Origin of the sequence: Roseovarius pelagicus, assembly GCF_025639885.1 — a bacterium.
Taxonomy (GTDB): domain Bacteria; phylum Pseudomonadota; class Alphaproteobacteria; order Rhodobacterales; family Rhodobacteraceae; genus Roseovarius; species Roseovarius pelagicus.
Map to the genome: position 1 here is coordinate 691,038 of NZ_CP106738.1, position 57,671 is coordinate 748,708.

Consider the following 57,671-nt stretch of genomic DNA (forward strand, 5'->3'; position numbering starts at 1 on the left):
CTATAACTCTAATCCCAACCCGAACGAAACCGAGCCGCCACTGATGACCAAGATCATCGAACTGGTGCAGGGTCTCGTCGATCTGCCCTTGTGCATCGACAGTTCGGTTCCCGCCGCGCTTGAGGCCGGGCTAAAAGCCGCCGAAGGTCGCCCCCTTCTGAACTCTGTCACCGGCGAAGAGGATCGGCTCGAATTCGTTCTGCCGCTGGTCAAGAAATACAACGTTCCAGTCGTGGCCATCTCGAACGATGACACCGGCATTTCCGAAGACCCCGATGTGCGTTTCGAGGTCGCCAAGAAGATCGTTCAGCGCGCGGCCGATTTCGGCATCCCCGCGCATGACATCGTGGTTGATCCGCTCGTGATGCCCATCGGCGCAATGGGCACTGCCGGGCTACAGGTCTTTGCCCTCGTCCGACGTCTGCGCGAAGAATTGGGCGTGAACACCACCTGCGGCGCGTCGAACATCAGCTTTGGCCTGCCCAACCGGCATGGCATCAACAACGCGTTCCTGCCAATGGCGATGGGCGCCGGCATGACCAGCGCCATCATGAACCCGATCGCCCTGCCCGTGAAACAGGCCGAGATGGACGCAAAGAAGGCCGAGATTGCCGAGGCAGGTCTGATTCTGCCTGACGACATGGACGACGAGACGTTTTGCCAACTCTTCGGTCTGGGCAGCACCAAGGCGCGCGCAGGCAAGGAAATGGAAGCCATCTATGCTGCCAACTTCCTGACCAACAACGATCCGCATGGCGGTAAGTGGATTGAATTCAACAAAGTTGCACCAAAAGCGGGTCACGAGGGCCGCGGACGCGCCGGGCGCGTCGGTGGACGCCGCCGCCGGGGGTAAACCAGACGCCGCCGCACAACACAGAAAGGCCCCGTTTCAACGGGGTTTTTCTTTTGGGGATGGCAGACTGGGGCGCTGCCCCAGACCCCGGGATATTTCGGGCAAGAAGAAGTCGTTGTTCGGATTTTATGGAAATCCTGTGCGCAGAGTTGCACAGCCCGCAATTTCGGGCAGGATCAGCGTATGAAACGTTCCTCGCTCAGTTTGAAATGGTTGGAGGTTTTCCAGCTCGCCGCGCGCAGCGGGTCGGTTCAGACTGTGGCAGAGGAAACCGGCCTGTCGGTCAGCACTGTTTCGCATCACATTCGCGCGTTGGAAACCGCATTGGGTGTCAGCCTGCTGGATCATCGCCGTCGTCCGATGAACGTTACCCCTGCCGGCGCTCTTTTTTTGCGGTCCGTGGACGACGCATTGTTGCTGTTGCGCAAGGCCGAGACTGAGGCGCGATCTGGCAGCCTACCCGAAATGCGCGCCTTGGCACTGGCCCTGATCGAGGATTTCGACAGCGAAATCGCGCCTGAATTGGCGCGCATCCTGACCGGGGCAATGCCCAACTGTGAGTTTCGCCACTTGACCCGGCCCAGTCACGAGATTCTGGGCCTGCTGCGCAATCGCGAGATTGATATCGGCGTTGCCACCCGTCCGCAGTTTGATCAACCGGACCTGATCGAGCATCCGCTTCTGCGCGATCCGTTCGTACTGGCCGTACCAGCAACACAACAGATCGCACCAGAGGATTATCTGGCCGGGCGCTGCCCTCTGCCACTGTTGCGCTATGCCAAAAGCCTGATCATCGGCGCACAGATCGAGGCCCAGTTGCGACGGCTGCGCAGCGATCTGCCCAACCAGTTTCAGTTCGAGAGTAACCAGTCAATGATGGGGTTGGTCGCCGAAGGCAGCGGCTGGGCGATCACGACGCCGCTGAACTACATGCGCGCCCGGCGTTTCCATCGTCAGATCACGCTGATCCCGTTTCCCGGCAAGGGGTTTGCCCGCTACATTTCGGTTTTCACCAGCGATGTGCATAGCGATGCCGTCACCGACACTGTGGCCGGTACGTTGCGGCGTCTGGTTCAGGCCCGCGCCGTCGATCCGGCGGTCGAGCGGATGCCGTGGTTGCAAGGGCTGTTTGCACTATCCACAGACGGTGACACCCCTAAAGGATCGTAAATGCCTTGCGGATCGCTGCGTCCTGCTCAGGGCTGAGATAAGTCGGGTGATGCTTGGCCAATATCTCTTGGGCGCGCATCCGTGCCCGGCCCCAGGCATCGGAGGCACCGTTATCCGCCCATGTGCGCGGATTTTCGCGATCGGCCAGCGCGGGGTAAACGTAATCGCGCTCCATCGCCTGCAATGTCTGCGCTCCTCCCAGAAAATGCCCCTCACCCAATACCGCAGCGCAGATCGCCTCGTATCCGAGGTTCTCGTCACTTACCTCTATGCCACGCAAGGCGCGGTAGGTGGCTGAATGCATCTCATTGTCCAGAATGAACCCCTCAAAGCTGGCCCCCAGCAGCGAAGCCGTCATACCAGAGCTTTCGTAAATCAGGTTGCCCCCTGCCAGCGCCGCCGCCAGTGAGGTGATCCCCTTTTCCGCACCATATTGCGCGTCAATCGCCTTGGCATCGGTCATCGAACAGGCCACGCCGGACACCAGCCCCAGCCAATTGCTGAGTTGTGCCGAGGCGGCATTGAGCACGGCAATTTCGCCGCCACCCCCGGCAAAGGCACCGGTGCGCAGGTCGATCACCAGCGGCCAATTGGAAAACACCATCGGATATCCCGGCCTGATGGCATGCACCATGACCAGACTGGCCAGTGTCTCGGCCAATGACTGCGCCAGGAACCCGGCCAATGTCGCGGGTGCCGTGGCCCCGGCCTGTGCCGCCGTGATGCACGAAATCGGTATGTTATGCGCGATACATTCAAACACCACATCGACCGCATCCTCGCCATAACGCATCGGAGAGATAACCGGACTGATATGCGCCTTGACGAAGGGGCGTTTGGCGAATTCGCCTTTACCACCCGCCGTGATATCGAACATCTCGACAATCGGGGCCACGTTTTCCGCCAGAGTAAAGGCCGTGGCGACAGGCTTGGTCGTGTTCTTCATCAACGCATAGGCGGTGTTTACATCCAGCGCGTATTCATCCGGTACATCCGTCGCGATACAGCATCGCGTGAACCAGCTGATGTTGGTCAGCGTGTCCTGCAACCGGGTAAAATCATGCAAATCTCGCAAGGTAGAGGCGCGGTAGCGTTGCGTTTCCAGATCCAGCGCCTGCACCGCCGCACCACCCGTGCCGAAATGCACGGCGCGCCCCCCAACAGTGATCGACCGCGCGGGATCGCGGCCATGCAGGGTGAATGTTCTGGGTGCGGCTGCAATCGCATCGCCCACCAGTGCGGGCGGGATCGAAATACGCGCACCGGGCATCTGCCGCGCGCCCGCGGCCAGCAGCACGGCGGCCAGACGATCCGGGACCTCTCCCATTCCCAGATGTTCCAGCAAACGCAGCGCTGTGGCGTAAATCGCTGATAGTTCGGGGTCGGTCAGGGGTTTGTACGCCCCGCCCAATTGCCCCGGCGGCGCGGGATTGACCACAGGCGGAGCGGCCCGCTGGGCCAGCCGGGCACGGCGGCCTGACCTGCGCGGTGCGGTGAGGGTGTCATCAGTCATTTTGGGGACGCTCCGGTTGAGGGCCATGAACAGCCCCGATGTGCTTGTCGCTATGGAAACGATCGCACCCTCTTGCAGCAAGCGTTAACATAGCTCAGCGCATTTTGTGCGATGAAAGTTACGATATTTTCGAAATAGCGCTGCAATGATTGACGTGACCCCCGACATTGCTGCCATTGGCAGGATATCGTGTATTTCCGACCTGGAGAGTCCCATGAAATCGCAAACACGGGCCGTTGTCATTGGCGGCGGCATCGCAGGCTGCTCGACCCTTTATCATCTGACTCAGGAGGGCTGGACCGATGTGGTTCTGGTCGAGAGGAACGAACTGACTTCGGGCACAACCTGGCATTCGGCGGCGCAGGTCACGAATTTTGGCATGAACCAGACGATGGTCGGGCTAAAAACCCATTCCATCAACCTTTATAAAGAACTGGCAGACGATCCCGAGTACCCGATCAACTATCACCACGGTGATGGCGGCATCCGATTGGCCAGTACCGAGGCACAGATGGAGGGCTACCGGCACTTCTCGTCGATGGCACGCGGCATGGGCGTAGAATTCGAAGTGATCGACGCGGCGGAATGCGCCCGTCGTCACCCGCTGATTTCCACCGAGAATTTGGTCGGCGGGCTGTGGGACGCACAGGACGGCGACATCGACCCGGCGCAACTCTGTCAGGCCTTGGCCCGGCGCGCACGTCTGGCAGGAGCCGAGGTGTATCGCAACACGCCGGTCACCGGGCTGACCCAGCACCGCGATGACAGTTGGACGGTTCATACCGAACATGGCGATATTGATTGCGAAGTGGTGGTTAACGCCTGTGGCTACCGTGTGAACGAGGTCGGCGCGATGATGGGCGTCCACCACCCTGTCACGTCGATGGAACACCAATATTTCCTGACCGAACCTATTCCGGCGATCATCGACGCGGGCCACCGCATGCCGCTGATCCGCTGCCCGATCAGCGATTATTATTGCCGCCAAGAGAAAAATGGCTTGCTGGTCGGATTCTACGAACAGGATTGCAAGACATGGGGCATGGACGGGATTGACCCGAATTTTGTCAATGCGCTCTGCCCGGATGATCTGGACCGGGTGACTGACGTGCTGGAGGGCGCGTTTGCCCGTATGCCCGCCCTGATGGAGGTGGGGATCCACACCGTCGTCAACGGCCCGATCACCTATACCATCGACGGCGCACCGCTGGTCGGCCCGATTCCCGGAAAGAGAAACGCGTTCTGTATCATAGGCTTGCGCGCCGGTCTTGGCGAAGGTGGCGGGCACGGCTGGATGCTGGCGCAACAGATCGTGCATGGCGAGGCATGCTATGACACGTGGTGCATCGATCCGCGCCGTTTCACCGGGCACAGCAATGTTGAACTGACCGCGCTCAAGGCAATCGAGGATTACCAGAACGAGTTTCGTTTCCATTTCCCGCACGAGCACCGCCCCGCTGGCCGACCTGCCAAAACAACGCCCCTGACCCCGATCCTCGCGGCTGAAGGCGCTGAGTTTACCGTCGTAAACGGCTGGGAACGCGCGGATTACTTTAAGCCCAGCCCTGATTTTCACGAAACCCACAGCTTCAAGTTCAACCAAGTGTTCGACGTGGTCGCGGCAGAGGTCGCGGCAGTGCAAACCGCCGTCGGCCTGTGCGAGGTGAACGGGTTCAACCGGTATGAACTGACCGGCAGAGGAGTACATGATTTCCTCGACCGGATGATCTGCGGGCGCGTGTCACGCAAACCCGGACGCGTCGGGCTGGGGTATCTGCTGAACCATCACGGCATGGTCAAGGCCGAAGCGACCATCGCCAATCTGCCCGATGGCCGCGTCTGGTACGGCTCTGCGGCAGCGGCGGAATTCCATGACATGGACTGGCTACAGTCGCATCTGCGCGACGACGAGGATGTGCAGATTCGCTCATTGACCAATGATCACACCATCCTTGTACTGGCAGGACCAAACGCGCGCGCCGTGATGCAGGCTGTCAGCCGGTCAGACTGGTCGGCCGAGGGGTTCCCATGGCTCAGCGTACGGACCTGTTTCATCGGCATTGCGCCCGCGGTGGTGATGGGCGTCAGTTTCTCGGGTGAACTGGCCTACGAGATTCACATCCCCAGCACCCAGCTATATGCCGCCTACCTCGCCCTGCGCGCAGCGGGTGCCGATCACGGCATGCGCCTATTCGGTGCGCGCGCCGTCGATTCGATGCGGATGGAAAAAGGATACCTGCACTGGAAAGCTGACCTGCTGACCGAATTCGACCCGTTCGAGACCGGACTGGACCGCTTCGTGAAAATGAACAAACCCGATTTTGTTGGCAAGACGGCGCTAGCGCAGCGCATCACTGACGGGCCACGCCGCAGGCTGGCCTGCCTGCGTGTCGACACCCCCGAGGCCCCGGCCCATGGCGGTGCGTCCGTCATGCTGAACGGACGTGTCGTCGGCACCGTGTCGTCGGGCGATTGGGGACATCGGACGGGGATGAATCTGGCCTATGCCTTCATGGAACCGGACTTGGCGACAGACGGCATGCAGGTCGAAATTGACATCATCGGACGGATGACACCGGCCCAAGTGATCCCCATGTCCCCCTATGATCCGGGGATGGACCGGGTACGGAGCTAACACTGCACCGTAGGCCGGGCTTCAGCCCGGCACAAAAGAACATGTCGACAGAAAAACGGGGGGCGCTCAGGCCCCCCGATCAAGTTTCGCCGTTCAGGCTCACTCATTTACACCGCTCGGTTTTTTTGCCTGCGGCCTGAACGTCGTCCAAGGCGAGCGCACCCGCCTCTTGAACGTCGAAATGCCATCGCATTTCGGCGAGCAGGGTGTACCGGATTTCAAAGAAATCTGCGGGCCCTGCCCGATCTGAGTGGCGCGCCAGCCAAAGACCGGCGCGCCCTATCTCCTCAGCTACACCCGGACGTCCCGCCGCAGGTGTTGCACTTCATGCAGGTGCCATTGCGGACCAGCGTATAGTTTCCGCAATCGCCGCACGCCTCGCCCTCGTAGCCCTGCATCTTGGCCTTGGTGCGCGCATCCATGGTGACACGTCCCGAGGTCAGCGTGGTCGACGTGGTAGCCACGCTGGCCGTCACCGCCGTCTCAGGCACCAGCGTTTCCAGCACCGCGACCGGATCAGCGCGACCATCAAACGAAATACCACCCAGCGACTGACCGCCATTCAGCACCACCAGCTCTTGTGGCAGACGCTTGCGCAGATAGCCGGTCGAGCTGATTTGCTTCAGCACTTCCAATGACTTGTTGGCAGCTGCTTCGCTCATCTCGCTGATGTTGCTGACGCCTTCTTCTTCACCGCGGCCCAGATCATCAAAGCTGTGGCCTTCGGGTTTAACATGCGCCAGATCGGTCCGGTCAAGGTAGCTGACCGCCAGTTCACGGAAGATATAGTCGAGGATCGACGTAGCATTCTTGATACTGTCATTGCCCTGCACCATGCCGGCCGGTTCGAACTTGGTAAAGGTGAACGCGTCCACGAACTCCTCCAGCGGCACACCGTATTGCAGGCCCACGCTGACGGCGATGGCAAAGTTGTTCATCATCGCGCGGAAACCGGCACCTTCCTTGTGCATGTCGATGAAGATCTCGCCCAGTTGACCATCTTCATACTCGCCCGTGCGCAGATACACCTTGTGACCACCGACAATCGCCTTTTGGGTATAACCCTTGCGGCGTTCCGGCATCTTCTCGCGGTGCGATTTGACGATTTCCTTGACGATGATCTTCTCAACGATCTTCTCGGCCAGAACGGCGGCCTTTTCCTGCGGTGTGCCGCTCTCCAACACTTCTGCCGCGTCGTCATCATCCTCGACCAGCGCAGCCGCCAGCGGCTGAGACAGTTTCGAGCCATCACGATAGAGCGCGTTAGCTTTGACACCCAGCGACCAGCTCAGCTCGTACGCCTTCTGGCAATCGGTGATCGTCGCATCATTGGGCATGTTGATCGTCTTGCTGATCGCGCCCGAGATGAACGATTGCGCGGCGGCCATCATGGTGATGTGGCTGTTCACGTCCAGATACCGCTTGCCCTTCTTGCCGCAAGGGGTTGGCGCAGTCAAAGATGTGGTAATGCTCGACCTTCAGATGCGGCGCCCCTTCCAGCGTCATCGTCCCGCAAACATGGTCGTTGGCCGCATCAATATCCGCCTTGGAATAGCCCAGCGATGCCAGCAGATCAAAGGTCGGATCATTCAGCTTGGCCGCGGGGATGCCCAAGACATTGGTGCAGAACTCTTCGCCCAGCGTCCATTGGTTGAACACGAACCGGATATCGAATGCCGACCCCAGGGCCGCATCCACCTTGGCCAGTTCATTCGAGCCAAAGCCATGTCCGATCAGCGACGTGTGGTTGACGCCCGGCGCGTTGCCGATGGTGGCGTGGCCTACGGCATAGCTAACGATCTCTTCGATCTGTGCGCTGCCATAGCCCAGCTTTTCCAGAGCAGCGGGAACCGATTGGTTGATGATCTTAAAGTAACCACCCCCCGCGAGTTTCTTGAACTTCACCAGCGCAAAGTCCGGCTCGATCCCTGTTGTGTCGCAATCCATCACCAGCCCGATCGTCCCGGTGGGGGCGATCACGGTCGCTTGGGCGTTGCGATAGCCGTGCTTCTCACCCAGCTTCAGCGCCTCGTCCCAGCTGGACATCGCCAGATCGACCAGACGGCTGTCGGGGCAATTGGTCAGGTCCAGTGGCACCGGCTTGACGGCGAGCGCCTCGTAGCCTTCGGTCGCACCATAGGCGGCGTTGCGGTGGTTGCGGATGACACGCAGCATATGGTCGCGGTTTTTCTTGTAGCCCGCGAACGGACCCAGCTCTCCGGCCATTTCGGCGGATGTGGCATAGCTCACACCTGTCATAATCGCGGTCAGCGCCCCGCAGAGTGCGCGGCCCTCGTCACTGTCATAGCCCAGCCCCATGTTCATCAGCAGCCCGCCAATGTTGGCATAGCCCAGACCCAGCGTGCGGAAATCATAGCTGCGTTGTGCGATTTCCTTGGACGGGAATTGCGCCATCATCACGCTGATTTCCAGCGTCACGGTCCACAGACGCGATGCATGCATGTAACCTTCGGCGTCGAACTTGCCATCCTTAAAGAAGGTTAGCAGGTTCATCGACGCTAGGTTACAGGCCGTATCGTCAAGGAACATGTACTCCGAACACGGGTTTGATCCGCGGATCTCGCCATCCTCAGGGCAGGTGTGCCATGCGTTGACAGTGTCGTGGTACTGAATGCCCGGATCGGCACAGGCCCATGCGGCGTGCCCGACATCTTCCCACAGATCGCGCGCCTTGATGGTTCGTGCCACTTTGCCATCCGTACGGTTGATCAGCGCCCAGTCGGCATCCTCTTCAACTGCTTTCAAAAAGGCGTCGGTAACGCGGATCGAGTTGTTCGAGTTCTGTCCCGAAACCGATGCGTAGGCTTCCAAATCCCAGTCAGTGTCGTAGGTCGGGAATTCGATGCTGTCATACCCCTGCTTGGCATAATCCAGCACGCGCTTGACATATGTCTCGGGGATCGCGCTTTTCTTGGCGCCGCGAATGGCGTTTTTCAGTTGTTCGTTCTTCTTGGGGTCAACCGAATCCTCAGAGCTGCCATCCCATGCGCGGATCGCGCCAAAGATGTCGTTCAGCTTCTCTTCGTGCATCTTGCTGCCCGCGACGATGCTGGCGACCTTCTGCTCTTCCTTGACCTTCCAGTTGATGAATTCCTGCACATCGGGGTGATCGGCGTCACAGATCACCATCTTGGCGGCGCGCCGCGTGGTGCCACCCGACTTGATCGCACCGGCAGCCCGGTCGCCGATTTTCAGAAAGCCCATCAGCCCCGACGACTTGCCGCCGCCCGACAGCGGCTCGTCCGCCGCCCGCAAGCTGGAGAAGTTGGTGCCAGTGCCAGAGCCATATTTGAACAGGCGCGCCTCGCGCACCCACAGATCCATGATGCCACCATCGCCGACCAGATCATCAGAGACCGACTGGATGAAACATGCATGTGGCTGGGGATGCTCATAGGCGCTGGTGGATTTCGTCAGCGTCTCGGTCTTGTAGTCGACGTAGTAATGCCCCTGCCCCGGTCCATCAATTCCGTACGCCCAATGCAGGCCGGTGTTGAACCATTGCGGACTGTTCGGTGCTGCCATCTGCTCGGCCAGCATGACGCGCATTTCGTCGAAATAGGCCTGTGCGTCCGCTTCCGTGGTGAAATAGCCGCCTTTCCAGCCCCAGTAGGTCCATGCCCCTGCCAAACGGTCGAACACCTGCCGCGCGCTGGTCTCTCCGCCTTTTTCGACATCGTCCCCATCAGGAACGGACCGCCACAGAAACTCGGGCACGCCCTTTTCCTTGACGCGCTTCAGCTTGGCGGGAACGCCTGCCTTGCGAAAGTACTTCTGCGCGATCACATCGCTGGCAACCTGACTCCAGCCTGCCGGTACCTCGACATTGTCGAGCTTGAAGACGGTCTTGCCGTCAGGATTGCGGATTTCCGAAGAAGTGGTCTTGAAGTTGAGCTCTGCGTAAGCGTCTTGGCCTGCCTTGGTGAATTTTCTTTCGATTTTCATTGTATCGCTGCCCCATGATCCAGCATCTTTGTTTTACGCGCTATCCGGCGTTGCGGCACCGCGCCCTCTCGTTTTTACCGGCAACAATGACCTATCCCCCTCGCTGCGTGGTTCATCACGCGGCAGGAACCCGCCGGGCACGCCGCGCCCGGATGTGTTCTGGGAATTTGTCCCTGTCCAGTCGCGCCACACTACATGTTGTGGTCTACTCACCGGCCTGCACAATCTGACGTATATACGCATAGCGGGTCAACGGGAAATTTACGAAATGCTAACCAAAAAATAGTTGACGTTTCGGCTTTGACGCCGCGCGGTCGTGACCGAATGATTCATCCCCAAACTTGCCCACAGATGCTGCAATGGCATTGCTGCGGTAGCGCGATGTATGAAAGCCCAAGTTTTCGGCCCGTTTAGCCACATCACTTCACAAGCCAACAGAAATGACGCACAGGCAATCGCGGCAAAATGCTCTGGAAATCTTAATAAATGTTAACGTGCTTATTTTTTTTGCAACCGGCGCAGCCTGCGCAAGAATGCAACACTGCGCAACCAGTTCGCGCGGCGCGCTGACGCGCCAACCGCGCGAAATTGGATGTATCGCTAGGAAAGATGGTCGGGGCGGCGAGATTCTGAACTCACGACCCCCTGTACCCAAAACAGGTGCGCTACCAGACTGCGCCACGCCCCGGACCATGGCGCGTGTCTAATGCGCAATTTCGGGATTGAAAAGCCCTAACAGACAAGAAGTTTCAGCAAGGCCAAACTGCCCGATCCGCCGCGACCGACGGGTGCCGTATCTCGCTGCCCGCGACGATCCCCAGACGTTCCGCCAGACCGCCGTTGATCTCCAGCACCAGACGCGTGTCGTTGCCGCTCATAATCGGTGACAGGCTATGCGGCTTGGCGCGATGATGTACCTTTTTCACCGTGCCCGTCGCATCAATGAAAATCATATCGAGCGGAATCAGCGTGTTCTTCATCCAGAATCCCACGCGCCGCTCGTCAGGATAGACGAAAAGCATGCCGACACTTTGCGGCATACTTTCGCGATGCATCAGACCCTTGGCGCGCTCGGCCTCATCGTCGGCCACGTCTACAGTAAAACGGGCCTGGCCCCAATCGCCGCGCAATTGCACCTGAGCCTCGCGGCACTCGTCCGCAAAAACCGTTCCTGCACCGAGACACAGCACCACGGCCAGTCCTAGTTTTCCGATTTTATCGCGCTTTCCCATCCACACACCTCCGTGGCCATTCGGCCACGCTTACCATCTATCACACGAATTGCCAGCGCCTCGCCCGGTTGCAGGTCCGCCAGACCCGACCGGCGCAACACTTCTATATGGACGAAAACATCCTCGTCGCGACCAAAGGTATTGGCAAAGCCGAATCCCTTACCCTTGTCGAACCACTTGATCCGCGCCGGTTCCAGCGTCGCGGCACGGATCAGTTCGGGGTCAATCTCGTCCAGATCGGCCAGCCCATTTGATTCGTCCGTACGCGGGGGGCAAATTTCATAAACCTCGACCGCCTGAACACCGCGCTCGGTATCCTGCACGTCGATCTCCACGCCCGCTTCATCCGCAACCGAGCTTTGCCCGAAGTTGCGCAGCACATTGGCATGCAACAAGATGTCGGGGCCACCTTCGTCAGCCACAACAAATCCGAACCCCTTAACGGGGTCGAACCACTTAACGTGCCCACGCACCCTGCGGACAGTGTCTTCCATTGACGTCAATATTCTCTCTTTCGACTGGTTCTGCAGCCCTCACCCCAACTATAACCTTCGTAGAAACTCTTGCTTGTTGCAAGCAGAAAACAGATGGCTTTTCAGGGCGTTGCAGTTTACGCGACGTGAGTGTCAAGGGTTCAGTCGAGCAATTTCCCATGGCATTTCAGGGGCTTCGCGACGCCATACAAACCGATCATGCAAGCGAAATTCGCCATCGGCCCAGAATTCTATTTCCACCGGCGTAATCTTGAATCCGCCCCAAAATGGCGGCCGGGACGGATTTGTGCCGTGCCGTGCCGATACCTTGGCCACCTCAGCCATCAGCGCAGCACGGCTTTTTAGCGGGCGTGACTGGCGCGATGCCCAAGCCCCCAACCGAGATTTGAGCGATCGCGAGGCATAATAAGCATCCGCCTCTGGTCCTTCAAAACGCGCCACCTGACCGCGCACCCGCACCTGACGGCGCAGGGATTTCCAGTGCATCACAAACGCGGCCTGCCCGTTCACGGCCAGTTCGCCCCCTTTGGCGCTGTCATAATTTGTATAAAAGACAAAGCCATCGGCGGCGATTTCCTTTAGCAGCACCATGCGCACATTGGGCAGACCATCGGAATCCGCCGTCGCCAGCGCGATCGCATTCGGATCGTTCGGCTCCGAGGCCTCGGCCGCTGACAGCCAGCTCTGGGCGATCTCGAATGGGTTGTCCCCTGAGAAAATGCCTGTCCGCTTGATCATCTGGTCTCTCCTAGGGTCCATGCCGTCTTCGACATATGGCGCGAATCATCTCTTACCGGCGCTATCTGAGCATTGCTGATGCCCAGTACAACCCAGCAGGCTTTCTGCTGCGATACACGGCACGGGATTGCTCAAAGCGCGTCCTGACGACGTTAAATCAACAATATGCTGTAGTAAAACGCGACAATCGGGGTTGTCTGGCTTTCGCGCAAAGCGGCGCTTCAGATTTTTCAAGAAACACTTTAAAGGATCAAAAGAGATAAAATTGGGCGGAGACCGGGACATGTCAAATCAACTGATGGCGGGCAAGCGCGGATTGATCATGGGCCTGGCCAATGACAAGTCTATCGCATGGGGCATTGCACGCGCCTGCGCCGATGCAGGCGCCGAGATGGCATTCTCCTATATGGGCGACGCGTTCAAGAAACGGGTAGAGCCGCTGGCCGCTCAACTAGGCGTCGAACACCTGTTCGATTGCAACGTGTCCGACCCTGCCTCGATCGACACCGCCTTTGCCGAAATCGAAAAGGTCTGGGGCAAGATCGATTTTCTCGTTCACGCCATCGGCTTTTCCGACAAGAACGAATTGCGTGGCCGCTATGTCGACACCAGCCGCGATAATTTCCTGATGACGATGGATGTCAGCTGCTACAGCTTCACGGCCGTCGCACAACGCGCCGAGAAAATGATGAATGACGGCGGCTCGATGCTGACCCTCACCTATTACGGTGCCGAACAGGTCATGCCGCATTACAATGTTATGGGCGTAGCCAAGGCCGCACTGGAGGCATCGGTGAAATACCTCGCCGAGGATCTGGGCAAGGACGGCATCCGCGTCAACGCGATCAGTGCCGGCCCGATCAAGACGCTGGCCGCCAGCGGCATCGGCGATTTCCGCTATATCCTGAAATGGAACGAGTTGAATTCGCCCCTGCGCCGCAACGTGACCATCGACGACGTGGGCAAATCCGCCCTCTACCTGCTCAGCGATCTGGGCAGCGGCGTCACCGGCGAAAACCTGCATGTCGATGCGGGCTATCACATCGTCGGGATGAAGGCAGTGGATGCTCCCGATATCGACGCCACCAACAAGGGCTAATACGCGATGGAACTGGCGCACCTCATTGCCTTTAACCTCGCACTTCTGGCGGCCATTGCCAGCCCCGGCCCGTCCCTGCTGTTTCTGATCAAGACCACACTGACCGCCGGTCGCCGCGCAGGCATCGCCGCCGCTGCTGGTCTGGCGCTGATGGCGGCACTATGGACGTTGATGGCGCTACTTGGCCTTGATGGAATCTTCACCCTGTTCCCTTGGCTATACGCCGTGTTGAAAACGCTGGGTGCCGCCTACCTGATCTATATCGCGGTGATGACATGGCGGCATGCCAGCCAACCGGTGACATCCGGCGATGCGCCAGCAACGCGACGCGCGTTCCTGTCCGGGTTCCTCGTCAACCTCGGTAATCCTAAATCGGTGTTCTTTTCCGCGGCTGTTCTGGTGGTGATATTCCCCGCCGACCTCGGTGCCGCTGAGAAGGCGGTAATTTTCGCCAACCACCTAACTGTGGAAATGATCGTACAGCCGATGCTCGCGATCATGCTCTCGACCACCGCCATCAGCCGCCGCTATCTGGCGTTCAAACCGGTGCTGGACCGGATCACCGCCGCCGTACTGGGCGCACTCGGCCTGCGTCTGCTGCTCAGCCGTTAACCAAATCGGAGACTTGCCATGATCGACCCACTGCCGCATGAAAAAGGCTTTCACGTCAGCTGGGACCAGTTGCACCGCGATGCGCGCGCATTGGCGTGGCGGCTGGACGGGCATGGGCCTGACGATGGCAACTGGCGCGCCGTGGTGGCGATCACGCGGGGCGGCATGGCACCGGCGATGATTGTCGCGCGCGAGTTGGACATCCGCACCGTCGATACCATCAGCGTCAAGAGCTACAACCATCAGACCCAGAGCGAACCAAAGGTGATCAAGTCGCCCGATATGGACGTGATCGGTGACGGCACCGGCGTGCTGATCGTTGATGACCTCGTCGATACCGGTCGCACGCTCGAAGTGGTACGCGCCCACATGCCCAATGCCCATGTCGCCACGGTCTATGCCAAGCCGATGGGGCGATCACAGGTTCAGACCTTCGTGACCGAAGTCAGTCAGGACACTTGGATCTTTTTCCCGTGGGACATGGCCCTGCAATATGTCGAACCCTATCGCGGCGCCTGATCCGGCACCGATGTAATACCTACACGATACCGACGTGATACCGACGCGGCAAAACCGCTGCAAAACCGCCCTGCCCGGAGCCTCCGATGACCCGCACTTCCAGCACCTTTCTGCCTCCTGTCATGGAATCCCGTCGCTGGCTTGACGGCATCACGTTCAGTGCCGACCGCCCGCTGATCAACGTCAGTCAGGCGGCCCCGGTCGACCCGCCGCCACATGCGCTGCGGCAGGCCATCGCCGATGCCGCGCTCACCCAGACCGATGCCCATCTTTACGGCCCCGTACTGGGGCTGCCCGAACTGCGCCACGAGGTCGCGACGCAGTGGAGCGCGGGCTATGGTGGTGCCGTGGCGGCAGACAATGTCGCGATCACGTCTGGCTGCAATCAAGCGTTCTGCGCGGCCATCGTCACGCTATGCGATCAAGGGGATGAGGTAATCCTGCCAACCCCATGGTATTTCAATCATAAAATGTGGCTAGATATGAACGGTGTACGCACCATTCCCCTGCCCGTCGGCGCGGGCTTGCTGCCCGACCCGGAAAAGGCCGCCGCACGCATCACCCCTCGCACCCGCGCCATTGCCTTGGTCACGCCGAACAATCCGGGCGGTGTGGAATATCCTGCCGATCTGGTTCGTGCCTTCTTTGACCTCGCACGCAGCCGCGGCATCGCCCTGATCCTCGATGAGACCTATCGTAACTTTGATTCCCGAACCGGCGCACCACATGACCTTCTGACCGATCCCGACTGGGCGGAGACGCTGATCCAGCTCTATTCGTTTTCCAAGGCCTACCGCCTGACCGGCCACAGAGTCGGCGCGATGATCAGTTCACCGCAACGTCTTGCTGAAGCAGAGAAATTTCTGGATACCGTTACAATCTGTCCGAACCAGCTAGGCCAGATCGCGGCGCTGTGGGGGATGCAGAATCTGGCGCAATGGCTCTCGGGGGAACGCGCTGAAATCCTTGATCGCCGCGCGGCGATCGAAGACAACATGCCCGCGCTGGAAACCGACGGCTGGCGCTTGCTGGGATGTGGCGCTTACTTCGCATATCTTCAGCATCCCTTTGCAGACAGCTCTGCCACGCTAGCCCCGAAACTGGTCCGCGAGGCAGGTGTTCTGCTGCTGCCGGGCACCATGTTCACCCCTCAGGGCGATCCGCTCGGCTTGCGCAGTTTTCGCGTGGCCTTTGCCAATGTGGACCGCGATGGTATCGGCGCACTGATGCACCGGTTGTCGGGTCTTGGCTGGCCTCTTGCCCCGGACCGGGCCAACGCGTAGACAGTCCCGGACCTGACCGCCACCGGCGGCAAACGCAGGCTATGCAAGCGCATCAAAAGAGGGCCCGATGAAAGGCAACACCGTTTCCAAATCCGCGATGTGGGTGCTTATGGCCCTGCTGATCCTTGGCCTTGGCGGCTTTGGCGTCACCAACCTGTCCGGCAATGTCCGCAGTGTCGGGACCGTCGGCGATGCCGAGATTGACCTGAACGCCTATGCCCGCGCGCTACAGGCCGAGATCCGCGCGCTTGAGGCAGATCGCGGCGAACCGGTCTCGTTCGCGCAGGCGCAGGCTGATGGTGTAGATGCCCGCGTACTGTCCCGACTGGTATCCGAGGCCGCACTGGACCATGAAACATCCCGGCTGGGCCTGTCCATCGGAGACACAAACCTGCGCGACCAGATCCTCGACATTCCCGGATTTCGCGGTATCGACGGTAAATTCGACCGCGAGGCCTATACGTTCGCCCTTGATCAGGCCGGTCTCAGCGAAGCCGCGTTTGAGGCTGATATCCGCGCAGAAACTGCCCGGACGCTGGTGCAAGGGGCCATTCTCTCTGGAGTGAGCACACCGACCGCTTATACTGACGCGATCCTGACCTATGTGGGCGAGGCGCGCGATGTCACGATGGCAACGCTCGCGCGTGGTGATCTGACGACCGGGTTGCCAGAGCCGACTGACGAGGATTTGCGCAGCTATCATCAGTCCCACCTGCCCGATTTCACCAAGCCGGAAACCCGCGCGATCACCTATGTCTGGCTTACGCCCGAGATGATCATCGACGAGGTCGAAGTGGACGACGCCGCCCTGCGCGAGGCGTATGAGGCGCGACTGGACGAATTCATTCAGCCCGAGCGCCGCCTCGTCGAACGTCTGGCGTTTCCCGATCGCGCCGCAGCAGAAGCTGCTAAAGCCGAGATCGACGCAGGTACCCGCAGTTTCGAGGATTTCGTAGAGGATCGCGGACTGGAATTGAGCGATGTAGATATGGGCGATGTCGCCTTGGGCGATCTGGATGGTGCTGGGTCCGACGTATTCGCAGCCAATGTCGGCGATATTGCCGGTCCGCTCGACAGTCCCATCGGTCCTGCCCTGTTCCGTGTAAACGCCGTGCTTCAGGCGACTGAAACCACCTATGAAGACGCCGAGGCAGAGTTGCGTGACGCACTTGCAGGCGACCGGGCCCGTCGCGTGATCGACGCCCAGATCGACACTGTTGACGATCTGCTGGCAGGTGGTGCCACGCTGGAGGATATCGCAGATGAGACGGACATGGAGCTGGGTCAGATCGACTGGCACGGGGGGGTCGTAGAAGGCATCAGCGCCTATACCGGTTTCCGTCAGGCCGCGCCGACAATCACCACCTCTGACTACCCCGAAGTCGCAACGCTGGAAGACGGCTCGATCTTTGCCATGCGGCTCGACGGGATTACCGAGCCCGAGATTCAGCCGCTCGAAGATGTACGCGCAGCCGTTCGCTCGGCCTGGCTGACACAGTCGGCCACGGACGCATTGCGGTCCCAGATCGCCGATCAGGTCACGGCGTTGCAGAACGGCGACAGCTTCGAGGATACAGGTCTTGCCAGCGAATCCGTGATTGGTCTGACGCGTCGTGGTTTCCAGCCCGGAACGCCACCCGAATTCATCGAAACCGTTTTCAAGATGGCAGAGGGCGACGTCACCCTAATTGACGGCAATGAAAGTCTGTTCATTGTGCGTCTCGACCAGATCACCCCGCCTAATGACGAGGACCCCGAACTGGCGCAGCTGCGCAAGGGACTTGCCGATCAGGCAGCGGGCATTATCGCACAGGACTTTTATCAGGTGCTGGCTGCCGACATCCGCAACCGCGCTGGCATCACGCTGGACCAGCAGGCGTTGAATGCCGTCCATGCGAACTTTCAGTAGGGCGCACGATTGATGGAACTGACCCCCAAATTCGACGACTTTGCCCCGCGCTTTGACGCGGGCAAGGCTCAGGTGGTCTATGCCCGTCTCGCGGCCGACCTCGACACACCCGTGTCGTTGATGCTCAAGCTGACGGATGCAGCCCCCGACGCATTCATGCTGGAATCGGTCACCGGTGGCGAGGTGCGTGGGCGCTATTCGATCATCGGGATGAAACCGGACCTGATCTGGAAATGCCACGGCACCACCAGTCAGATCAACCGACAGGCCCGCTTTGACGGTGATGCCTTCACCGCTCAGGATGGTGATCCGCTGGACAACCTGCGGTCATTGATCGCCGAAAGCCGTATTGACCTGCCAGACGGCCTGCCCGCTGCCAGTGCGGGACTCTTTGGCTATCTCGGCTATGACATGATCCGTCTGGTCGAACACCTGCCAGACGTGAACCCTGACCCGCTTGGCCTGCCTGATGCGGTCATGCTGCGCCCCTCTGTCGTGGCTGTGCTTGACGGTGTCAAAGGCGAGGTCATCGTCGTGGCCCCGGCATGGACAGATCAGGGTCAATCCGCCCGTGCCGCCTATGCTCAGGCTGCTGAACGGGTGATGGATGCGGTGCGTGATCTGGAACGTGCGCTGCCCCGCGCCAGTCGCGAGATGGGCGAGGCGCACGAGGATGCGCCGCCAGTGTCGAATTTCACCCGCGATGCCTATAAGGACGTCGTAGAGAAAGCCAAGGAATATATCCGCGCGGGCGACATTTTTCAGGTGGTGCCCTCGCAACGCTGGACACAGCCGTTTGCCCAACCGCCTTTCGCGCTCTATCGCTCCTTGCGCCGCACGAACCCGTCCCCCTTCATGTTCTATTTCAATTTCGGCGGTTTTCAGGTGGTGGGTGCCAGCCCCGAGATCCTTGTGCGGGTCTTTGGCAAAGAGGTCACGATCCGTCCCATCGCAGGCACCCGCCCACGCGGCGCAACACCCGAGGAAGATCGCGCGAACGAGGCCGATCTTCTGGCCGATCAGAAAGAACTGGCAGAACATCTGATGCTGCTCGATCTGGGCCGCAACGATACCGGGCGCGTCAGCAAGATCGGCACAGTCCACCCGACCGAAGAATTCATTATCGAACGTTACAGCCATGTGATGCACATCGTCAGCAACGTCGTGGGCGAACTGGCCGAGGATCAGGACGCACTCAGCGCCCTGTTGGCCGGACTGCCTGCTGGGACCGTCAGTGGCGCGCCCAAAGTTCGCGCGATGGAAATTATCGACGAGCTGGAGCCAGAAAAACGCGGCGTCTATGGCGGCGGCGTGGGGTATTTCAGTGCCGGTGGCGATATGGACGTCTGCATCGCCCTGCGGACGGCGGTGGTCAAGGATCACAAGCTCTATATTCAGGCCGGTGGCGGTGTGGTCTATGACAGCGACCCCGAGGCGGAATATATGGAAACCGTGCATAAATCGAACGCCATCCGACGCGCCGCAGCCGACGCCGCACGCTTCACCGGCGATGGCAACACGTAGGCCGGGCTTCAGCCCGGCACGCGCCCCATGACCCGTCTCATCCTCTTTAACAAACCGCATGGTGTCCTGTCGCAATTCACCGACAAGGGAACCGAAGGCAGCCCGCGCGCCACGCTTTCCGATTACATTGACCTACCCGGCGTCTATCCCGCCGGGAGGTTGGACCGCGACAGCGAGGGGCTACTGATCCTGACCGATGACGGCAAACTACAAGCGCGCATTGCCGACCCGCGCTATAAACAACCCAAGACCTATCTGGTTCAGGTCGAAGGCTTGCCCGACGACACTGCCCTGCACGCTCTTGCCAAAGGTGTCACACTGAAGGATGGGCAGACCCGTCCTGCACAGGTGCGCCGGATCGATCCGCCCGACCTCTGGCCCCGCGACCCGCCTGTGCGCTACCGCAAATCCGTGCCCGACTGCTGGCTCGAGATCATCATCTCTGAAGGGCGCAACCGGCAAGTGCGACGCATGACCGCCCATGTGGGCCACCCGACACTGCGTCTGGTGCGTTGGCAGATCGGCGGGTGGTCATTAGACGGTATCGCGCCGGGTGCATGGCGCGACGGCTAATGCTATTGCTCTTGGGTCAACACCGCTGAAACCGGCGCAATCGCGACACTGTTGGCCCGATCCTGAAGCCCCCACAGCAACAGGGCGCTAATCGTGTCGGCCTGTAGACGCCCCAGCATGATCACCTCGCCCTGACCGCGCCCGGCCTTGAATGCCGCCTGATCCAGAAAGCGTCGGATCACGGTCGCGTTTTGCCCCTTGGAATCGAAGTCGCGGAACACGCTGCCCGTGGGCACGCCTTCGCGCTCGATCAGTTTGCGTGCGGTGTCCAACCCGTTGGGAAACAGAACCAACCCATGACCGCTTTCCAGCAGGATCGGGGCCAGTTGTTCCGCAGCAGCGCGCCCGGACTGCAGGCCGCTATCCGTCCCTTCCAGTACTGCGACGGCTTCGGGCACGGCGTTTAGCACGGTCTGCATTGCAATTTCGGTGTCACTGGCCTGTGCGCCCGGTGGCAGGTTCACCATTACCAGCACTTCGAATCCTGCATCCCGGTAGCGTTTCATCGCGGCTGTCGCGCCGTCCCACGCGGCATCCACCGCAAAACTCAGTGGATAGGGGAAATTCGACAATGCCTCCAAACCGATCGGGCTGGAGCCGTCGTCGATCAGGACGATCGCCATCAGCGGCTTGCCGTCGGGATTGTCGAACGGTGTCGCGTGCGCGTCTATGGCGCGCCGGGCGCTATCGGGGCGGGCGCTGATGTCGCTTGCAGTTTCCGCCTCTGCCGGCGCATCGGTGACCGATGGCAAGCGGTTGGTCGCAATCCCCGTCGCAAGATCACCGATTGTCCCGCTCGGGGCGGTCACCTCGGGCTTGACCATGGCTTCGATGTCCACATCCGTTTCGGGTGATTCCGTTGTGTCCGGTATCGCCGAAACCTGCGGAGCGTCCGCTTCTTCTTTCGGGAATGCAGCCGACTCTGCGTCTACGGCTGGCTGCATCGGCTGGGCCGGGTCCACAGAGATCGACAATTCTTCCTCGCTGCCCGGCGCATCGGGCGCGGCGCTTTGTGGGCTGGGCAACACGGCTGTATCATCCTGACCAAAATTCACCGTGTTATCATCTGTTGCAACCTGTGGTGCACTCAGGTTGGCCTGAGCTTCGCCGGTTTGGGGCACGGCAGCGGGTTGCATATCCGCATCCTCGATCACGCTCAGATCATCGGGCGCTGACGTGCTGACCTCTGGCGCACCTTCGACCAGCGGCACGGTATCAGGTTCAGAGGTCATCGCCACAGGCTCGTCCTCGCGCGACTGATTGAACTCGGACCCCGCAGGCACTTCGAGCGCCGCCGCCTCCGGCGCGGTGCGTGCGGGGATCTCGGTTATCACCGACGCCACGCCCAATCCCAACCCCGACACCATTGTGCCGACAATAATTCCACCGAAAAATCCGTGTGCCATCTTTAAATCACCTCTACCGCTCTTTGCGCCTCTTGACGGTTCCAGCTAAGCCTGAGCAAGTATATCGCGACCCGGCCCCCGGCCTCCACCCCCCATTCGCGCGAGGCGCCACATGCTGCTCTTGATAGATAACTACGACAGTTTCACCTACAACCTCGTACATTATGTGGGCGAACTTGGCGCCGACGTCTTGGTTCGCCGCAACGATGCACTGGATGTACAGGCTGCAATGGCACTGCGGCCCGATGGCATTCTGCTGTCGCCGGGGCCGTGCGACCCGGATCAGGCGGGCATTTGTCTGGCGCTGACCGAAGCAGCGGCCGAGACGGGCATTCCACTATTGGGGGTCTGTCTGGGGCACCAGACGATCGGGCAGGTCTTTGGCGGCAAGGTCGTGCGCCATTCCGAGATTGTTCATGGCAAGATGGGCCATGTCCTGCACGGAGGAAAAGGCGTGTTTGCCGGACTACCATCGCCTTTTGACGCGACCCGCTATCACAGCCTCGTTGTCGACCGCGCCACCCTGCCAGATACGCTCGAGGTGACCGCCGAACTGGAGGATGGAACGATTATGGGTCTGCAACACAAGACGCTGCCGATCCATGGCGTGCAATTTCACCCCGAATCGATCGCGTCACAGCACGGCCACGCACTGCTCAAGAATTTTCTCGACATGATGACCCAACCCACCGGAGTGGCAGCATGAGCGACGGGTTGAAGCCGCTCATCGGCACCGCAGCCGACCGTCCGCTGACACGCGCGGAAGCCGAGGTTGCCTTTACCGCCCTCTTTGAAGGCGAAGCAACGCCCAGCCAGATCGGGGGTCTGCTCATGGCGCTCCGCACCCGTGGCGAAACAGTGGATGAATACGCCGCCGCCGCTGCCGTCATGCGCGCCAAGTGCAAATCAGTTCGCGCGCCCGAGGGGGCAATGGACATCGTTGGCACCGGTGGTGACGGCAAGGGCACGTTGAACATCTCGACAGCGACCGCGTTCGTCGTCGCTGGCGCAGGTGTGCCAATCGCCAAACATGGTAACCGCAATCTAAGCTCGAAATCCGGCGCGGCGGACGCGTTGGGGCAGATGGGCGTCAACGTGATGGTTGGCCCGGAAGTGGTTGAAAAGGCACTGCAAGAGGCCGGAATCGCCTTTATGATGGCCCCCATGCACCACCCTGCGATTGCCCATGTCATGCCGACGCGGACAGAGTTGGGCACGCGCACGATTTTCAATATCCTCGGCCCACTCACCAATCCGGCGGGGGTGAAACGACAGTTGACCGGCGCATTCGCGCGCGACCTCATCCGTCCTATGGCCGAAACACTGGGACAGCTGGGATCGGAATGTGCGTGGTTGGTGCATGGCAGCGATGGTACGGATGAACTGACAATTACCGGCGTCAGTTGGGTATCGGTACTGGAAACCGATGGCAGCATCCGCGATATAGAAGTCCACCCCGAGGATTTCGGCCTGCCCGTTCATCCATTCGAGGACATTCTGGGCGGCACTCCCCGAGAAAACGGGGATGCGTTCCGTGCCCTGTTGGATGGTGCGCCGGGGGCGTATCGCGACGCGGTATTGCTGAACGCAGCGGCGGCCCTCGTCGTTGCCGAGCATGCGCCTGACCTCAAGTCGGGGGTTGCACAGGCCCGCGAGAGTATCGACAGTGGAGCCGCGCGTGAGCGGCTGCAAATACTGGCCAAAGTGACATCGGAGACGACATGAGCACCCCAACGATTCTGGAAAAGATCAAAGCTTACAAGCTGGAAGAAGTGGCGGCCGCCAAAGAAGAGGTGTCGCCCGATGAAATGAACGAGCGCGCCCATTCGGCACCTGCCGTCCGCGATTTCAAAGAAGCACTGACCCAAGCGAGCAAGGTTGGCTATGGCCTGATCGCTGAAATCAAGAAGGCCAGCCCATCCAAGGGTCTGATCCGCGCCGATTTCGACCCCGAGGCGCTGGCGATCGCCTATGCCGAGGGCGGAGCCACCTGCCTCAGCGTGCTGACCGACACGCCCAGTTTTCAGGGTGCAAAGGAATATCTGACCATTGCCCGCGCGGCCTGCGACTTGCCCGTTCTGCGCAAGGATTTCATGTATGACCCCTATCAGGTGGCCGAGGCGCGCGCATTGGGGGCCGATTGCATCCTGATCATCATGGCAAGTGTCTCTGACGAACAGGCTATCGAGCTGGAAGCGGCCGCAAAACAATGGGGTATGGATGCCATCCTCGAAGTGCATAACGAGGCCGAAATGCAGCGCGCGGCGCTGTTGGATTCACCCATGATCGGCATCAATAATCGTGACCTGAACACCTTCGAGACATCGCTCGACACGACCCGGCATCTGGCACGGATCGCCCCGGTAGAGGCTCTTTTGATTTGCGAAAGCGGACTGGAAACAAGCGAAGATTTGGCCGATATGGCGCGTTACGGCGCCCGCAGCTTTCTGGTTGGCGAAACATTGATGCGCGCCGAGGACGTGGCAACCGCAACCCGCGCGCTGCTGGCCGATCCGTTGCTCAGCGGAGGAGTTCTAGTGGCCGAACTGACGCATTTCGATGGCAAAGGCGATGCACATATGGTCGATGTCTCTGCCAAGGCAGTGACCGACCGCATCGCGGTAGCTGCCTGTCACGTTAGTATGGCAGCGCAAACCTTTGAAATCGTATCAGAAGGCCGCGCCAAGAAAGGCGACGTTCTGTCCGTGGCCCGGCTGGCCGGTATCATGGGCGCAAAGAAAACACCGGACCTCATCCCGCTTTGCCATCCACTGCCCATCGCATCAGTTGCTATCGAACTTGCACTGGATCCCGACTTACCAGGTGTCCGAATCGAGGCGACCGTCAAGACGACCGGGCAAACCGGGGTCGAGATGGAAGCCCTGACCGCCGCTGCAACAGCGGCCCTGACTGTCTATGACATGGTCAAGGCCGTGGATCGGGCCATGCAGATCGGCGGCTTGCACGTTGTACTGAAAGACGGTGGAAAATCAGGGCGGTACAGTGCGGAATGATTTCTGTTGATGACGCGCTGAACGAGCTGTTTGCGTTGACGGAACCTATGACCGTCGAAACGATCCCACTGATTCAGGCCGCAGGGCGTGTACTGGCGAAACCTGTGCAGGCGAAGCGCGATCAGCCGCCCTTTGCTGCTTCGGCAATGGATGGGTATGCCATTCGTGGCGCAGAGGCCGCGCCCGGCGCACAATTCGAGGTTATCGGAGAGGCGGCAGCCGGTCATCGCTATGACGGCAGCGTACCCGCTGGCAAGGCCGTCCGCATCTTTACCGGCGCGCCCCTGCCCGCAGGCTGCGACCGGGTGATCATTCAAGAAGATGTCGCCCGCACGGGTGACACGATCACACTGGGCAGCAGACTGGACGCCGGGCCGCATGTCCGTCCAGCCGGGGCTGATTTTCGGCAGGGTGCAGAATTCGCCGCACCGCGCCTGCTGCGCCCGCATGATATCGCCCTGCTGGCCTCGATGAATATTCCCGACGTGCCTGTTTATCGCAAACCCCGTGTGGCGTTGATCGCGACCGGTGATGAACTGGTAATGCCCGGAGAATCCCCCGGACCCGACCAGATCATCGCGTCTAATTCCTTTGGTCTGAAGGCGCTGTTGGATGCAAACGGCGCCGAGGCGCGCCTGTTGCCCATCGCCCGAGACACCGTGCCGGCGCTGGAAACCGCGTTTGATCTGGCGCGCGACTGTGACCTGATCATCACCATCGGCGGCGCGTCAGTCGGCGACCATGATCTGGTCGGTACGGTCGCACAGGCGCAAGGGATGTCGCGCAGTTTCTACAAAGTAGCGATGCGTCCCGGCAAACCGTTGATGGCCGGACGCATGGGCCGGGCGGCAATGATCGGCCTGCCCGGCAATCCCGTCTCGGCGATGGTCTGCGGCCATGTCTTCGTCTTGCCGGTCTTGCGCGCGATGTTGGGACTGGGTTTCGCCTCTGCTCCGCGCCAGAAGGCACCGCTTGCGATCGACCTGCCGTCAAACGGCCCCCGCGAGCATTACATGCGCGCCACGCTGGGCGCGGACGGCCTGCACCCCGCGACGCGGCAGGACAGCGCGCTGCTGACGGTTCTGGCCCAAGCCAACGCCCTACTGGTTCGCCCCGTCAGCGATGATGCCCGCCGCGCAGGCGAGATCGTCGAATGTATCCGGTTCTAGGGCGCAACGTCACCACCAATACGGTAGTGTCTCAGTTTGAAAGTGGGCGGGATTGACGCCATGAAAAATCGCACCAAATTTAACCTAGCGTTAACAGAGATCGCGCGAGAATGGCGCGCCCTGCTTATTCTATGGGTCTTGCGCAGTGGAAAATTTATCCACATATGGTGTAAGAATCTGTTAACATCAGATCAAAAGCGCGACCGAAACCGCGCACTCGAGAGGAGAGGCGACTATGCCAAAAGGACCGCAAGGGCAAAGACGCCCGGCGGACGTGATCGGCAATGCAGTTCACATTGCCCGCATTGCGACCGGCGAAGAACAGGAAACATCGTTGAAGCAACCAGCCAAGCGCAAGAGCGGTTTGGCGGGTGCAAAGGCACGTCTGGAGTCAACAACAGCCGACGAGCGCAAGATTATTGCGCAAAAGGCTGCCGCAGCGAGGTGGGGTTAATGCCTTTTGATTTCCCCGCCTTTCACAAAAGTGGATGGGCTTATCGTGATTGTTACACCATTGACCCCCAAAAAGGTGCGTGGGCTTGGGAAAAGCTAAATCTTAACCAGCTTGGCCTTGAAATCGGGATGTTGCCGCGAACCTTGCATTTTGCCCTGCTCGAAACTCTTAAGGAGCGGAAAACTTTGGAGAAAACGTCAGGGAATGGCGTTGACTGAGGGCGATCCTGACTCCCCTAAAAATGGCGAAGTGCTAGGCCCGGCAGCGTCTAGGCCTAGTGATGACAGTCCCGTTGGTGACAACTACATTGCCCTTATTTCCCAATACACTGAGCGTCCAGACCTCTTGATAAATGCTCTCGAATCTCATGATCCGGGATTCGTTAAGCGCATGAATGAAAAGGCAGAGTCCAGATCGGATCGCATGGCTGACGCGAGATTTTGGTTTGGCGGGATACAGGCTTATTCCGGCTTGGTGGTTGCAGTATTGGCAGCACTGACTGTTTTGGGGCTGTTGGTCTTTGCCGTTACCCAACTTGACGCAGGTTTCTGGCTGATAATCGGTCTTGCAGCCTTTTATGCGGTCACTCAAGGCGGGCCGTCTGGATTCATGGAGCTTTGCAGGGGGATCAGTGATCTCTTCCGGCGGGGTTCAAATAAGCCGAATTAAACTGAACTTTTTGCTTGATAATCTGAAATAACATACTTATATCAAGGGTATGAACAGATTAGATATACCCAAGCGCGTAATGATCCTGAATATGATGATCGAAGGCATGTCCATGCGCTCGATCTCGCGGGCCGTTGGCGTTTCGATCAACACGGTAACTAAGCTTTTGATTGAAGCTGGCGAGGCTTGTGCAGTTTATCACGACGAAACAGTGCGCAACGTCCAAGCAAATCACGTCCAGTGCGATGAAATCTGGTCGTTCTGCTATGCCAAGGAAAAAAACGTCAAAACGGCAAAGGCGGCACCGGAAGGCGCTGGCGATGTATGGACGTGGACCGCGATTGAGCGCGACACCAAGTTGATCCTTTCGTTCGAGGTGGGTGATCGTTCGGGCGCGACGGCAATTGAATTCATGGATGATCTGCGCGCACGTCTTGCTAACCGCGTTCAACTGACCACAGACGGGCATAAGGCGTATCTGGAGGCCGTAGAGGGCGCGTTTGGTGGCGATGTAGACTATGCGATGCTGGTCAAGCTGTACGGCTCTGCTACAGGTAGCAAAGGGCACGAGCGCAAGTATTCCCCCGCTGAATGCACCGGCGCGCGCAAGGAGATTGTTGCGGGCTATCCGGTCAAAGAAATGGTCAGCACGTCTCACGTTGAGCGCCAGAACCTTTCGATGCGCATGGGTATGCGCCGCTTCACGCGCCTAACTAATGGTTTCAGCAAGAAGCTGGAAAACCACCTTCACATGCTGAGCCTGTACTTTGTTCATTACAACTTCGTGCGCATCCACAAGACGCTGAAATGCACCCCGGCAATGGCGGCTGGCGTCAGCGACACGCTGCACGGCATGGAATGGATTGTCGGGCTGATTGATGCAGCAGCACCTGCGCCTAAGAAGCGCGGACCATATAAGAAAAAAGATATTTCAAACTGAGACACTACCACCAATACCCGGCAGTTGACACAAAACGGGAACATGCGTAGAACAAAATGATATCGACGCAGCCAAAGGACCCGTGAAATGCTGACCAAGAAACAGCTCGACCTGCTGGAATACATCAACAAATGTGTGCAGCGTGACGGCGTGCCTCCCAGTTTCGATGAAATGAAGGAAGCGTTGGACCTGCGGTCCAAATCAGGCATTCACCGGCTGATCACGGCGCTGGAGGAACGCGGATTTATACGCCGTCTTGCTCACCGGGCCCGCGCGCTGGAAATTGTAAAGCTGCCCGAAACTCTGGGCGGCGCACCGACCGCCGGATTCAACCCTCGCGTGATCGACGGCGACAAGCCCGAAGCCCCGCGCCCGGCAAATGCACAGTCGCTCGAGATCGTGCATGCGCTTGAACTGCCTGTCATGGGGCGGATCGCTGCCGGTGTCCCGATCGAGGCGATCCAGCATGCCTCTCATAACGTTGCAGTGCCGGGCGCGATGGTCAGTGGTCCGGGTGAACACTACGCGCTTGAGGTCAAAGGCGATTCGATGATCGACGCAGGCATCAACGACGGCGATATTGTCGTGATCCGCGAGACGAACGTGGCTGACAATGGCGATATCGTCGTAGCCTTGGTCGAAGATCAGGAAGCGACGCTCAAACGGTTCTTCCGTCGCGGTAACGCTATTGCGCTGGAGGCGGCCAACCCAGCCTATGAAACCCGCGTTCTGCCGGGCGACAAGGTCAAGGTGCAGGGGCGTCTGGTCGGACTGATCCGCACGTACTAACAGTTAGCGCCGCCGCATATTCCATAGCCGCGCGCCGGTCATCTGGCGCGCGCTGACGACACGTACCCCCTTTTCACTGTGGTAAAGCGCCAGCGCACCGGTTTTGAGCAATGTTGCAGGATGCACAACGCGGCAGGCCATCTCTTCTGTTGCGATGGTCGGGGACGTATTGAGCACCAGCCACTCTGCCCCGTCACACCCGTCCAAAGTCTCTGCGGCGCGCTTGCCGCGCAGTGCCGCGATTGCGATCCCACCAGGGGCCACTCCGGCCCAGCGTTCGGCCGCCTGCAATTGCTCGGCAGGATCGCCGTCATTCTCCAGCCAGTTCTGCGCGATAAACCCAGCCCCGCGCCCGGCACTCAACGCGCGCCCCTTATCGGTCATCACACCGACCAGACCGCCCGTATCCGAGATCAGCACATCAGGCCGCGTTGTCTGTGACCAAAGTATAAACGCCAGCACCATGGGCACAGCGCCCAGCATTCGCGCGCGTCCCTGCCAGAGTGCCACGAACAGCCCGCCAAGCGTCAACAACGGCAAAACGAACGGTCCCGGACTGACCACAGTGCCGCGCGCGCCGTCCAGCCCCGACACAAAATGCGCCACGCCCAGTATCCACTCCAGCCCCAGCCCCATGATCCACAGGCCAATCCATTCCAGCCCCAAGGGCAGCAGGCAAGCGGCCAACACTGCAGCAGGCATGACGACGACGCCCATCAATGGCACGCTCAGCAGGTTCGCAAGCAGCCCATAATGCGCGAATTGATTGAAATGCGCCGCTGCAAAGGGCGCGGTCGCCAATCCGGCCACCATGGATGACACGACCACGGCCATGGCTGGGCGCAACCAGCGCGGTCCCTTCAATCCATCGCGCGCATTGATCCAGCCAAAGATCGCTACCAGTGCCGTCGTCGCGGCAAAAGACATCTGGAAACCGGGACCAAGCAATGCTTCGGGCCGCAACGCCAGCACGATAATCGCAGCCAACGCAACCGCGCGCAGGCTGAAGGCGCGCCGGTTCAGCATCACGGCCACCAGCACAACAGCCGCCATAACAAACGCCCGTTCGGTAGCAACATTCCCCCCCGACAGCGCCAGATACCCGGCCGCAACGATCAGAGCCATGCCCGCGGCCACAGGCTTGACCGGGACGCGTAGCGCAATCCACGGAACCGCCGACAATGCGATCCGCAGCGCGGCAAAGATGAACCCCGTCAACAGCCCCATGTGCAGCCCGGAAATGGCCAACAGATGCGCCAGGTTCGACACCCGCAACGCTGTCAGTGTCTCCTGCCCCATTCCGGCGCGATCTCCAGTCATAATCGCTGCGGCAAAGGCCCCTGCCTCTCCCGGCAGCTCGGCCTGCACCCGCGCCGACAGCCCCATTCGCGTGGCAAACAGGACTTGTTTTCCATCTGACCGCGCGAGCGCCAGCAGCGGCACACGGGTATATCCTACGGCACCGAGGCCTAGGAACCACGCATGCCGCTGAAAATCAAAGCCCCCCGGCTCGACCGGGCCGCTGGGCGGGGACAGATGCCCGGTGGTCATCACCCTCAGCCCCGGCACCGGATCACTCCCTGCCACTGTGCCATGCAGCGATAATCGCACACGTCTGGGCGTGCGACTGGGCCGTACATCCCGCAGCACCACCTGATCCAGCGTGATACGTACCTTGTCACTGGCCGAACGATCTATGCCGACGATGCGGCCCTCTACCGGCCCGTAGTAACGCCAGCCCAGTACCGGCCCCTCGACACGGTGCGCGCGTGTCCCGGCGATCACGCTACCTGACAGGATCAGCGCCAGCCCGACCGCAAACGGCGACACCGCCTCGTCCAGCACGCGAGACAGGAGCAAGAACAATGCGCAAGCCGTTATGATTACGGCAAAGGTTGCGACTGATGGTTCGAGATCTCAATGCAAAATAGATGCCGACGCCGATCCCCAGACAGACCGGAACCCAGACAAAGAGATGCCCCCGCTGCATCAGCAGCGCGGCGCGTAAGTAACCGAGCGTCCGGGGCACTTGTTTCCCCCCATGCGGGCCGATAGACAGGCGCTCAGGCTAGCCCCACCATCCTTACCGAAAGGTTAATGTCGACCATGTCCCAACAGGTTGTCACCCGTTTTGCCCCGTCACCCACTGGTTATCTGCATATCGGTGGCGCGCGTACTGCCCTGTTTAACTGGCTCTTTGCCAGAGGGCGCGGTGGTAAGTTCCTGCTCAGGATCGAGGACACCGATCGCGCGCGGTCGACCCCCGAGGCGACGCAGGCGATTCTGGACGGCATGGCGTGGCTGGGTCTGGACCATGACGGCGACGTTATCAGTCAGGCAGCGCGTGCGGACCGGCACGCCGAAGTCGCGCAGCAGATGCTGGCGGCAGGAACTGCCTTTAAGTGTTTTGCCTCGCAGGACGAAATTCAGGCCTACCGCGACACCGCCAAGGCCGAGGGGCGTTCAACCCTCTATCATAGCCCGTGGCGCGACGCGGACCCGGCCACCTATCCCGACGCGCCCTACGTCGTCCGGATCAAGGCCCCGCGCGAGGGTGCAACGGTCATTCGTGATGCCGTGCAGGGCGATGTGACTATCCGCAACGATCAATTGGATGATATGGTGCTGCTGCGGTCGGACGGCACGCCAGTCTATATGCTGGCCGTGGCCGTGGACGATCACGACATGGGTGTGACCCACGTGATCCGTGGTGACGATCACCTGAACAACGCCGCCCGGCAGATGATGATCTACAACGCGATGGATTGGCCGCTGCCCGTTTATGCCCATATCCCGCTGATCCATGGCCCCGACGGCAAAAAGCTGAGCAAACGGCACGGGGCGCTGGGAGTCGAAGAATATCAACAGATGGGCTATCCCGCCTCCGGCATGCGCAACTATCTGGCGCGGCTGGGATGGAGCCATGGCGATGACGAGTTCTTTACCGATGCGCAGGCGCAGGACTGGTTCGATCTGGACGGGATCGGTAAATCCGCAGCGCGGTTCGACTTCAAGAAGCTGGACAATCTCAGCGGTCGGCATATTGCGGCGACTGACGATGCTGCGCTGCTGCATGAACTGACCGAATTCCGAAACGCGGCCGACCTGCCCGCGTTGAGCACTGAAAAAAATGACCTGTTGCTGGCTGGCATGTATTGCCTAAAAGAACGCGCCCGTTCATTCCCTGAATTGATTGATAAGGCAGAGTTTATTCTAGCATCCCGGCCGATTTCCCCGGACGAGAAAGCGGCCAAACAACTCGACTCAGTATCCCGTGGTATGCTGAGAGAATTGACGCCGCACCTGCAAAATGCTACTTGGTCCCGAGAAGACCTTGAGGCGACGGCCAATGCGTTCGCCGCCGAAAAGGAAACGACGTTCGGCAAGCTGGCAGGCCCGCTCCGGGCTGCACTTGCAGGGCGCAGCGCAACACCAAGTGTGTTCGACATGATGCTGGTCCTGGGGCAGGATGAAACACTGGCCCGGCTCCAAGATGCCGCAGATGGCGGAGACTGACCCAACGGTCAAATCCACGCGCGGCCAGATGCATAAGACGCCCCTCGGTGCCAGAACACCCCGGGGCCACAGAGGGAGACCGCCGCATGGCCGACAGTAAGAAATCCGCAAAGCTCAGCATCGACGGCAAAGATTATGAGTTGCCAATATTTTCGCCCACAGCAGGCCCGGACGTCATTGACATCCGCAAGCTGTATTCGCAGGCGGGCGTCTTTACCTACGATCCGGGATTTACCTCGACAGCAAGTTGCGACAGCACCATCACCTTTATCGATGGCGGCAAGGGCGAGTTGCTGCATCGGGGCTATCCGATCGACCAACTGGCCGAGAAATCGCACTATCTCGAAGTGTGCTATATCCTGCTCTATGGTGAACTGCCGTCGGCGGCCCAGTTAGAGGATTTCGAGAGCCGCGTAACCAACCACACGATGCTGCATGAGCAGATGAAGTATCTGTTCCGTGGCTTCCGTCGTGACGCGCATCCCATGGCCATCATGGTCGGCGTGGTTGGCGCACTCAGCGCATTCTATCATGACAGCACTGACATAAATGACCCGTGGCAGCGCGAAGTTGCCTCGGTTCGCATGATCGCAAAGATGCCGACAATCGCTGCGATGGCCTACAAATATACCATCGGTCAGCCCTTTGTTTATCCGCGCAATGATCTTGATTATGCGTCAAATTTCATGCGCATGTGCTTTGCCGTTCCTGCCGAGGATTACGAGGTGAACCCGATCCTCAGTCGCGCAATGGATCGCATTTTCACGCTACACGCCGATCACGAGCAAAACGCATCGACATCGACGGTCCGGCTGGCCTCCTCGTCGGGTGCTAATCCGTTCGCGTGCATTGCTGCGGGCATTGCCTGCCTCTGGGGTCCCGCGCATGGTGGTGCCAATCAGGCCTGTCTGGAAATGCTACGCGAAATCGGTACGGTTGATCGTATTCCCGAATTCATCAAGCGCGCCAAGGACAAGAACGATCCATTCCGCCTGATGGGGTTCGGCCACCGCGTTTACAAGAATTTCGATCCCCGCGCCACGGTGATGAAGCAATCCGCAGACGAAGTGCTGGAACTGCTGGGAACCGAGGACAATCCGACGCTTCAAGTGGCCAAAGAGCTGGAAAAACAGGCACTCGAAGACGATTACTTCGCCGAGAAGAAACTGTTCCCGAATGTCGATTTCTATTCCGGCATCATCCTAGAGGCGATGGGCTTCCCCACGTCAATGTTCACGCCGATCTTTGCGGTCAGCCGCACGGTGGGCTGGATTTCGCAGTGGAAGGAAATGATCGCCGATCCACAGCTGAAAATCGGCCGCCCCCGCCAGCTTTATGCAGGCGAGACAATGCGCGATTACGTGGATATTGAAAATCGCTAAAAAAGCGGGCGGCACCCAATCAAGGGTACCGCCCAAGCTTTTATTATAACTATAAATATTCCGTCAGAGGCAGAAACCCTTGGCGCGCACCTAGCGACCTTCGAATTGCGGACTGCGTTTTTCCATGAACGCCACAACGCCCTCTTTGAAATCGCGAGACTTGCCGCATTCCCCCTGTAGCTTTGCTTCCAGCTCCAGCTGCGCCTCCAGACTGTTGTCCCAACTGCCGCGGATCGCTGACTTGAGATGCGCATAGGCCTGCATCGGTCCTTTGGCCAGATGCGCCGCGCGGGCACGCCAATGGGCGTCAAATTCGGCGTCGGGTACCGCTTCCCAGATCATGCCCCAGTCGCTGGCCTGTTGCGCGCTGATCGGCTCGGCGAATAGTGCGGCCCCCATCGCCTTGGCTGCGCCCATCTGTCTGGGCAACCAATAGGTACCGCCGGCATCGGGGATCAGGCCAATGCGGGTGAAAGCCTGCAAAAACACCGCGCTCTGGGTCGCGATCACCACATCCGCAGCCAGCGCCAGATTGGCCCCCGCCCCGGCCGCCGCGCCATTTACCGCGCTGATTGTCGGCACCGGACATTCCATGATCGCGCGCAGCATCGGGACATATTCCTCGCGCAGCACCCGCTCGATATCAAGGCTCGCGGCACTACCACCATCACCCAAATCCTGCCCCGAACAGAATGCACGTCCGTCACCGGTGATCACCAGCACATGCGCGCGGCGCCCCGCTTCGCGGGCGGCATCCGTGATCTCGGCGCGCATCTGGGTGCTGAGCGCGTTCATCTTGTCGGCGCGGTTCAGACGCAGCACGGCAACGCCGTCGGTGATGTCAAAGGTAATGGTGGAATAATCTTTCACGGCGCGCGTTTCCTTGTTCTGTCATTCAATGCGCGCGAATTGGACGCGATTTGGCTGACAAGGAAAAGGGAAACCGCGCGTCACTCGTCCAGAATCTGGCGCAACCGTTCTTCTTCGGCCTCTGTCAACGTCCCATCACCCGCAGAGTCGGCCCCCGCGCGGCGCCTGATGTAGAAAACGGCAATGCCAGCGCCAAACAGCAGCATTGCAGGTCCGGCCAGCCACAGCGCCAGATTGCTGCCACCCAATTGCGGTTTCAGCAGCACATACTCGCCGTAGCGATCCACGACGAAGCTGACCACCTGCGCATCCGTATCCCCCGCCAGCAAGCGGTCGCGCACCAACAGACGCAAATCCCGCGCAAGGGCCGCATTCGATTCGTCGATGCTCTCGTTGCGGCACACCAGACACCGCAGACCTGCCGAAATGTCACGCGCCCGCGCCTCCAGTTCCGGGTCGTCCAGCACCTCATCTGGCTGCACTGCAAATAGCGGCGCGGCCATCAGGCATAGCAGGAAAACGAGACGCCTCATTCTGCCGGAACCCCTCGGGTCGGGGTCATCTTGCGCGCACCGGCCGCGACGCGGTAGCGACGATCACTCAACGATAGCAAACCGCCCAATGCCATCAGAATTGCACCACCCCAAATCCAGTTCGCCAGCGGTTTGTAATAACTGCGCACAGCCCAGCCCCCGCCATCCTGAGCATCGCCAATGACCACGTAGATGTCGCGCAGGAAGCCGTTGTCGATACCGGCCTCTGTCGTCGGCATCTGTGCAACCGGATAGAACCGCTTTTCAGGATGCAGCGAGGCAATCCCACGACCGTTCCGCGACAAGGTGAAATCACCGGTTGTTGAAATATAGTTCGGCCCCTCGACACGGCGGACGTCATCCAGCGTCAGCGTAAACCCGGCCACCTCGATCGCGTCCCCCACGCGCGCCACGCGGATATCCTCGACCGACCATGCCGTCATCGCTGCCACGCCGACCATGGTGACCCCCAGACCGCCATGCGCCACCGCCTTGCCCCAGTCCGCGCGCGGCAGACGGGCAATCCGGCGCAATCGATCAATGACACGTGCCGACCGTCCGCTGCGTGACCACAGGTCAATCAACGCGCCGCCCACCAGCCATGCCCCCAGAAACAGCCCAACCGGCCCCAACGCGCTGCGCCCGGTCTGCATGGCAAACGCCAACAAGCCTATGGCAACGGCCAGGACAAATGCCGGTGCCAGCGTCCGTACTATCCGCCCGAACGCCCCGCGCTTCCACGGCAACATGGCACCAATGGGCAGAACAAGGCCCAGCAGCACCATGAACGGCGTAAACGCGAGATTGAAGAAAGGTGCGCCGACCGACAGCTTCCGATCAAAGAACAGTTCGGACACCAAAGGCCAGATCGTCCCGACAAACACGATGAAACAGGCCACACCCAGCAAGAGATTGTTAAGCACCAGCATCGACTCGCGGCTCTTGATGGCAAATACGCCCTTGGCCTGCATCACGCCCGCCCGTGCCGCGAACATCGTCAGCCCGCCCATCATAAAGAGCGCAGTAATCCCCAGCAGGAAAAGTCCCCGTTCAGGATCATTGGCAAAGGCATGTACAGATGTCAGGACACCTGACCGGGTGATAAACGCCCCGATCATCGAAAACCCGAACGCGATGATGGCCAGCAGGATCGTCCAGCTTTTCAGGCTTTCGCGCTTTTCTACCACGATCGCCGAATGCAGCAGCGCCACGGCAATCAACCACGGCATGAAGCTGGCATTTTCCACCGGGTCCCAGAACCAGAAACCACCCCAGCCCAACTCGTAATAGGCCCACCAGCTGCCCAGTGCGATTCCGACGGTCAGGAATATCCATGCCGCCAGCGTATAGGGCCGCACCCAACGCCCCCATGCGGCGTCCACCCGTCCCTCGATCAACGCCGCAATGGCAAAGCTATACGTCATCGAGAGACCGACATACCCGAGGTATAGAAACGGCGGATGAAACGCCAGGCCGGGATCTTGCAGGAGCGGGTTCAGATCCTGCCCGTCAAATGGTGCAAAGGCGAGCCGCAAAAACGGGTTCGAGGTGAAGATGAGAAAGGCAAAGAACGCAACGCCCACCATCGCCTGCACAGCCAGAACGCGCGCCCGCAGACTGGGCGGGAGGTTCGTGCCAAACCACGCCACACAAGCGCCAAAGAGCGTGACGATCAGCACCCAAAGCAGCATCGAGCCTTCGTGATTACCCCAGACACCAGTGATTTTATAGAGCAGTGGCTTGGCCGAATGGCTGTTCAGCATCACCAACCGCAGTGAGAAATCAGATGTGACAAATGCCCAGGTGAGCGCCGCAAAACTGGCCGCAGTCAGCAGAAACTGCGCCGTGGCGGCAGGGACGGCGACGGCCATCCAGCCGGGCCAGCGTTTATGCGCGCCGATCAGCGGTAAAACCGCCTGCACACAGGCCACACAAAAGGCGAGGATCAGGGCAAAGTGGCCAAGTTCTGTAATCATGGGCCAATTATAGGGTGGGCGCGCGCGCGCGCCAATCGCAATCGGCGCGCGCGGGTGATCACATTGTCGCGGGTGCCGTCACCTCACGCACGCCGGCCACGCCGCCATTCATCCAGCGCGGCGTTCGGGTCTGTTTCGGCCGACATGATAGCTGGCCGATCCGCCGCTGTGGCAAAATCGGCAGTCACGCCTTCCAAGGTATTGAGATTGGCCATGACCTGCGGTGTTCGTGCCAGCGTGCTTGCGATAGAGCGCTGAAATTCCTGCCCTTTGAACTGATGGCGTGCGCCGAAGTAAAATGACACCACCACGCCCAGCAGCCACCACAGCGGCTCTGGCACCAATGCCACCCCTTGCATCCGCGCGGCAAACCACACAGGATCCGCCATCGCCGCGATAAACAGGCCCAGCGTCCCCATTGCCAGCGCCGGACGTGGCAGGCGGTTCATGCCATCCATGATGCGGTCGAACCGGCCACGCTCCCGGACGCCGAACTCTGTTGCAAACTGCTCCAACGCCTGCGCGCGTTCATCCGTCCGCCGCCGTGCATCTGCTTCGGTGTTCTCACGAAACACTTCTGCCGTTTCAACAATCACGTTCCGGCCACTGCCAAACACCAGCGACACCAGCTTTTCGATCAACCCCATGCCGCGACCCTTGCGTTAAACTCTGCCGTATTCAGGTGATAACGGTTTGCCATGAACTCTTCGGCGCGCCGTATCCATCCCCCCTTTGCGCCCTTGCGGGTGCGCGCGTATTTACGGCTTGCCGGTCGATTATCTGCCAGGTGAAAATAGTAATTGCGCCGCGCGATCGCGTAAGCGTCAGCAATGTGGTCCGGCGCATCCTGCGCCGCCGCAGTGACTGCTGCGATGGTTTGCGGGCCAATGGCACCGTCTACCGCGACGTCATGGCCCATCCGACGCAACAGCCGTTGCAGGATCTTTACCGCGTTGCTACCGGCATTCACGTACATATCGAAAACGCTGGACTGCAAGACCTCTGGCAGCTTGCCGATGCCCGGACGCTCAAAATAATGACGTACAAAGATGGCTTCTGCCTGTGCCCGGCTCAGCGCCCGCACGTCCTGTGCATCAACCTCCCCGTCGCCGGTCAGGTCCAGCCCAAGCCGACGCATCGTATGAATCGTAACGCCGTGGTTGGTCGCTCCACCCGGATCGTCCGGATCGTTGACGAAGCCACCCTCGCGCGCGACGATTTCCTTGGCGATTTGTGCAACAGTTTTCATCTGACAGCCCTATTCCCAATAGCATGGGATCAAGGCTGCGCCTTAGCTGTTAAGGACGCGTTTACCCATCGGACGGTTCTTGATAGACACCCTGCTCTTTCAGCGCGTCCACTACTTCCTTGGGCATATAGTCCTCGTCGTGCTTGGCCAGAATCTCGGTCGCGGTGAAAACCGTCCCGTCATAGCTGCCCAGACCGACCATGCCCTGATCCTCTTCGAACAGATCCGGCAGGACGCCGGTATATTCCACTGGCACAGTTGCGCCGCCATCAGTCACAGAGAATCGCACCGTTTCGCCCTGCCCGCGTTGCAGACTGCCGACCTCGACCAGCCCGCCGATGCGGAACACCTCTGCCGGGCTGGGCGGCGCCGCGATGACTTCACTCGGGCTGCGGAAAAAGTTGATCCCGTCGCGCATCGCATAGCCGATCAGACCGGTTGCCACGATCAGCGCCACAATAGTGATGGCGATGATCTGGATGCGGCGCTGCTTCTTGAGCGATTTCATCGGCCTGCCTGCCTATGGGTTAGGGTTACGGGAAAACCGGGGCCAGCATCAGCCCTGCAGTCTCATCCTCACCTAACATCAGGTTCGCATTCTGCAAGGCCTGCCCACTGGATCCCTTGGTCAGGTTATCAAGTGCTGCCACGACGATAGCCCGCCCCGGAATACGGTCACCACTGACGCCGATATGGCAGAAATTGCTGCCGCGAATATGCCGCGTGCTGGGTGTCTGGCCAAAGGGCAGGACATGCAGGAACGGCTCGTCAGCATAGGTCGCAGCCAACGCCGCATGGATCGCGTCAGGCTCGCCTTTGACATAAACAGTGGCAATTATCCCTCTGTTTGCAGGCAACAAATGCGGCGTGAATTGTACCTTGACCTCCTGCCCGGCAATGGCCGAAAACTCTTGGTCAAACTCCGCCAGATGCCGATGCGTGCCACCAACGCCATAGGCATGCGCGCCCTCGGATAGCTCGGCATGCAGCAGGTTTTCCTTCAGGCTTCGCCCTGCACCGCTTACCCCGGTCTTGAGGTCGATAATGATCTCATCAAGATCGATCAGCTTGCCCGCGATCAATGGCCGCAGCGCATATTGGCCAGTCGCCGCATTGCAACCCGTGCCCGCTACCAGCCGCGCGCCCCTGATTTCCTCGCGGTAGAACTCTGTCAGCCCGTAGACCGCCTCTGCCTGACATTCCAGTGCCGCGTGCTGGCCGCCATACCACTTGGCATACACCTTTGGGTCACGCAGCCTGAAATCGGCGCTGAGGTCGACGATTTTCATCGTCTTGGGCAGATCGCGGATCACCGCCTGAGAAGTCGCATGTGGCAGCGCGCAGAAACACAGGTCGATACCAGAGAAATCAATTTCCTCGATGGTCACCAGATCTGGCAGGTCGAGGTGACGCAGATGCGGAAAGACGTCAGCCATGGCCTGTCCGGCCTTGGAATTGGCGCCCAGCGCCTTGATCTGCATGTTCGGGTGCGTGGCAATCAGCCGGACCAGTTCGGCCCCGGTGTAGCCCGATGCGCCAAGGATGGCGATGGAATGGGTCATGTCGGTTATCCCGTATTTGTTCATGGGGATTCAAAGATGATGCACGGCGCGGCGCGTTAGGCCGCTTCGAACGTGATCTGTCGTCGCAGGAACTGCGTGGCACGGTCTGACACCCGCTTTGGGTCACCGGTGGTCAGATATCGGGTTTGCTCGCCAGTGCCCGTCATGCCCGGATGCCGGTTCAGATAATCGGCAAGGCTCTCGGCGACCAAGGTCGCCTGACTGTAAACCGAAACCCCGTCCCCCAGCGCCTCTTGAAACACCTGTTCCATCAGCGGGTAATGGGTGCAGCCCAAAATCGCGGCTTCTGGGTCCGGCATCTTGCGCTTTAACGCGTCCACATGGCTGCGCACCAGCGCCTCGGCCAGAATGAGATCACCCTCTTCGATCGCATCGACCACGCCGCCGCAAGCCTGCGCCTCGACATCCACACCAATCGCGCGAAACGCCAGCTCGCGCTGAAATGCGCGGCTACTGACGGTGGCCGGTGTGGCAAAGAGCGCAACATGCTTGACCGCCACCTCACGCGGGGGTGAATTGTCGCCCCACTGCCGTTCGGTCAGTGCCTCGATCAAGGGTACGAATACGCCCAGTACGCGCTTGCCCTGTGGCACACCCGCCTCTTGCATGCGCCGCAACGCAGCAGCCGAGGCCGTGTTGCACGCCAGAATGACCAGATCACAACCGCTGTCCCATAGACGGTGCACATTGGCCCGCGTCAGGTCATAGACATCATTCGCATCGCGTACGCCATAAGGCGCATGTGCATTATCCCCGAGATAGATAAACGCCATGTCCGGCAGACGCGCCTGCACCGCGTCCAGCACCGTCAAACCGCCTAATCCGCTGTCGAAAATTCCAACTGCCATCGTCTTGCCCGCCTTTAGACCGGCGCGCGGCGCGGTCTTACTGCCACTCGAAACCGATGCCTTTGGGGTCCAGCGGCCTCGGGGATAGCTCATACGTCTTCAGCCGCAGGAATTCCATCATAGATTTGCTGTCACCCGCATGAACCTGCAAAGCCCGCCGATCAATCGGCTCTCCGATGACCGCCTGCACAGGGCGATCCACCCGGCGGCGGAATTCCTTTAGCAACAGACCCATGCGCAGCGTCGCGTGCAGATGGCTCGCGATCTGAAAGAGACGGCTGGTATGTCCATCGAAAAACACCGGCACGACGGTTGCGCCTGATTTCGCAATCATTCGCGCAGTGAACCCACGCCAACCGGGATCCATCGGCTGCGAAAACGGGCGCGCCGCCGTCGACACTGCACCGCCTGGAAAAATGCCAATCGCCCCACCCTGCCCGAGATAGCCCAGCGCCTCTTTGCGCGTGGCCAGATTCATTTGCACCGCTTCCTTCGTCGCATCGAAGGAAATCGGCAGGATGACACGGCGAATATCTTCGGCATGGCAGAACACTGAATTTGCCAGAATGCGGAAATCGCCGCGCATCTGGCGCAGAATGTGACCCATCATCAGCCCATCAAGGATGCCATACGGATGGTTTGCGATCAGAATCAGCGGGCCATCCCGTGGGATATGCGTCAGCGATCCACCCACGACATCCAGACTTAGACCGTAGCGTTCGACCATCACCTGCCAGAAGTCCCGCCCGGAGGCGATCTCACTCTCGTATCCGTGGGCACGTTTGATCAGGCGAATGCGCCCGGTCAGGTTCTCCATCGTGCGGATTATGGCCCGCCCGCCCCGCGTTTCGGCGGAATGGGCGTAGCTGATGTCGCGCGCGATCTGGCGCTCTGGCGGCATGAATGGTTCCTCAAAGACGGGTCATGGACTCACGTGTACCCGCGATTATCCCCGCTCTACATGACACGTTGATGAAGTCCGAGCCGAAATCACTGCGCTGCCTGTGCCACGATCCCACCACCGACGCGCATCGCCGATAGCAATCCCTCGCGCGTCTTCGCAGCCTTGGCCTCGTTCGCGGCTTTGACCGGGCCGAATCCGCGAATTTGCAACGGTAACTCGGCCAGCGCCACGATCAAATCACGCGTCTCGTCGGTCAGCCGTGGCAACACGTCGGCCATGTCCGCCTCGTACTGTTTAATCAGCGCACGCTCCATTTTACGCTCAGCGGTGTAGCCAAAGACATCCAGCGGCGTGCCGCGCAGTTTGCGAAACTTGACCAACACACGCATGGGCCACTCCATCCACGGACCGAACTCACGTTTTTGCGGTCGACCATCCGTCGCCTTTTTCGCCAGAATCGGCGGAGCAAGGTGAAAGCGCATTTTGAAATCGCCATCGAATTCGGCTTTCGCCTTGTCCCGGCTGCTCAGCAACAGGCGCGCGACCTCATATTCATCCTTGTAGGACAGAAGCTTGTGATACCCTTGCGCAACAGCTTCGCGGACCTCACGATCCTCGATCCCATCCACCAGCCTGCGATAGCGTTTGGCCAGCCTCTTGCCCTGATAGGCCACCAGTTGATCCGCGCGATAGGCGATCTTTTCCTCCAGCGATTTAGGCATATTAACCACGTTTGGCGTCAGCAATCCGACCGCTTCCTGCGGGTATAGCGCGGCCCAACGCCCACTCTCAAAGGCGCGCAGGTTTTTCTCCACCGCCGCCCCGTTCAGCGCAATCGCCTGCGTAATCGCGTCATGGCTGATCGGCACCAGCCCGCGCTGCCATGCTGCGCCAAAGATCATCATGTTGGAAAAGATCGAATCCCCCATCACTGCCTTGGCCAGTTCTGACGCATCGAATAGCTGTACATCGTCCCCCAGTCGCGCCTCCAGCGCCAGCGCCAGCCGATCCGACGGCAGCTTAAACTCAGTGTTTCGGGTGAAATCGCCTGTGATGATCTCGTGACTGTTGACCACGGCCCCGGTCTGTCCGCGTGATGTAAGGCCCAGCGTCTTGGCCCCGGCAGAAACCACCAGATCGCCGCCGATCAGCGCGTGACATTCGCCCGTTGCTACGCGGATCGCGCTGATATCCCCCGGCGTCTCGGCGATACGGCAATGGATATGCACCGCGCCACCCTTTTGCGCCAGCCCGGCCATTTCCATCATCCCGGCCCCCTTACCGTCGATCTGTGCCGCCTGCGCCAACACTGCGCCGATGGTCACAACGCCCGTGCCCCCGACGCCGGTGATCACGACGTTATGCGTGCCGTTAATTGCTGGCAGTTCTGGCGACGGCATATCCGGCAGCTTCAGCTCGGTTGTCGCGCCCTTGCGGATTTGCGCACCTTCCAGCGTGACAAAGCTGGGACAGAACCCTTTGACGCAGCTGTAATCCTTGTTGCACGATGATTGATCAATCGCCCGTTTCCGGCCCAATTCCGTCTCGATCGGCACGATTGACACGCAGTTTGATTGCACACCGCAATCGCCGCACCCTTCGCAGACATCCGTATTGATGAACACCCGCTTGTCCGGGTCCGGAAACAGGCCCCGCTTGCGGCGGCGGCGCTTCTCGGCGGCGCAGGTCTGGATATAGACGATGGCCGACACGCCCTTGACCTCTGCCATGCGCTTTTGCACATCCATCAGACCGGCGCGTTCCTTGATCTCGATGCCCTGCGGGAAGGCCTTGAAATCCACGTCTTCCTTTTCGTCATAAACGACAGCCAGTTCTTTAACACCCATCGCTTTCAACTCTTGCACGATGCGCGGCGCATCCAACCCGCCTTCGTTCTGTTGGCCACCCGTCATGGCAACGGCATCATTGTAGAGGATTTTGTAAGTAATGTTGGCATCCGAGGCGAGGGCGGCGCGGATCGCTTGAACGCCCGAATGGTTGTAAGTGCCGTCGCCAAGGTTCTGGAACACATGATCGCGGTTTGAAAACGGCGCCTCACCGATCCAGTTCGCGCCCTCCCCGCCCATATGGGTGAACCCGGTGGTTTCGCGGTCCATCCACTGGACCATATAGTGACAGCCGATCCCGGCATAGGCACGGCTGCCCTCGGGCAGCTTGGTCGAGCTGTTGTGCGGACAGCCGGAACAGAAATAGGGAAGACGCGTCGCAATCTCTTCGGCGTTGTCACCTGCACGCGCCTCGGCCAAACGGGCCAGCCCGGCCTTTAAACGGTCAGTACTGCGGCCTTCCTCAATCAGGATACCGCCCAGTTTTTCCGCAATCATAATCGGGTCCAGCGCCCCGCGCGTCGGAAACAGCTCCTCTCGGTGCATGGCACCGGCACCGCCCCGGAACCAACCATAGACACGTCGGTGGGGATCATCAAAGAGCGCCTCTTTGATCTGCACCTCGATCAGTTTGCGCTTTTCCTCGACCACGATGATCAGATCCAGTTCCTCTGCCCAATCATGGAAACCTTTCATGTCCAGTGGAAAGGTCTGGCCGATCTTGTAGGCAGTCACGCCCAGCTTCTCGGCTGTCTCGGCGTCGATGCCGAGCAGGTCCATCGCATGGACCAGATCGAGCCAGTTCTTGCCCGCCGCAACAAAGCCGATCTTGGCGCCACGCTTGCCGATCATCCGCTTGTCCATCTTGTTGGCATGGCTGAACGCTTCTGCGGCAAAGCGGCGGTAATCGATTACCCGCGCTTCCTGCGCGTGCGGTGTGTCACCCAGACGGATGTTCAATCCGCCCTCTGGCATATCGAAGTCGGGCGCAATCAGCTGCATGCGATCCACGTTGCCATCGACAACAGCCGTGGCTTCCACGGTGTCTTTCATGGTCTTCAGGCCGACCCAAAGCCCGGAAAACCGGCTCAGCGCACAACCGTAAATGCCGTAGTCCAGAATTTCCTGCACACCCGCCGGGCTGACCACCGGCATATAGGCATCCACCATCGCCCATTCCGATTGATGCAGCACGGTGCTGCTCTCGCCTGTGTGGTCGTCACCCATCGCCATCAGGACCCCGCCATGCGCACTGGTGCCCGCCATATTGGCATGCCGCATCACGTCGCCGGTGCGGTCCACCCCCGGCCCCTTGCCGTACCACAGGCCAAAGACACCGTCATATTTGCCTTCGCCACGCAATTCGGCCTGCTGGGTCCCCCATAGGGCGGTCGCCGCAAGGTCTTCGTTCAAACCTTCGTGGAACTTGACGTTCGACTCCGCCAACAGCTTTTCGGCACGGGCCATCTGCAAATCGACCGCCCCCAATGGCGAGCCGCGATATCCGGTCACGTATCCTGCCGTATTCAGCCCCGCCGCCTTGTCGCGCGCCGCTTGCGTCAGCATCAACCGCACTAACGCTTGTGTGCCGTTCAGCAGCACCTGTCGCTTGCTCAGATCAAACCGATCATTCAGCGAAACCTTTTGCTTGCTCATCTCGAACCTCCCATCGGTAAGGGCAACTGGATCAGGGGACACCCTTTACTCTAGGGCAATAATAGGTCACTAATTATGACCTAACAACCGATATTTCCGCAGACCAACCCTGTTGAGTGGTGTCTTTTGACGCAATTGTTTGCTATTGCGTGCGAAATACCCGACGCCAATGGAAAGTTGCAAAAATGGACTGGGACAAGCTCAGAATATTTCACGCGGTTGCGGATGCAGGCTCTTTAACCCATGCTGGTGATCAGCTGCACCTGTCACAATCAGCAGTTTCGCGCCAGATACGCGGGCTCGAAGAGTCCTTGAACGCCACTCTGTTTCACCGCCATGCACGCGGCCTGATTCTGACCGAACAGGGCGAATTGCTGTTTGATGCCACGCGGGCCATGGTCAAACGGCTTGATGCCGCTACAGCGCGCATTCGCGACAGCGAAGAAGAAGTATTTGGCGAGTTGCGCGTGACCACGACCATTGGCTTCGGCACGCTCTGGCTCGCCCCGCGCCTGCCGCAACTCTACGATAAATACCCCGACCTCAAAATCGACCTGATGCTCGAAGAACGTGTGCTTGACCTGCCCATGCGCGAGGCCGACGTGGCAATCCGTATGAAAGAACCCAGTCAAGCGGACCTAATCCGCAAACGATTGATGAGCGTCCATATGCGCCTTTATGCCTCCTCCGCCTATCTGGAGAAATACGGCACACCGCAGAGCATTGACGATCTACCCAACCACCGCCTGATCTGCCAGAATCCCAAATCAGCCCAGGTGGGCGCGGGCGCGACGCTGGTGAGCGAATTGATGGCCAGTGAAATCCCCGCAACGCTAACCGTGAACAACTATTTTGGCGTGCTTCAGGGCGTGTTGCATAACCTCGGCATCGGCGTGTTGCCAGAGTATCTGGTTTACGATTTCCCGAATCTTGTGCGGGTTCTACCAGAGATTGAGTCGGTCGAAGTACCGGTCTTCCTCGCATATCCCGAAGAACTGCGGCATTCGCAACGAATCGCAGCCTTCCGAGACTTTGTTCAGGATGAGATCTTTACTTATCGTAAAACGCTGCGAGAGCAGGCACTTAGCTGAACTTTTAATCAGATATGCAAAAAACGCATAACGGGCATGCCGGAGCGTTGGGTGCTTTTTTCTTGATCGGCCCCGCCCCCCTGCCTAAGTGCACCTGTGACGGTAGCGCCGCGAGCGGCGAGACTGTCATACCTCCCTGTTGGACTATGGCCGAGCTTTATGCTCGGCCTTTTTTTTGCGGCACGCCAAGTGTTTTCGGTCGGCTATCAGTCATAGCGGGGGGTGGGTAAGCAAAACGCGCGCCAATGGCGCGCGTTACGTGTTTCAGCCCATTCGACAGCGGCGCCGCACAACCTAAACGAGAAGCTCCGTTGATTATTCTGCCGCTTCAGGTGGTTTGGGGGACTCGTCAGCGGTCTGATCCGCATCCGGCTTGCGGCGCGGTTTGCGCGCGCGCTTGGGTTTTGCGGGTGGCTGGCTCTCGGGTGTCTCGACCAGATCGGCGTCACCGCTTTCCGCTTCCACGATTTCAGGTTGCTCAGGCGCGGCAGATGCATTCTCGTCCTGCCCCTGCCCTTCGCGTTCCTGACGCTGTGCACGTTCGCGATCACGCTCAGCCTGACGCTCGCGATTCTCGCGTTCCTGCTGCTCGCGGCGGGCATCCTGTTCTTTCTGGGCCGCTCCCAGAAGACGCAGATAATGCTCGGCATGTTGCTGGAAATTTTCGGTAGCGACACGGTCATTGCTCAGTTGCGCATCACGCGCCAACTGGTTGTACTTCTCAATGATCTGCTGCGGCGTACCGCGCACCTTGCCCTCGGGCCCGGAACTGTCGAACACCCGATTGACGACATTGCCGACCGAGTTTGAGCGGTTGCGGTTCGGCTTGTTGCGCGAACGTGACTTCGATGATCTCATATTAATGCTGTTCAGCCTTGTCTTATGTACCGTAGCTTGACCCGAGTGGTGCCCTATGCACCAGAGTAATGAAACCGGATCGCGGCAATTGTTGGCTTGGCGTCACGCGGGACCACCCGGAACAGGTATCCACCGCAGAGACAGTTCTAGTAAACACGCCAGAAGCAGCGCCGCAAGTGAAAACAGGGAGTTTTCACCATTTTGTCCGGTTAATTCCCGTGATGTTGCATTTTATATAGACATTTGCGCGGGTTTTCGCCCCATCACAACACGGTCACGGCCATCCAGATCGGTGCGAATCTGTACGTCTACAAAGCCCGCATCCTGCAACATTGCGGCGACGGCCCCGCCTTGGCTGTGCCCGATTTCGACCATCAACATACCGTCAGGGGCCAGATGCGCGCCCGCACCTCCGGCGATGATCCGGTAGGCCGACAGCCCGTCTTTCTCGTCCGTCAACGCCATGCGCGGCTCAAAACCCAGTTCGGGCGCGAGCCCCGCCATCTCGGCAGCGGCGATATAGGGCGGATTGCTCACGATCAGGTCAAACTGCCCTGCAACGCCTTGCCACCAATCCGAAACCACCAAGGCGCAGCGATCCGCAACACCCAGCGCATCGGCGTTGCGTTTGGCCACCCTCAGCGCCGCAGCCGACACATCCACGCCGATGCCAGTCGCGGTGGGGTTTTCCGCCAATAGTATCAACAGGATGCAGCCCGTTCCTGTGCCAAGGTCCAGAACATCCCTAAACGTCAGTTCCAACGCGGCTGCAATCAGGGTTTCGGTTTCCGGCCTTGGGTCTAAAACATCCTCATTCACGCTAAACCAGCGACCATAAAAATCCCGCCCGCCAACCAGATGGGACACTGGTCTGCGCTCGGCGCGCTCTGACAGGTCGGCGAAATAGACTGCCTCGGGGCCAGCCTCCAATTCGTCCCGCAGATGCAGCGTAATCCGGTCCGGTCCAACGCCCAGCGCATGCGCCATCAGCCGCCGCGCATCACGCGCCGCGCTGTCGATACCGGCATCGGCAAGCTGAGACACACCAAAGGCCAGTGCCTCTTGAACTGTCATGCACCCATTTCCGCCAGCATGGTGGCCTGCGCATCCGCAGTAAGCGCGTCGATCACCTCATCCAGATCACCCTGCATGACTTGATCCAACTTATAGAGCGTCAGATTGATCCGATGGTCAGTCATGCGCCCTTGTGGAAAATTATAGGTCCTGATCCGCTCGGAGCGATCACCGCTGCCCACCTGCGCCGCACGATTGGCCGAACGTTCGCTGTCTACGCGCTGGCGCTCCAGATCAAACAGACGGGTTTTCAACACCTGCATCGCGATCTCGCGGTTGCGATGCTGCGATTTCTCCGAACTCGTAACCACGATGCCCGACGGAATATGAGTAATGCGCACAGCTGAATCGGTGGTGTTCACATGCTGCCCACCCGCACCAGAACTGCGCATCGTGTCGATCCGCAGATCATTCGCGTCGATCTGAATATCGACATCTTCCGCCTCAGGCAGCACTGCCACAGTCGCCGCCGAGGTGTGAATGCGCCCGCCGCTCTCTGTCTCGGGCACGCGTTGCACCCTGTGCACACCGCTCTCGAACTTCAGCCGAGCAAAGACATTCGCGCCTTTCACATGCGCTACAACCTCGCGAATACCGCCCAATTCGCTCTGCTGTTCTTCAATGATGTCAAAGGTCCAGCCGCGCGCCTCTGAATAGCGTTGATACATCCGCAGCAGATCCGCCGCGAACAGCGCCGCTTCCTCGCCCCCGGTTCCGGGTCGGATCTCGACCATCGCAGGACGCGCATCGGCGGCATCTTTGGGCAACAGCGCCAATTGTAGCGCCGCCTCCAGCCCCGGCAGACGGTCGCGCAGCGCGTGCAGCTCATCCTCGGCCAGCGCCTTCATCTCCGGGTCATCCAGCATCGCCTCGGCCCCTTCGATGTCATCCAGCACCTGCCGGTAGGTGCGGATTTCCTCGACCACCGGTCGCAATTCCGAATATTCCCGCCCTAGGGCCGCAATATCGCCTCCCCCGGTCGCCATCTTGGCTTCCAGATACTCGAACCGCTCTGCGATCTGTTGAAGTCTGTCCATTGGAACCATGCGCGCGGGTGTCCCCTATCAACTGTGATTGGTCAAGTGCTGGAGCTATGCTATAATTCGCCCATGAAAAAGATTTTGTTGCTCACGCTGATCGCATCTCCTGCACTGGCCGACGCGACCATAGGCGGCCAGACCGTCGATTGTTATTGTACCGACAAGACCGGCTCGCGCATGGAACTGGGCGAAATGACCTGCCTGCATGTGGATGGCCAGATGTTCATGGCACAGTGTCAGATGTCCCTGAACGTGCCAATGTGGCGCAAGATTTCAGACGGTTGTCTGTCATCCGCGCTGCCTCAGAGCCTCCAACCAGCCATCGACACGGGTCGCGTTGACTCCTAGATCAGATTTGCCGAATCGCAACCGACCGTAAATCTCGATCTTTTCGCCGTTGCGCCGCACCGTTGTGTAGTCGGGAAAACCGACCACTTTCGAGCGGGTTACATAGGTAATCATCCCACTCTCAACCGATCCCGCCAAAACCACGGTTCGCGGCGTCGCCCGGATCACTGTGTCGAGCTGCGCCAAATCCGCTGCAACGACACGCATCGCACCACTCGGCATATCGGTATCCGCTACCTGTGACGGCATAACATGCCATCGCGTCGCATCGGACGGTGCCAGGCGCACCCACGCCCAAGCCCCCAACAGCGCCACGGTAAACAGGCCCAGCCACATAGCCCACTTCATCTTTCACTGGTCTTCAAATGCTTACGCCAGATCACATTCCGCATCACCGGTCGCGTTTATCCCAGCCCAGCAGGCAAATCAGCGCCGTCGCCACATGCGCACCCGCGATTGCCGTCGCCCCGGTGGTGTCATAGGGCGGCGAGACTTCTACAATATCACCACCTTTGATATTGATCCCCGCCAGATCGCGCAGGATGATCGACGCCTGTCCGCTACTCAGCCCGCCCCAGACCGGTGTGCCTGTGCCGGGGGCATAGGCAGGGTCAAGCCCGTCGATATCAAAGCTAAGGTAGGTTGGATGATCGCCGAGTATCTTCTTGATCTTCTTTGCCGTTTCCACCGGTCCGCGCTCGTGCACCTCGCGCGCATCAATGATATTCATGCCCATCGGATCCGGTACGGTGGTGCGGATGCCCACCTGAACAGATCGTGCCGGATCGATCAATCCCAGCTTGATTGCCTTGTAGAACATTGTGCCATGGTCGATCCGGTCCATGTTGTCATCTTCCCACGTGTCGGTATGCGCATCGAACTGCAACAGCGACATTGGTCCGAATTTCTCGGCATAAGCCTTGAGAATCGGAAAGCTGATATAGTGATCGCCCCCCAGCACAACGCTGGACACGTCAGCGGCCAGAATGGTGCGGATATGCTCGGTTAACCGGCCAGGGAATTCTGGCACCATCGCGTAATCAAAGGCCAGATCGCCGTAGTCGATGATATCCAGCACCTCCAGCGCGTCATACCCCCAGCCATACGGTGCATCAGCCGTCTGAAGCGCACTGGCCTCGCGGATCGCGCGCGGCCCAAACCGTGTGCCGGTCCGGTTGGTCACGGCCTGATCAAACGGCACACCCGTGACGGCAATATCCACCCCGCTCAGGTCCTTGGTGTATCTACGGCGCAGGAACGACGTCGCCCCACCAAAGGTGTTCTCATAGGTCTGCCCACGCAATGTTTTGCGCGTAAATGCCTGATCAACCTCGGAATTAGCCTCACTCAATGACATAAATCATTCCTCCTTTTATCAATGGATCGGCGCTATGCACCATCACTCCACTGGTTGCGCCCGCTCTACGAGCCGGGCGAAAAAGGACGCCCCGATCGGCGCCGCGTCGTCGTTGAAATCAAACTTCGGGTGATGCAAACCCGCAGCCTCGCCCTGCCCAAGGAAAAGATAGGCGCCGGGGCGCGCATTCAGCATGTAAGCGAAATCCTCCGCCCCCATCTCTCGGGTGCGGTCAGTGGCAACAGCTTCCTCGCCCGATATCTCTCGGGCGACACCCGCAGCAAACTCGGTCTGCGCCGCGTGGTTCACGGTTGGAGGGTATCCCACCTCGATCCGCAGCTCTGCTGAGACGCCATAAGACGCCGCCTGACCGGCGACAATTTCTTCTAGCCTGACTTTCACAAAGTCACGCAAGTCGTTGTCAAAACAACGAATAGTTCCGTTTATATAGGCCATTTCAGGCACGATGTTTTCCGCGCTTCCGGTATGTATCTGCGTGACCGAAATCACCAGATCGTCCAAAGCATAATTATTGCGGCTAACGATGGTCTGGATCGCCTGCACGATGCCGCAGCACGCCACCACCGGGTCGGCGGTCTGATGCGGAAATGCCGCATGCCCGCCACGTCCGGTTACATCAATGTGAAACGTATCGACCGCCGCCATGATCGGCCCCGGAGTGGTCGAAAAGGCACCCAGTGGCAGCCCCGGCATGGTGTGCAGCGCATAAACCTCACCGATGTCATACCGGTCCATGACACCCTCTTCGACCATCACGCGACCACCGCCCGGCCCTTCTTCGGCGGGCTGAAAGATCAGCGCGACGCGGCCGCGAAAGTTACGTGTCTCGGCCAGATAGCGCGCCGCTCCCAATAGCATGGTCGTGTGACCATCATGGCCACAGGCATGCATCGCGCCGTTGATCTGGCTTGACCAGTCCGCCCCTGTCGTCTCGGTGATCGGCAGTGCGTCAATATCGGCCCGCAACCCGATGGTCGGCCCCTCGCCGTGTCCTTCGATGATCGCCACAATCCCGCTGGTTGCAATCCCGGTCTCGATTTGCGTGATCCCGAAACTGCGCAATTGTTCCACGACGTAGGCGGCTGTTTCGTGGCAGTCGAACCCGATTTCAGGCCGCGTGTGCAGGTGACGCCGCCAAACGGCCATCTCATCAGCAAAACCCGCGATGCGATTGATTACAGCCACGGGTGGACTCCTCCATCATTGCCCGGCAACTTGCACTCAAACCCAAACCGGACCCTGACGCAATGCCCGATAACGCACTCATCAACGACCCCAACGGCGGCATGCCACGGTTGCTGGAAATCATGCGCCGCTTGCGTGACCCTGAATCCGGCTGCCCCTGGGACATCGAACAGAATTTCGCATCCATCGCCCCCTACACGATCGAAGAAGCCTACGAAGTCGCAGACGCAATCGACCGCGCCGACTGGACTGATCTGCGCAGCGAATTAGGCGACCTGCTGCTTCAGGTCGTTTTCCACGCCCAGATCGCGCAGGATGAGGAGCATTTTTCCTTCGACGATGTCGCACAGGCCATCTCGGACAAGATGGTGGCACGTCATCCGCATGTCTTTGGTACCGAAAGCCGCGACAAATCTCCCGAACAACAGACCCGCGATTGGGAAACCGTCAAGGCCGCTGAACGCGCGGAACGCGCCGAGACTGGCACGCTCAGCGGTGTCGCCCTTGGCCTCCCTGCGCTCTTGCGCGCGGTCAAATTGCAAAAGCGCGCGGCGCGGGTCGGGTTCGATTGGCCGCACACGACTCAGGTGCTGGACAAGATCGCCGAGGAAATGGCCGAGCTGCAAGAAGCCGCCGCCAGCGGTGATGCAGATCATACCGAAGAAGAGTTCGGTGACCTGCTCTTTGTCATGGCCAACCTCGCACGACATATGAACATTGATCCGGAGGCCGCGCTGCGCGGTGCAAACGCCAAGTTCACCCGCAGGTTCGAACGGATCGAGGCACTACTGGCCGCATCCGGGAAATCCCCTCAAGACAGCGATCTTGCGGAAATGGATGCGCTCTGGGACCACGCCAAGAGCGAAGAAAAACGCCGGCCCCGCTAGCCTCCGGATCTCTCGCCGAAACGTCTTTGTTTAGAAAATTCGCAGAATTTTCTGCGGTCCGCATCAGATCACGGGCATTTCAGCCCCCGAAAACGATGTCAGCCGTTCGGGACCGTCCTCGCGGATCACGATATTCTCCTCGTGCACCATCAAACGCCCCGGCGCGACGTCTATCCCCGGCTCCAGCGTGATCACCATGCCCGCACGCAACACGCTGTCATCCTTGGCCGATAACGACAGTCCTTCGGTCAACTGCATGCCCAGCCCATGCCCCAGCCGTCCGGCACCTTCGCCGCCGCCGGTGATCGCTGCCATCGCCGAGAACACATCGCTGGCCAAGGCCCCCACCGTCGCGGCCTCAAGCCCTGCCATCGTGGCCTCAATCAGCCGCGCATGCGCATCGCGCGCCGCTTTGCCCGGTTCTCCGATCGCGAAATTCCTGTCATAATCACAGAAATACCCATCCTTCACGGCCCCGGTGTCCAACATCAACACATCACCAGCCGCCAGCGGTGTCTCGCTCGCGGGTGAAATCACATCTGAATAACCATTCGGACCCGCGCCGCCTGCCAGATATGGCACCCAATCGGCCCCTTCCTCCAACAGCAATCTTTGAAAATCGCGAAACACGCGATCCAGTGGCACACCCGCTCGGGCAATCTCGGGCACACGATCAAAGGCACGTCCTGCAACCGCGCAAACCGTTGCAATCTTGGTAATTTCCGCCTCTGATTTCACCGCGCGCAGGCTTGCGACGATCCCGTGACCATCGACAAAGGACAGCCCGCTGGCCGCCTTGAGCAGCTCGAAATCGCCCAGCGGCATACGTAGATGCGTCTCTCGCCCCGATGGCACCCCGACCGGGCCACCGATCTCGCGCAGCGCGTCGGCCAACAGGCTGATGCCATCATCCCAAGGATCGGGCGCGGCCCATGTGCGGATGTCCTCAACCCATGTTTTCGCCATCAGTTCTGCCCCGATCGACGGGATCACCGCAACAGGTGCGCCCGATCGCGGCAGGATCAGGAACCACGGGCGACTTGGGCTTTCCCAAAACCGCGTCAGGAAGCCGCTAAAATAGCGTAGATCGGCCTCGGTCGTCAGCAGGAGCGCCCCCAGCCCAGCGGCGTCCATGCGGCTTTGAGCCGCCGCCAGTCGCGCGGCGTATTCAGCACGCTCAAACCCGCGCATCACGCGTCCGGCTCTTCGCTGAGGATACATAGTACCCGCGCGTCCTGAGCCGCATCCATACAGGCCAGTGCCGCCAGCCCTGCCGCGCCCGACGGCGTGCTGGCTAACCCCTGCCGCGCCAGTTTTGGCAAAATGTCCGATGCTTCGGCATCGGAAATCAACGCAAATGCATCCGCATCGCGCGCCAGCCCGTGCAGCGCAATCAGCGACGGTTCCTTGCAATCCAGACGTCCCATGTTGGACACAGGCCCCGGCGCATTGACCGCGTGGCCTGCCTCGATGCTAGCCTGCAACGCAGGTGCAGCGTCCGGTTCGACCACGATGATACGCGGCCCATCGCCCCAGACCTTGCGGAAATAGGCCGCAGCCGCCCCCGCCAGACCGCCAACCCCGGCTTGCAGCATGATGTGCGTGGGGGGCGATGGCATCGCTTCTGCCGCCTCGGCGGCCATCGCCAGATACCCCTCCATCAGACGATGCGGGATTTCAAAATATCCCGGCCACGACGAGATCTGACAGCAATGTCCAGCCTTCGTGTTCTGCGGCGTGCATGGCCGCGTCCATGCTTTGTTGGTAATCCGATCCCGCGCGCACCACATCTGCCCCTTTGGCCCTTAGGCGCAGGGCAAAACTGTCCGGCACAGTATCCGCCAGATAAACGACAGCCCTCGCCCCGAACGCCGACGCGCCCGCCGCAACTGATAGCCCGTGATTGCCCGCACTGGCCGTGACATAGGTTCGGCCCGTCAACGCAGTTCGCAAATCCGTCGCGCCTGTCTCGACAGCGGCATGTGCGATTACATACGCCGCGCCAAGTGCCTTGAAACTGCCAAGCCCCATCCGTCCACGTTCGTCCTTGACCCAAACCTCCGCACCAAACCCTTCGACCTTCACCAGCGGCGTGATCGCGGCCGCCGGACATTTCTCCAGCAGTGCCCTTGATGCGTCCGCGTCGATGCTGGGTGCAGGTGCGCCATGCAGCACCTCCTCTGGCAGCCCTGTGCCGCGCCATGGGTTTTCAAATAATCTCATGGTTTCTCCAATCTTTCGGCGCATAGGATCGGGCAAAACCGCTCGGGTCAAGCCTTCCATAGTTCGCACCGCAAACGTAGAATGCCCCACCCCCGCGAAGGGTCTCTTCCTCGCTGCGTCAACTGAGTACTTCAGGTTGGACGCGAAACACTCTAAAGAAGCGCCGAAGCCGTATTTTTGGGGAACTATCAAGCCATGCAGGAACCGGACATCACACCCGATCTGATCGCAGCACACGGGCTGAAACCGGACGAATATGCGCGCATTCTGGAAATCATCGGGCGCGAACCGAGCTTTACAGAACTGGGCATCTTTTCGGCCATGTGGAACGAGCATTGCTCTTACAAGTCGTCCAAGAAATGGTTGCGCACCCTGCCCACCACAGGCAGCCAAGTGATCTGTGGCCCCGGCGAGAACGCTGGCATCGTCGATATCGGCGACGGACAATGTGTGGTTTTCAAAATGGAGAGCCATAACCACCCCTCCTATATCGAGCCCTATCAGGGCGCGGCCACGGGCGTCGGCGGCATCCTGCGCGATGTGTTCACGATGGGCGCACGCCCGGTCGCGGCGATGAATTCGCTCAGCTTCGGCGCTCCCGATCACCCCAAGACACGCCAGCTGGTGCATGGTGTGGTCGCGGGCGTTGGCGGCTACGGCAACTGTTTCGGCGTGCCCACCGTGGGCGGCGAGCTGCGCTTTGACCCGGCCTATAACGGAAACTGCCTTGTAAATGCGTTTGCAGCGGGCCTCGCGGATACGGACAAGATTTTCTATTCCGCCGCCTCCGGTGTCGGTCGTCCGGTGGTCTATCTGGGTGCCAAGACGGGTCGCGACGGCGTCGGCGGGGCCACGATGGCGTCAGCCGAATTCGATGACACGATCGAGGAAAAACGCCCCACTGTTCAGGTCGGCGATCCCTTCACCGAAAAACGTCTGATGGAAGCCACGCTTGAACTGATGGCAACCGGGGCCGTTATCTCCATTCAGGACATGGGGGCCGCAGGCCTGACCTGTTCAGCGGTGGAAATGGGGGACAAGGGCGGGCTTGGTGTGAAGCTGAACCTCGAATCAGTCCCGCAACGCGAAGCCAACATGACCGCATATGAAATGATGCTGTCAGAGAGCCAGGAACGCATGTTGATGGTGTTGGAGCCATCGCTCGAGGCAGAAGCCCGCGCAGTGTTCGAAAAATGGGACCTCGATTTCGCCATCGTCGGCGAAACCATTGCCGAAGACCGCTTCCTGATCCTGCTGAATGGAGAGGTGAAGGCAGATCTGCCGCTGGCCGCATTGTCTGGCACCGCCCCGGAATATGATCGTCCATGGGTGGAAACGCCCGCAGCCCAACCTCTTGATCCCGCGTCAGTTCCGCAGGTAGATCCTATCGATGCGCTCAAGCTGCTGATCGCCGCACCGAACTATTGCAGCCGTGACTGGGTTTACCAACAATACGATACGATGGTTATGGCCGATACCGCACGCGGCCCCGGTCTTGGCGCGGGTATGATTCGGGTACATGGCACGGACAAGCTGCTGGCCTTCACCTCGGACGTGACGCCGCGCTATGTTCAGGCCAACCCCGAGATGGGCGGACGGCAGGCGGTGGCAGAAGCTTACCGCAACCTGTCGGCGCTGGGGGCCACGCCGCTGGCCACCACGGACAACCTCAATTTCGGCAATCCCGAAAAGCCAGAGATCATGGGACAATTCGTTGGCGCGATCAAAGGCATCGGTGCCGCGGTCGCAGCCCTCGACATGCCAATCGTGTCGGGCAACGTTTCGCTTTATAACGAGACCGATGGCGCGGCGATCCTGCCAACGCCGACAATCGGTGCCGTCGGCCTGATCGCGCACGAGGATGAGGCCATCACCGGCATTGCCCGCGAGGGCCATGTGGCATTGGTAATCGGCGAAGTTGGATCGCATCTGGGGCAATCCGCGTTGCTGGCCGAAGTGTTTGGCCGCGCCGAGGGTGACGCGCCGCCAGTTGATCTGGAGATTGAAAAACGCAACGGCGAGTTCATCCGCGCCAATCACGCGATGATCCGCGCCTGCACCGACCTGGGCGATGGTGGTCTGGCACTCGCTGCGTTTGAAATGGCCGAAACCGCTGGCGTCGGCGTGATCCTTGACACGGACGACACTGCGTCGCTGTTTGGCGAGGATCAGGGGCGCTATCTGGTCGCCTGCAACTTTGATCAAGCCGAGGCACTGATGACCGCCGCAGCGCAATCCGGCGTGGCAATCGCGAGCGTCGGCCGGTTCGCCGGTGATGCCGTCACGCTGGGCAGCGCATCTGCGCCGCTGGCGGAATTGTCCGAGGTTTTCCGGGGTAGTTTTGCCAAGCAATTCGCATAAATGCATGACGCTGCGGCTAACGGCAGGTCGGGCGTTCAGGTATTCTTAGAACGATGAAAGCCCGGGTCAGTCATGACGCCCCGGGCTTTCTGTTATTCTTGCATGCGACAGGCTGAAGCCTGACAGGATCAGGCGTTGGCTTCGCGGATCTTGTCTGCCGCGCCCTTGTCGTAGGTTACGCCGTTTTCCTCGAACAACGTATCCAATTCGCCCGACAGGGTCATCTCGGTGATGATGTCGCAGCCGCCGACAAACTCGCCCTTGACGTATAGCTGGGGAATGGTCGGCCAGTCGGAATAGT

Annotated in this window: 48 protein-coding genes, 1 tRNA gene and 3 pseudogenes (2 of these 52 cut by a window edge); 25 read left to right on the forward strand and 27 right to left on the reverse strand. The window is 59.8% G+C overall.

All coding sequences use genetic code 11. The features are described from left to right. Nucleotides 1-853: the 3' portion of a methyltetrahydrofolate cobalamin methyltransferase gene (locus N7U68_RS04370; RefSeq protein ID WP_165191981.1), read on the forward strand. Its footprint begins 209 nt before the window's first position; the window shows 853 of its 1,062 coding nt (coding positions 210-1,062); the start codon falls outside the window, past its left edge; it ends in the stop codon at nucleotides 851-853. A 183-nt stretch (nucleotides 854-1,036) separates the two neighbouring features. Continuing rightward, nucleotides 1,037-2,023, forward strand: a complete 987-nt coding sequence (locus N7U68_RS04375; RefSeq protein WP_263048357.1) for a LysR family transcriptional regulator — start codon at nucleotides 1,037-1,039, stop codon at nucleotides 2,021-2,023. On the opposite strand, the gene N7U68_RS04380 is transcribed toward N7U68_RS04375, so the two are convergent. Next, nucleotides 2,010-3,536, reverse strand: coding sequence for a trimethylamine methyltransferase family protein (locus N7U68_RS04380; protein ID WP_263048358.1), 1,527 nt, complete (start codon nucleotides 3,534-3,536; stop codon nucleotides 2,010-2,012). The two genes, N7U68_RS04375 and N7U68_RS04380, sit on opposite strands and share 14 nt — an antisense overlap. Nucleotides 3,537-3,750: 214 nt before the next feature. On the opposite strand from N7U68_RS04380, the gene N7U68_RS04385 reads away from it, so the two are divergent. Further along, nucleotides 3,751-6,171 (forward strand): GcvT family protein, encoded by a 2,421-nt coding sequence (locus N7U68_RS04385; RefSeq protein ID WP_263048359.1) that lies wholly within the window; start codon nucleotides 3,751-3,753, stop codon nucleotides 6,169-6,171. Between the two features lie 287 nt (nucleotides 6,172-6,458). Here the strand turns inward: N7U68_RS04385 and N7U68_RS04390 are convergent. The 5 genes and pseudogenes from N7U68_RS04390 to pdxH form a co-directional block, all read right to left on the reverse strand. Further along, nucleotides 6,459-10,137, reverse strand: a pseudogene (locus N7U68_RS04390) (vitamin B12-dependent ribonucleotide reductase). Nucleotides 10,138-10,747: 610 nt separating this feature from the next. Continuing rightward, nucleotides 10,748-10,825: transfer RNA gene (locus N7U68_RS04395), tRNA-Pro, on the reverse strand. Between the two features lie 61 nt (nucleotides 10,826-10,886). After that, the gene (locus tag N7U68_RS04400) at nucleotides 10,887-11,369 is read right to left on the reverse strand and encodes a DUF192 domain-containing protein (RefSeq protein ID WP_263048360.1); all 483 of its coding nucleotides are present in this window, start codon (nucleotides 11,367-11,369) and stop codon (nucleotides 10,887-10,889) included. After that, nucleotides 11,339-11,863: a cold-shock protein gene (locus N7U68_RS04405; protein WP_165191975.1), complete on the reverse strand. Its 525-nt coding sequence runs from the start codon at nucleotides 11,861-11,863 to the stop codon at nucleotides 11,339-11,341. The genes N7U68_RS04400 and N7U68_RS04405 overlap by 31 nt, the downstream gene beginning before the upstream one ends. Nucleotides 11,864-11,995: 132 nt before the next feature. Further along, nucleotides 11,996-12,601 carry a pyridoxamine 5'-phosphate oxidase gene (gene pdxH, locus N7U68_RS04410; protein ID WP_165191974.1) on the reverse strand — a complete coding sequence of 202 codons (606 nt, stop codon included), beginning with the start codon at nucleotides 12,599-12,601 and terminating at the stop codon, nucleotides 11,996-11,998. A gap of 283 nt (nucleotides 12,602-12,884) precedes the next feature. Between pdxH and fabI the strand changes: the two genes are divergently transcribed. The 7 genes from fabI to N7U68_RS04445 all read left to right on the forward strand — a co-directional run bounded on the left by fabI (nucleotide 12,885) and on the right by N7U68_RS04445 (nucleotide 20,120). Then, complete coding sequence (fabI, locus tag N7U68_RS04415) at nucleotides 12,885-13,700, forward strand: enoyl-ACP reductase FabI (protein WP_263048361.1); 816 nt, start codon at nucleotides 12,885-12,887, stop codon at nucleotides 13,698-13,700. Between the two features lie 6 nt (nucleotides 13,701-13,706). Then, nucleotides 13,707-14,312: a LysE family translocator gene (locus N7U68_RS04420; RefSeq protein WP_263048362.1), complete on the forward strand. Its 606-nt coding sequence runs from the start codon at nucleotides 13,707-13,709 to the stop codon at nucleotides 14,310-14,312. Nucleotides 14,313-14,330: 18 nt separating this feature from the next. After that, complete coding sequence (gene gpt / locus N7U68_RS04425; protein ID WP_165191971.1) at nucleotides 14,331-14,831, forward strand: xanthine phosphoribosyltransferase; 501 nt, start codon at nucleotides 14,331-14,333, stop codon at nucleotides 14,829-14,831. Nucleotides 14,832-14,917: 86 nt separating this feature from the next. Next, nucleotides 14,918-16,114 carry an aminotransferase gene (locus N7U68_RS04430; RefSeq protein WP_263048363.1) on the forward strand — a complete coding sequence of 399 codons (1,197 nt, stop codon included), beginning with the start codon at nucleotides 14,918-14,920 and terminating at the stop codon, nucleotides 16,112-16,114. A gap of 67 nt (nucleotides 16,115-16,181) precedes the next feature. Next, nucleotides 16,182-18,023 (forward strand): peptidyl-prolyl cis-trans isomerase, encoded by a 1,842-nt coding sequence (locus tag N7U68_RS04435; RefSeq protein WP_263048364.1) that lies wholly within the window; start codon nucleotides 16,182-16,184, stop codon nucleotides 18,021-18,023. Between the two features lie 12 nt (nucleotides 18,024-18,035). Next, nucleotides 18,036-19,547, forward strand: a complete 1,512-nt coding sequence (gene trpE, locus N7U68_RS04440) for an anthranilate synthase component I (RefSeq protein ID WP_263048365.1) — start codon at nucleotides 18,036-18,038, stop codon at nucleotides 19,545-19,547. Nucleotides 19,548-19,574: 27 nt separating this feature from the next. Then, complete coding sequence (locus tag N7U68_RS04445; RefSeq protein WP_263048366.1) at nucleotides 19,575-20,120, forward strand: pseudouridine synthase; 546 nt, start codon at nucleotides 19,575-19,577, stop codon at nucleotides 20,118-20,120. 2 nt (nucleotides 20,121-20,122) lie between these two features. Here the strand turns inward: N7U68_RS04445 and N7U68_RS04450 are convergent, their stop codons facing one another. Beyond that, nucleotides 20,123-21,526: a divergent polysaccharide deacetylase family protein gene (locus N7U68_RS04450; protein ID WP_263048367.1), complete on the reverse strand. Its 1,404-nt coding sequence runs from the start codon at nucleotides 21,524-21,526 to the stop codon at nucleotides 20,123-20,125. A gap of 112 nt (nucleotides 21,527-21,638) precedes the next feature. Here N7U68_RS04450 and N7U68_RS04455 point away from each other — a divergent pair, with 112 nt between their 5' ends. The 9 genes and pseudogenes from N7U68_RS04455 to lexA all read left to right on the forward strand — a co-directional run bounded on the left by N7U68_RS04455 (nucleotide 21,639) and on the right by lexA (nucleotide 28,561). Beyond that, entirely contained in the window at nucleotides 21,639-22,232 is a 594-nt protein-coding gene (locus tag N7U68_RS04455; protein ID WP_165191966.1) for an anthranilate synthase component II, read from the forward strand. Continuing rightward, nucleotides 22,229-23,251 (forward strand): anthranilate phosphoribosyltransferase, encoded by a 1,023-nt coding sequence (gene trpD / locus N7U68_RS04460; RefSeq protein WP_263048368.1) that lies wholly within the window; start codon nucleotides 22,229-22,231, stop codon nucleotides 23,249-23,251. Before N7U68_RS04455 ends, trpD begins: the two co-directional genes overlap by 4 nt. Next, nucleotides 23,248-24,060, forward strand: a pseudogene (gene trpC / locus N7U68_RS04465) (indole-3-glycerol phosphate synthase TrpC); the annotation flags it as partial. The gene trpD and the pseudogene trpC, both read left to right, overlap by 4 nt. A gap of 3 nt (nucleotides 24,061-24,063) precedes the next feature. Beyond that, complete coding sequence (gene moaC, locus N7U68_RS04470; RefSeq protein ID WP_165191963.1) at nucleotides 24,064-24,540, forward strand: cyclic pyranopterin monophosphate synthase MoaC; 477 nt, start codon at nucleotides 24,064-24,066, stop codon at nucleotides 24,538-24,540. Next, on the forward strand, nucleotides 24,537-25,709 hold the full coding sequence (locus tag N7U68_RS04475; RefSeq protein WP_165191962.1) for a molybdopterin molybdotransferase MoeA: 1,173 nt from the start codon (nucleotides 24,537-24,539) through the stop codon (nucleotides 25,707-25,709). Before moaC ends, N7U68_RS04475 begins: the two co-directional genes overlap by 4 nt. A 60-nt stretch (nucleotides 25,710-25,769) precedes the next feature. After that, nucleotides 25,770-26,381: a hypothetical protein gene (locus tag N7U68_RS04480; RefSeq protein WP_263048369.1), complete on the forward strand. Its 612-nt coding sequence runs from the start codon at nucleotides 25,770-25,772 to the stop codon at nucleotides 26,379-26,381. Next, nucleotides 26,368-26,832, forward strand: coding sequence for a hypothetical protein (locus tag N7U68_RS04485; RefSeq protein ID WP_263048370.1), 465 nt, complete (start codon nucleotides 26,368-26,370; stop codon nucleotides 26,830-26,832). The genes N7U68_RS04480 and N7U68_RS04485 overlap by 14 nt, the downstream gene beginning before the upstream one ends. 49 nt (nucleotides 26,833-26,881) lie before the next feature. Then, nucleotides 26,882-27,772: an IS1 family transposase gene (locus N7U68_RS04490; RefSeq protein ID WP_263048371.1), complete on the forward strand. Its 891-nt coding sequence runs from the start codon at nucleotides 26,882-26,884 to the stop codon at nucleotides 27,770-27,772. A gap of 87 nt (nucleotides 27,773-27,859) precedes the next feature. Then, nucleotides 27,860-28,561 (forward strand): transcriptional repressor LexA, encoded by a 702-nt coding sequence (gene lexA / locus N7U68_RS04495; RefSeq protein ID WP_263048372.1) that lies wholly within the window; start codon nucleotides 27,860-27,862, stop codon nucleotides 28,559-28,561. A 3-nt stretch (nucleotides 28,562-28,564) separates the two neighbouring features. Here the strand turns inward: lexA and N7U68_RS04500 are convergent, their stop codons facing one another. Then, a complete protein-coding gene (locus N7U68_RS04500; RefSeq protein ID WP_308446166.1) occupies nucleotides 28,565-30,427 on the reverse strand; it encodes a ComEC/Rec2 family competence protein in 1,863 nt (620 codons plus the stop codon). A 240-nt stretch (nucleotides 30,428-30,667) separates the two neighbouring features. Here N7U68_RS04500 and gltX point away from each other — a divergent pair, with 240 nt between their 5' ends. Together gltX and gltA are read left to right on the forward strand one after the other, a co-directional pair. Beyond that, nucleotides 30,668-32,077, forward strand: coding sequence for a glutamate--tRNA ligase (gene gltX, locus N7U68_RS04505; protein ID WP_263048373.1), 1,410 nt, complete (start codon nucleotides 30,668-30,670; stop codon nucleotides 32,075-32,077). A gap of 86 nt (nucleotides 32,078-32,163) precedes the next feature. After that, the gene (gltA, locus tag N7U68_RS04510; protein ID WP_165191959.1) at nucleotides 32,164-33,459 is read left to right on the forward strand and encodes a citrate synthase; all 1,296 of its coding nucleotides are present in this window, start codon (nucleotides 32,164-32,166) and stop codon (nucleotides 33,457-33,459) included. A gap of 90 nt (nucleotides 33,460-33,549) precedes the next feature. Here the strand turns inward: gltA and N7U68_RS04515 are convergent, their stop codons facing one another. From N7U68_RS04515 to N7U68_RS04560, 10 genes are all read right to left on the reverse strand, one after another. Next, nucleotides 33,550-34,329, reverse strand: a complete 780-nt coding sequence (locus N7U68_RS04515; RefSeq protein WP_165191958.1) for an enoyl-CoA hydratase-related protein — start codon at nucleotides 34,327-34,329, stop codon at nucleotides 33,550-33,552. An 80-nt stretch (nucleotides 34,330-34,409) separates the two neighbouring features. Then, a complete protein-coding gene (locus N7U68_RS04520; RefSeq protein ID WP_263048374.1) occupies nucleotides 34,410-34,862 on the reverse strand; it encodes a cytochrome c-type biogenesis protein in 453 nt (150 codons plus the stop codon). Further along, nucleotides 34,859-36,838 (reverse strand): heme lyase CcmF/NrfE family subunit, encoded by a 1,980-nt coding sequence (locus N7U68_RS04525; RefSeq protein WP_263048375.1) that lies wholly within the window; start codon nucleotides 36,836-36,838, stop codon nucleotides 34,859-34,861. The genes N7U68_RS04520 and N7U68_RS04525 overlap by 4 nt, the downstream gene beginning before the upstream one ends. An 83-nt stretch (nucleotides 36,839-36,921) precedes the next feature. Further along, the gene (locus N7U68_RS04530) at nucleotides 36,922-37,485 is read right to left on the reverse strand and encodes a holin family protein (RefSeq protein WP_263048376.1); all 564 of its coding nucleotides are present in this window, start codon (nucleotides 37,483-37,485) and stop codon (nucleotides 36,922-36,924) included. Continuing rightward, a complete protein-coding gene (locus tag N7U68_RS04535) occupies nucleotides 37,476-38,087 on the reverse strand; it encodes a holin-associated N-acetylmuramidase (protein ID WP_165191954.1) in 612 nt (203 codons plus the stop codon). Before N7U68_RS04535 ends, N7U68_RS04530 begins: the two co-directional genes overlap by 10 nt. Before the next feature lie 61 nt (nucleotides 38,088-38,148). Then, nucleotides 38,149-38,595 carry a cytochrome c maturation protein CcmE gene (ccmE, locus tag N7U68_RS04540; protein ID WP_165191953.1) on the reverse strand — a complete coding sequence of 149 codons (447 nt, stop codon included), beginning with the start codon at nucleotides 38,593-38,595 and terminating at the stop codon, nucleotides 38,149-38,151. A 25-nt stretch (nucleotides 38,596-38,620) separates the two neighbouring features. Continuing rightward, nucleotides 38,621-39,649, reverse strand: a complete 1,029-nt coding sequence (gene argC / locus N7U68_RS04545; protein WP_263048377.1) for an N-acetyl-gamma-glutamyl-phosphate reductase — start codon at nucleotides 39,647-39,649, stop codon at nucleotides 38,621-38,623. Nucleotides 39,650-39,705: 56 nt separating this feature from the next. After that, a complete protein-coding gene (locus N7U68_RS04550; RefSeq protein ID WP_263048378.1) occupies nucleotides 39,706-40,518 on the reverse strand; it encodes a glutamate racemase in 813 nt (270 codons plus the stop codon). 37 nt (nucleotides 40,519-40,555) lie between these two features. Further along, nucleotides 40,556-41,419 carry a lysophospholipid acyltransferase family protein gene (locus N7U68_RS04555; protein ID WP_263048379.1) on the reverse strand — a complete coding sequence of 288 codons (864 nt, stop codon included), beginning with the start codon at nucleotides 41,417-41,419 and terminating at the stop codon, nucleotides 40,556-40,558. 89 nt (nucleotides 41,420-41,508) lie between these two features. Continuing rightward, nucleotides 41,509-44,925, reverse strand: coding sequence for an indolepyruvate ferredoxin oxidoreductase family protein (locus N7U68_RS04560; protein ID WP_263048380.1), 3,417 nt, complete (start codon nucleotides 44,923-44,925; stop codon nucleotides 41,509-41,511). A gap of 185 nt (nucleotides 44,926-45,110) precedes the next feature. Between N7U68_RS04560 and N7U68_RS04565 the strand changes: the two genes are divergently transcribed. Continuing rightward, nucleotides 45,111-46,016, forward strand: coding sequence for a LysR family transcriptional regulator (locus N7U68_RS04565; protein WP_165191948.1), 906 nt, complete (start codon nucleotides 45,111-45,113; stop codon nucleotides 46,014-46,016). 315 nt (nucleotides 46,017-46,331) lie between these two features. Here N7U68_RS04565 and N7U68_RS04570 read toward each other — a convergent pair whose 3' ends face one another. From N7U68_RS04570 to prfA, 3 genes are all read right to left on the reverse strand, one after another. After that, the gene (locus N7U68_RS04570; protein ID WP_165191947.1) at nucleotides 46,332-46,874 is read right to left on the reverse strand and encodes a DUF4167 domain-containing protein; all 543 of its coding nucleotides are present in this window, start codon (nucleotides 46,872-46,874) and stop codon (nucleotides 46,332-46,334) included. A 231-nt stretch (nucleotides 46,875-47,105) separates the two neighbouring features. Next, on the reverse strand, nucleotides 47,106-47,948 hold the full coding sequence (gene prmC, locus N7U68_RS04575) for a peptide chain release factor N(5)-glutamine methyltransferase (protein WP_263048381.1): 843 nt from the start codon (nucleotides 47,946-47,948) through the stop codon (nucleotides 47,106-47,108). Further along, a complete protein-coding gene (gene prfA / locus N7U68_RS04580) occupies nucleotides 47,945-48,994 on the reverse strand; it encodes a peptide chain release factor 1 (protein ID WP_263048382.1) in 1,050 nt (349 codons plus the stop codon). The genes prmC and prfA overlap by 4 nt, the downstream gene beginning before the upstream one ends. A 63-nt stretch (nucleotides 48,995-49,057) precedes the next feature. Here prfA and N7U68_RS04585 point away from each other — a divergent pair, with 63 nt between their 5' ends. Next, nucleotides 49,058-49,336 (forward strand): hypothetical protein, encoded by a 279-nt coding sequence (locus N7U68_RS04585; protein ID WP_165191944.1) that lies wholly within the window; start codon nucleotides 49,058-49,060, stop codon nucleotides 49,334-49,336. Here N7U68_RS04585 and N7U68_RS04590 read toward each other — a convergent pair. From N7U68_RS04590 to N7U68_RS04600, 3 genes are read right to left on the reverse strand one after another with little or no spacing between them, the layout of a single operon-like run. After that, on the reverse strand, nucleotides 49,277-49,684 hold the full coding sequence (locus N7U68_RS04590) for a DUF1499 domain-containing protein (RefSeq protein ID WP_263048383.1): 408 nt from the start codon (nucleotides 49,682-49,684) through the stop codon (nucleotides 49,277-49,279). The two genes, N7U68_RS04585 and N7U68_RS04590, sit on opposite strands and share 60 nt — an antisense overlap. A 43-nt stretch (nucleotides 49,685-49,727) precedes the next feature. Beyond that, nucleotides 49,728-50,693, reverse strand: coding sequence for an agmatinase (speB, locus tag N7U68_RS04595; protein ID WP_165191942.1), 966 nt, complete (start codon nucleotides 50,691-50,693; stop codon nucleotides 49,728-49,730). A gap of 42 nt (nucleotides 50,694-50,735) precedes the next feature. Continuing rightward, on the reverse strand, nucleotides 50,736-51,899 hold the full coding sequence (locus N7U68_RS04600; protein WP_263048384.1) for a M20 aminoacylase family protein: 1,164 nt from the start codon (nucleotides 51,897-51,899) through the stop codon (nucleotides 50,736-50,738). Nucleotides 51,900-51,961: 62 nt separating this feature from the next. Here N7U68_RS04600 and mazG point away from each other — a divergent pair, with 62 nt between their 5' ends. After that, nucleotides 51,962-52,786, forward strand: coding sequence for a nucleoside triphosphate pyrophosphohydrolase (mazG, locus tag N7U68_RS04605; protein WP_263048385.1), 825 nt, complete (start codon nucleotides 51,962-51,964; stop codon nucleotides 52,784-52,786). A 63-nt stretch (nucleotides 52,787-52,849) separates the two neighbouring features. Here the strand turns inward: mazG and N7U68_RS04610 are convergent, their stop codons facing one another. Together N7U68_RS04610 and N7U68_RS04615 are read right to left on the reverse strand one after the other, a co-directional pair. Continuing rightward, nucleotides 52,850-53,977: a M24 family metallopeptidase gene (locus N7U68_RS04610; protein WP_263049110.1), complete on the reverse strand. Its 1,128-nt coding sequence runs from the start codon at nucleotides 53,975-53,977 to the stop codon at nucleotides 52,850-52,852. Beyond that, a pseudogene (locus N7U68_RS04615) lies at nucleotides 53,977-55,009 on the reverse strand (pyridoxal-phosphate dependent enzyme). Before N7U68_RS04615 ends, N7U68_RS04610 begins: the two are co-directional and overlap by 1 nt. Nucleotides 55,010-55,204: 195 nt before the next feature. On the opposite strand from N7U68_RS04615, the gene purL reads away from it, so the two are divergent. Then, entirely contained in the window at nucleotides 55,205-57,370 is a 2,166-nt protein-coding gene (gene purL, locus N7U68_RS04620) for a phosphoribosylformylglycinamidine synthase subunit PurL (protein WP_263048386.1), read from the forward strand. A 128-nt stretch (nucleotides 57,371-57,498) separates the two neighbouring features. Here the strand turns inward: purL and grxD are convergent, their stop codons facing one another. Next, nucleotides 57,499-57,671: the end of a Grx4 family monothiol glutaredoxin gene (gene grxD / locus N7U68_RS04625; protein WP_165191936.1), read on the reverse strand. The gene runs 190 nt beyond the window's last position; only the last 173 of its 363 coding nucleotides appear in the window; its start codon lies beyond the right edge, outside the window — the gene reads right to left on this strand; it ends in the stop codon at nucleotides 57,499-57,501.

Bases quoted from the DNA above. Each gene is read 5' to 3' on its own strand.
- speB (WP_165191942.1), bottom strand. From the start codon at position 50,693: ATGTCATTGAGTGAGGCTAATTCCGAGGTTGATCAGGCATTTACGCGC.
- prfA (WP_263048382.1), bottom strand. From the start codon at position 48,994: ATGGTTCCAATGGACAGACTTCAACAGATCGCAGAGCGGTTCGAGTAT.
- N7U68_RS04385 (WP_263048359.1), top strand. From the start codon at position 3,751: ATGAAATCGCAAACACGGGCCGTTGTCATTGGCGGCGGCATCGCAGGC.
- mazG (WP_263048385.1), top strand. From the start codon at position 51,962: ATGCCCGATAACGCACTCATCAACGACCCCAACGGCGGCATGCCACGG.
- N7U68_RS04480 (WP_263048369.1), top strand. From the start codon at position 25,770: ATGAAAAATCGCACCAAATTTAACCTAGCGTTAACAGAGATCGCGCGA.
- N7U68_RS04530 (WP_263048376.1), bottom strand. From the start codon at position 37,485: ATGGGGTTGATCGAAAAGCTGGTGTCGCTGGTGTTTGGCAGTGGCCGG.
- gltX (WP_263048373.1), top strand. From the start codon at position 30,668: ATGTCCCAACAGGTTGTCACCCGTTTTGCCCCGTCACCCACTGGTTAT.
- N7U68_RS04430 (WP_263048363.1), top strand. From the start codon at position 14,918: ATGACCCGCACTTCCAGCACCTTTCTGCCTCCTGTCATGGAATCCCGT.
- trpD (WP_263048368.1), top strand. From the start codon at position 22,229: ATGAGCGACGGGTTGAAGCCGCTCATCGGCACCGCAGCCGACCGTCCG.
- ccmE (WP_165191953.1), bottom strand. From the start codon at position 38,595: ATGAAATCGCTCAAGAAGCAGCGCCGCATCCAGATCATCGCCATCACT.
- fabI (WP_263048361.1), top strand. From the start codon at position 12,885: ATGTCAAATCAACTGATGGCGGGCAAGCGCGGATTGATCATGGGCCTG.
- N7U68_RS04405 (WP_165191975.1), bottom strand. From the start codon at position 11,863: ATGGAAGACACTGTCCGCAGGGTGCGTGGGCACGTTAAGTGGTTCGAC.
- N7U68_RS04400 (WP_263048360.1), bottom strand. From the start codon at position 11,369: ATGGGAAAGCGCGATAAAATCGGAAAACTAGGACTGGCCGTGGTGCTG.
- gpt (WP_165191971.1), top strand. From the start codon at position 14,331: ATGATCGACCCACTGCCGCATGAAAAAGGCTTTCACGTCAGCTGGGAC.
- N7U68_RS04535 (WP_165191954.1), bottom strand. From the start codon at position 38,087: ATGAAAACTGTTGCACAAATCGCCAAGGAAATCGTCGCGCGCGAGGGT.
- N7U68_RS04420 (WP_263048362.1), top strand. From the start codon at position 13,707: ATGGAACTGGCGCACCTCATTGCCTTTAACCTCGCACTTCTGGCGGCC.
- purL (WP_263048386.1), top strand. From the start codon at position 55,205: ATGCAGGAACCGGACATCACACCCGATCTGATCGCAGCACACGGGCTG.
- N7U68_RS04445 (WP_263048366.1), top strand. From the start codon at position 19,575: ATGACCCGTCTCATCCTCTTTAACAAACCGCATGGTGTCCTGTCGCAA.
- pdxH (WP_165191974.1), bottom strand. From the start codon at position 12,601: ATGATCAAGCGGACAGGCATTTTCTCAGGGGACAACCCATTCGAGATC.
- N7U68_RS04550 (WP_263048378.1), bottom strand. From the start codon at position 40,518: ATGGCAGTTGGAATTTTCGACAGCGGATTAGGCGGTTTGACGGTGCTG.
- N7U68_RS04565 (WP_165191948.1), top strand. From the start codon at position 45,111: ATGGACTGGGACAAGCTCAGAATATTTCACGCGGTTGCGGATGCAGGC.
- N7U68_RS04560 (WP_263048380.1), bottom strand. From the start codon at position 44,925: ATGAGCAAGCAAAAGGTTTCGCTGAATGATCGGTTTGATCTGAGCAAG.
- gltA (WP_165191959.1), top strand. From the start codon at position 32,164: ATGGCCGACAGTAAGAAATCCGCAAAGCTCAGCATCGACGGCAAAGAT.
- N7U68_RS04450 (WP_263048367.1), bottom strand. From the start codon at position 21,526: ATGGCACACGGATTTTTCGGTGGAATTATTGTCGGCACAATGGTGTCG.
- N7U68_RS04490 (WP_263048371.1), top strand. From the start codon at position 26,882: ATGAACAGATTAGATATACCCAAGCGCGTAATGATCCTGAATATGATG.
- N7U68_RS04570 (WP_165191947.1), bottom strand. From the start codon at position 46,874: ATGAGATCATCGAAGTCACGTTCGCGCAACAAGCCGAACCGCAACCGC.
- N7U68_RS04475 (WP_165191962.1), top strand. From the start codon at position 24,537: ATGATTTCTGTTGATGACGCGCTGAACGAGCTGTTTGCGTTGACGGAA.
- argC (WP_263048377.1), bottom strand. From the start codon at position 39,649: ATGACCCATTCCATCGCCATCCTTGGCGCATCGGGCTACACCGGGGCC.
- N7U68_RS04520 (WP_263048374.1), bottom strand. From the start codon at position 34,862: ATGAGGCGTCTCGTTTTCCTGCTATGCCTGATGGCCGCGCCGCTATTT.
- N7U68_RS04555 (WP_263048379.1), bottom strand. From the start codon at position 41,419: ATGCCGCCAGAGCGCCAGATCGCGCGCGACATCAGCTACGCCCATTCC.
- N7U68_RS04455 (WP_165191966.1), top strand. From the start codon at position 21,639: ATGCTGCTCTTGATAGATAACTACGACAGTTTCACCTACAACCTCGTA.
- N7U68_RS04525 (WP_263048375.1), bottom strand. From the start codon at position 36,838: ATGATTACAGAACTTGGCCACTTTGCCCTGATCCTCGCCTTTTGTGTG.
- N7U68_RS04375 (WP_263048357.1), top strand. From the start codon at position 1,037: ATGAAACGTTCCTCGCTCAGTTTGAAATGGTTGGAGGTTTTCCAGCTC.
- lexA (WP_263048372.1), top strand. From the start codon at position 27,860: ATGCTGACCAAGAAACAGCTCGACCTGCTGGAATACATCAACAAATGT.
- N7U68_RS04585 (WP_165191944.1), top strand. From the start codon at position 49,058: ATGAAAAAGATTTTGTTGCTCACGCTGATCGCATCTCCTGCACTGGCC.
- N7U68_RS04485 (WP_263048370.1), top strand. From the start codon at position 26,368: ATGGCGTTGACTGAGGGCGATCCTGACTCCCCTAAAAATGGCGAAGTG.
- N7U68_RS04590 (WP_263048383.1), bottom strand. From the start codon at position 49,684: ATGAAGTGGGCTATGTGGCTGGGCCTGTTTACCGTGGCGCTGTTGGGG.
- prmC (WP_263048381.1), bottom strand. From the start codon at position 47,948: ATGACAGTTCAAGAGGCACTGGCCTTTGGTGTGTCTCAGCTTGCCGAT.
- N7U68_RS04610 (WP_263049110.1), bottom strand. From the start codon at position 53,977: ATGCGCGGGTTTGAGCGTGCTGAATACGCCGCGCGACTGGCGGCGGCT.
- N7U68_RS04435 (WP_263048364.1), top strand. From the start codon at position 16,182: ATGAAAGGCAACACCGTTTCCAAATCCGCGATGTGGGTGCTTATGGCC.
- trpE (WP_263048365.1), top strand. From the start codon at position 18,036: ATGGAACTGACCCCCAAATTCGACGACTTTGCCCCGCGCTTTGACGCG.
- N7U68_RS04380 (WP_263048358.1), bottom strand. From the start codon at position 3,536: ATGACTGATGACACCCTCACCGCACCGCGCAGGTCAGGCCGCCGTGCC.